The sequence below is a fragment of the Streptomyces aculeolatus genome (genome assembly GCF_020400605.1).
Lineage (GTDB): Bacteria > Actinomycetota > Actinomycetes > Streptomycetales > Streptomycetaceae > Streptomyces > Streptomyces aculeolatus.
The window spans coordinates 1-56,053 of record NZ_JAINRD010000036.1 but is presented as its reverse complement, the minus strand read 5'-3'; the positions used below and the strand labels follow the sequence as shown (position 1 = coordinate 56,053).

The 56,053-nt window shown below is 73.0% G+C and carries 52 protein-coding genes and 2 pseudogenes (1 of these 54 cut by a window edge); 16 read left to right on the top strand and 38 right to left on the bottom strand.

Translation table 11 applies throughout. The features are described 5' to 3' along the window. The 3 genes from ligD to LG396_RS36635 form a co-directional block, all read right to left on the bottom strand. Positions 1–371 carry the 5' end (the start) of a non-homologous end-joining DNA ligase gene (gene ligD / locus LG396_RS36645; protein ID WP_225798015.1) on the bottom strand. It extends 634 nt beyond the left edge of the window, so only the first 371 of its 1,005 coding nucleotides appear in the window; the start codon lies at positions 369–371; its stop codon lies off the left edge, out of view. A 27-nt stretch (positions 372–398) separates the two neighbouring features. Continuing rightward, positions 399–755: a group I truncated hemoglobin gene (locus LG396_RS36640; RefSeq protein WP_018844344.1), complete on the bottom strand. Its 357-nt coding sequence runs from the start codon at positions 753–755 to the stop codon at positions 399–401. A gap of 100 nt (positions 756–855) precedes the next feature. After that, positions 856–1,836 (bottom strand): DUF4429 domain-containing protein, encoded by a 981-nt coding sequence (locus LG396_RS36635; RefSeq protein ID WP_225798014.1) that lies wholly within the window; start codon positions 1,834–1,836, stop codon positions 856–858. A gap of 130 nt (positions 1,837–1,966) precedes the next feature. Here LG396_RS36635 and LG396_RS36630 point away from each other — a divergent pair, with 130 nt between their 5' ends. After that, complete coding sequence (locus tag LG396_RS36630) at positions 1,967–3,589, top strand: alkaline phosphatase D family protein (protein WP_018844342.1); 1,623 nt, start codon at positions 1,967–1,969, stop codon at positions 3,587–3,589. Here the strand turns inward: LG396_RS36630 and LG396_RS36625 are convergent. Genes LG396_RS36625 through LG396_RS36615 form a run of 3 tightly spaced genes read right to left on the bottom strand, consistent with a single transcriptional unit; the run spans position 3,510 to position 8,116 of the window. Then, the gene (locus LG396_RS36625) at positions 3,510–5,072 is read right to left on the bottom strand and encodes an MATE family efflux transporter (protein WP_225798013.1); all 1,563 of its coding nucleotides are present in this window, start codon (positions 5,070–5,072) and stop codon (positions 3,510–3,512) included. The two genes, LG396_RS36630 and LG396_RS36625, sit on opposite strands and share 80 nt — an antisense overlap. After that, positions 5,073–6,752 (bottom strand): LPS biosynthesis protein, encoded by a 1,680-nt coding sequence (locus tag LG396_RS36620; protein ID WP_037748373.1) that lies wholly within the window; start codon positions 6,750–6,752, stop codon positions 5,073–5,075. A gap of 47 nt (positions 6,753–6,799) precedes the next feature. Then, on the bottom strand, positions 6,800–8,116 hold the full coding sequence (locus tag LG396_RS36615) for a glycosyltransferase family 4 protein (protein ID WP_037748170.1): 1,317 nt from the start codon (positions 8,114–8,116) through the stop codon (positions 6,800–6,802). Between the two features lie 121 nt (positions 8,117–8,237). On the opposite strand from LG396_RS36615, the gene LG396_RS36610 reads away from it, so the two are divergent. Continuing rightward, positions 8,238–8,723, top strand: a complete 486-nt coding sequence (locus LG396_RS36610) for an FAD synthase family protein (protein ID WP_018840352.1) — start codon at positions 8,238–8,240, stop codon at positions 8,721–8,723. Here the strand turns inward: LG396_RS36610 and LG396_RS36605 are convergent. Continuing rightward, the gene (locus LG396_RS36605) at positions 8,683–9,411 is read right to left on the bottom strand and encodes a CDP-alcohol phosphatidyltransferase family protein (protein WP_372483633.1); all 729 of its coding nucleotides are present in this window, start codon (positions 9,409–9,411) and stop codon (positions 8,683–8,685) included. The two genes, LG396_RS36610 and LG396_RS36605, sit on opposite strands and share 41 nt — an antisense overlap. A gap of 200 nt (positions 9,412–9,611) precedes the next feature. Between LG396_RS36605 and LG396_RS36600 the strand changes: the two genes are divergently transcribed. Continuing rightward, positions 9,612–10,595 carry an SCO2278 family lipoprotein gene (locus LG396_RS36600; RefSeq protein ID WP_037748172.1) on the top strand — a complete coding sequence of 328 codons (984 nt, stop codon included), beginning with the start codon at positions 9,612–9,614 and terminating at the stop codon, positions 10,593–10,595. Positions 10,596–10,698: 103 nt separating this feature from the next. Here the strand turns inward: LG396_RS36600 and LG396_RS36595 are convergent, their stop codons facing one another. Next, positions 10,699–11,442 (bottom strand): bifunctional DNA primase/polymerase, encoded by a 744-nt coding sequence (locus LG396_RS36595; protein ID WP_225798011.1) that lies wholly within the window; start codon positions 11,440–11,442, stop codon positions 10,699–10,701. A 458-nt stretch (positions 11,443–11,900) separates the two neighbouring features. Here LG396_RS36595 and ddaH point away from each other — a divergent pair, with 458 nt between their 5' ends. Then, entirely contained in the window at positions 11,901–12,716 is an 816-nt protein-coding gene (gene ddaH, locus LG396_RS36590) for a dimethylargininase (protein ID WP_018840356.1), read from the top strand. 4 nt (positions 12,717–12,720) lie between these two features. Here the strand turns inward: ddaH and LG396_RS36585 are convergent, their stop codons facing one another. Both LG396_RS36585 and LG396_RS36580 read right to left on the bottom strand, forming a co-directional pair. Next, positions 12,721–13,836, bottom strand: a complete 1,116-nt coding sequence (locus LG396_RS36585) for a small ribosomal subunit Rsm22 family protein (RefSeq protein WP_372483634.1) — start codon at positions 13,834–13,836, stop codon at positions 12,721–12,723. A gap of 191 nt (positions 13,837–14,027) precedes the next feature. Further along, on the bottom strand, positions 14,028–15,689 hold the full coding sequence (locus LG396_RS36580) for a hypothetical protein (RefSeq protein ID WP_225798009.1): 1,662 nt from the start codon (positions 15,687–15,689) through the stop codon (positions 14,028–14,030). Between the two features lie 140 nt (positions 15,690–15,829). Between LG396_RS36580 and LG396_RS36575 the strand changes: the two genes are divergently transcribed. Then, on the top strand, positions 15,830–16,972 hold the full coding sequence (locus LG396_RS36575) for a glycosyltransferase (RefSeq protein WP_225798008.1): 1,143 nt from the start codon (positions 15,830–15,832) through the stop codon (positions 16,970–16,972). 7 nt (positions 16,973–16,979) lie between these two features. Here the strand turns inward: LG396_RS36575 and LG396_RS36570 are convergent, their stop codons facing one another. Continuing rightward, a complete protein-coding gene (locus LG396_RS36570) occupies positions 16,980–18,425 on the bottom strand; it encodes a sulfatase family protein (RefSeq protein ID WP_225798007.1) in 1,446 nt (481 codons plus the stop codon). Between the two features lie 371 nt (positions 18,426–18,796). Between LG396_RS36570 and LG396_RS36565 the strand changes: the two are divergent. Further along, positions 18,797–19,359, top strand: a pseudogene (locus LG396_RS36565) (transposase); the annotation flags it as partial. Here the strand turns inward: LG396_RS36565 and LG396_RS36560 are convergent. Next, on the bottom strand, positions 19,356–19,787 hold the full coding sequence (locus tag LG396_RS36560) for a DUF2690 domain-containing protein (protein WP_225798006.1): 432 nt from the start codon (positions 19,785–19,787) through the stop codon (positions 19,356–19,358). The pseudogene LG396_RS36565 and the gene LG396_RS36560 sit on opposite strands and share 4 nt — an antisense overlap. Before the next feature lie 232 nt (positions 19,788–20,019). Then, a complete protein-coding gene (locus LG396_RS36555; protein ID WP_158697675.1) occupies positions 20,020–20,181 on the bottom strand; it encodes a hypothetical protein in 162 nt (53 codons plus the stop codon). Between the two features lie 282 nt (positions 20,182–20,463). On the opposite strand from LG396_RS36555, the gene LG396_RS36550 reads away from it, so the two are divergent. Further along, positions 20,464–20,751, top strand: coding sequence for a DUF4287 domain-containing protein (locus LG396_RS36550; RefSeq protein WP_225798005.1), 288 nt, complete (start codon positions 20,464–20,466; stop codon positions 20,749–20,751). Positions 20,752–20,845: 94 nt separating this feature from the next. Here the strand turns inward: LG396_RS36550 and LG396_RS36545 are convergent. From LG396_RS36545 to gmd, 8 genes and pseudogenes are all read right to left on the bottom strand, one after another. Beyond that, a pseudogene (locus LG396_RS36545) lies at positions 20,846–21,222 on the bottom strand (IS5/IS1182 family transposase); the annotation flags it as partial. Between the two features lie 79 nt (positions 21,223–21,301). After that, a complete protein-coding gene (locus LG396_RS36540) occupies positions 21,302–21,895 on the bottom strand; it encodes a hypothetical protein (protein WP_225798004.1) in 594 nt (197 codons plus the stop codon). 130 nt (positions 21,896–22,025) lie between these two features. Beyond that, positions 22,026–22,274: a DUF397 domain-containing protein gene (locus LG396_RS36535; protein ID WP_225798003.1), complete on the bottom strand. Its 249-nt coding sequence runs from the start codon at positions 22,272–22,274 to the stop codon at positions 22,026–22,028. After that, on the bottom strand, positions 22,271–23,086 hold the full coding sequence (locus LG396_RS36530; protein WP_225798002.1) for a helix-turn-helix domain-containing protein: 816 nt from the start codon (positions 23,084–23,086) through the stop codon (positions 22,271–22,273). Before LG396_RS36530 ends, LG396_RS36535 begins: the two co-directional genes overlap by 4 nt. Positions 23,087–23,152: 66 nt before the next feature. Next, positions 23,153–23,995 carry a glycosyltransferase family 2 protein gene (locus LG396_RS36525; RefSeq protein WP_037748187.1) on the bottom strand — a complete coding sequence of 281 codons (843 nt, stop codon included), beginning with the start codon at positions 23,993–23,995 and terminating at the stop codon, positions 23,153–23,155. Positions 23,996–24,004: 9 nt separating this feature from the next. Beyond that, entirely contained in the window at positions 24,005–24,460 is a 456-nt protein-coding gene (locus LG396_RS36520; protein ID WP_225798001.1) for a hypothetical protein, read from the bottom strand. Then, a complete protein-coding gene (locus LG396_RS36515; RefSeq protein WP_225798000.1) occupies positions 24,460–26,583 on the bottom strand; it encodes a CBM96 family carbohydrate-binding protein in 2,124 nt (707 codons plus the stop codon). The genes LG396_RS36520 and LG396_RS36515 overlap by 1 nt, the downstream gene beginning before the upstream one ends. Before the next feature lie 65 nt (positions 26,584–26,648). Next, on the bottom strand, positions 26,649–27,662 hold the full coding sequence (gene gmd, locus LG396_RS36510; RefSeq protein WP_225797999.1) for a GDP-mannose 4,6-dehydratase: 1,014 nt from the start codon (positions 27,660–27,662) through the stop codon (positions 26,649–26,651). A 45-nt stretch (positions 27,663–27,707) separates the two neighbouring features. Between gmd and LG396_RS36505 the strand changes: the two genes are divergently transcribed. After that, positions 27,708–28,688 (top strand): GDP-L-fucose synthase family protein, encoded by a 981-nt coding sequence (locus tag LG396_RS36505; protein WP_225797998.1) that lies wholly within the window; start codon positions 27,708–27,710, stop codon positions 28,686–28,688. Between the two features lie 74 nt (positions 28,689–28,762). Here the strand turns inward: LG396_RS36505 and LG396_RS36500 are convergent, their stop codons facing one another. The 5 genes from LG396_RS36500 to LG396_RS36480 all read right to left on the bottom strand — a co-directional run bounded on the left by LG396_RS36500 (position 28,763) and on the right by LG396_RS36480 (position 35,383). After that, on the bottom strand, positions 28,763–30,229 hold the full coding sequence (locus tag LG396_RS36500; protein ID WP_225798021.1) for a sugar transferase: 1,467 nt from the start codon (positions 30,227–30,229) through the stop codon (positions 28,763–28,765). A gap of 263 nt (positions 30,230–30,492) precedes the next feature. Continuing rightward, on the bottom strand, positions 30,493–32,046 hold the full coding sequence (gene arfA, locus LG396_RS36495; RefSeq protein ID WP_225797997.1) for an arabinosylfuranosidase ArfA: 1,554 nt from the start codon (positions 32,044–32,046) through the stop codon (positions 30,493–30,495). Between the two features lie 51 nt (positions 32,047–32,097). Continuing rightward, positions 32,098–33,003, bottom strand: coding sequence for a carbohydrate ABC transporter permease (locus LG396_RS36490; protein ID WP_225797996.1), 906 nt, complete (start codon positions 33,001–33,003; stop codon positions 32,098–32,100). A 3-nt stretch (positions 33,004–33,006) separates the two neighbouring features. Continuing rightward, positions 33,007–33,939 carry a carbohydrate ABC transporter permease gene (locus LG396_RS36485; RefSeq protein WP_018840369.1) on the bottom strand — a complete coding sequence of 311 codons (933 nt, stop codon included), beginning with the start codon at positions 33,937–33,939 and terminating at the stop codon, positions 33,007–33,009. Positions 33,940–33,979: 40 nt separating this feature from the next. Next, complete coding sequence (locus LG396_RS36480) at positions 33,980–35,383, bottom strand: extracellular solute-binding protein (RefSeq protein ID WP_263980032.1); 1,404 nt, start codon at positions 35,381–35,383, stop codon at positions 33,980–33,982. A gap of 151 nt (positions 35,384–35,534) precedes the next feature. Here LG396_RS36480 and LG396_RS36470 point away from each other — a divergent pair, with 151 nt between their 5' ends. Beyond that, entirely contained in the window at positions 35,535–36,563 is a 1,029-nt protein-coding gene (locus LG396_RS36470; protein ID WP_225797995.1) for a LacI family DNA-binding transcriptional regulator, read from the top strand. A 92-nt stretch (positions 36,564–36,655) separates the two neighbouring features. Here LG396_RS36470 and LG396_RS36465 read toward each other — a convergent pair whose 3' ends face one another. From LG396_RS36465 to map, 3 genes are all read right to left on the bottom strand, one after another. Next, a complete protein-coding gene (locus LG396_RS36465) occupies positions 36,656–37,636 on the bottom strand; it encodes an aldo/keto reductase (protein ID WP_225797994.1) in 981 nt (326 codons plus the stop codon). A gap of 62 nt (positions 37,637–37,698) precedes the next feature. Then, positions 37,699–38,355, bottom strand: a complete 657-nt coding sequence (locus LG396_RS36460; protein WP_018844327.1) for a biliverdin-producing heme oxygenase — start codon at positions 38,353–38,355, stop codon at positions 37,699–37,701. A gap of 104 nt (positions 38,356–38,459) precedes the next feature. Beyond that, a complete protein-coding gene (gene map, locus LG396_RS36455; RefSeq protein WP_225797993.1) occupies positions 38,460–39,320 on the bottom strand; it encodes a type I methionyl aminopeptidase in 861 nt (286 codons plus the stop codon). A 78-nt stretch (positions 39,321–39,398) separates the two neighbouring features. Here map and LG396_RS36450 point away from each other — a divergent pair, with 78 nt between their 5' ends. Then, positions 39,399–39,641 carry a hypothetical protein gene (locus tag LG396_RS36450; RefSeq protein WP_225797992.1) on the top strand — a complete coding sequence of 81 codons (243 nt, stop codon included), beginning with the start codon at positions 39,399–39,401 and terminating at the stop codon, positions 39,639–39,641. A gap of 54 nt (positions 39,642–39,695) precedes the next feature. On the opposite strand, the gene LG396_RS36445 is transcribed toward LG396_RS36450, so the two are convergent. From LG396_RS36445 to LG396_RS36435, 3 genes are all read right to left on the bottom strand, one after another. Continuing rightward, positions 39,696–41,036 carry an MFS transporter gene (locus tag LG396_RS36445; RefSeq protein ID WP_225797991.1) on the bottom strand — a complete coding sequence of 447 codons (1,341 nt, stop codon included), beginning with the start codon at positions 41,034–41,036 and terminating at the stop codon, positions 39,696–39,698. 56 nt (positions 41,037–41,092) lie between these two features. Continuing rightward, positions 41,093–41,728 carry a hypothetical protein gene (locus LG396_RS36440; protein ID WP_037748223.1) on the bottom strand — a complete coding sequence of 212 codons (636 nt, stop codon included), beginning with the start codon at positions 41,726–41,728 and terminating at the stop codon, positions 41,093–41,095. Between the two features lie 77 nt (positions 41,729–41,805). After that, positions 41,806–42,963 (bottom strand): alkaline phosphatase PhoX, encoded by a 1,158-nt coding sequence (locus LG396_RS36435; RefSeq protein ID WP_225797990.1) that lies wholly within the window; start codon positions 42,961–42,963, stop codon positions 41,806–41,808. Between the two features lie 186 nt (positions 42,964–43,149). Here LG396_RS36435 and LG396_RS36430 point away from each other — a divergent pair, with 186 nt between their 5' ends. Beyond that, positions 43,150–44,901 (top strand): NAD+ synthase, encoded by a 1,752-nt coding sequence (locus LG396_RS36430; RefSeq protein ID WP_225797989.1) that lies wholly within the window; start codon positions 43,150–43,152, stop codon positions 44,899–44,901. A gap of 34 nt (positions 44,902–44,935) precedes the next feature. Here LG396_RS36430 and LG396_RS36425 read toward each other — a convergent pair whose 3' ends face one another. The 3 genes from LG396_RS36425 to LG396_RS36415 form a co-directional block, all read right to left on the bottom strand. Then, positions 44,936–45,973, bottom strand: coding sequence for an endonuclease/exonuclease/phosphatase family protein (locus LG396_RS36425; protein ID WP_037748232.1), 1,038 nt, complete (start codon positions 45,971–45,973; stop codon positions 44,936–44,938). A gap of 126 nt (positions 45,974–46,099) precedes the next feature. Further along, on the bottom strand, positions 46,100–46,837 hold the full coding sequence (locus LG396_RS36420) for a TetR/AcrR family transcriptional regulator (RefSeq protein WP_225797988.1): 738 nt from the start codon (positions 46,835–46,837) through the stop codon (positions 46,100–46,102). Between the two features lie 30 nt (positions 46,838–46,867). Next, on the bottom strand, positions 46,868–48,433 hold the full coding sequence (locus tag LG396_RS36415; RefSeq protein WP_100302581.1) for an MFS transporter: 1,566 nt from the start codon (positions 48,431–48,433) through the stop codon (positions 46,868–46,870). A gap of 228 nt (positions 48,434–48,661) precedes the next feature. On the opposite strand from LG396_RS36415, the gene panB reads away from it, so the two are divergent. Then, positions 48,662–49,543 carry a 3-methyl-2-oxobutanoate hydroxymethyltransferase gene (panB, locus tag LG396_RS36410; protein ID WP_037748240.1) on the top strand — a complete coding sequence of 294 codons (882 nt, stop codon included), beginning with the start codon at positions 48,662–48,664 and terminating at the stop codon, positions 49,541–49,543. A 196-nt stretch (positions 49,544–49,739) separates the two neighbouring features. Further along, complete coding sequence (locus LG396_RS36405; protein WP_225797987.1) at positions 49,740–50,066, top strand: hypothetical protein; 327 nt, start codon at positions 49,740–49,742, stop codon at positions 50,064–50,066. Between the two features lie 12 nt (positions 50,067–50,078). On the opposite strand, the gene LG396_RS36400 is transcribed toward LG396_RS36405, so the two are convergent. The 3 genes from LG396_RS36400 to LG396_RS36390 form a co-directional block, all read right to left on the bottom strand. Then, complete coding sequence (locus LG396_RS36400) at positions 50,079–50,312, bottom strand: hypothetical protein (RefSeq protein ID WP_225797986.1); 234 nt, start codon at positions 50,310–50,312, stop codon at positions 50,079–50,081. 115 nt (positions 50,313–50,427) lie between these two features. Further along, positions 50,428–51,132 (bottom strand): NADPH-dependent F420 reductase, encoded by a 705-nt coding sequence (gene npdG, locus LG396_RS36395; RefSeq protein ID WP_018844318.1) that lies wholly within the window; start codon positions 51,130–51,132, stop codon positions 50,428–50,430. A gap of 40 nt (positions 51,133–51,172) precedes the next feature. Next, positions 51,173–53,260, bottom strand: a complete 2,088-nt coding sequence (locus LG396_RS36390; protein ID WP_225797985.1) for a hypothetical protein — start codon at positions 53,258–53,260, stop codon at positions 51,173–51,175. A gap of 241 nt (positions 53,261–53,501) precedes the next feature. Between LG396_RS36390 and LG396_RS36385 the strand changes: the two genes are divergently transcribed. From LG396_RS36385 to LG396_RS36375, 3 genes are all read left to right on the top strand, one after another. After that, on the top strand, positions 53,502–53,915 hold the full coding sequence (locus tag LG396_RS36385; protein ID WP_100302577.1) for an HIT family protein: 414 nt from the start codon (positions 53,502–53,504) through the stop codon (positions 53,913–53,915). Positions 53,916–53,974: 59 nt separating this feature from the next. Continuing rightward, entirely contained in the window at positions 53,975–54,859 is an 885-nt protein-coding gene (locus LG396_RS36380; RefSeq protein ID WP_225797984.1) for a hypothetical protein, read from the top strand. A 342-nt stretch (positions 54,860–55,201) separates the two neighbouring features. Further along, positions 55,202–55,936: a phosphatase PAP2 family protein gene (locus tag LG396_RS36375; RefSeq protein ID WP_225797983.1), complete on the top strand. Its 735-nt coding sequence runs from the start codon at positions 55,202–55,204 to the stop codon at positions 55,934–55,936. Positions 55,937–56,053: the final 117 nt, after the last annotated feature.

Below are 56,053 nucleotides of genomic sequence, written 5' to 3'. Positions count from 1 at the left end.
TAGTCGACCGGCACCTCCGCGGCGAGCCGGGCGATGACGGCGCCGCGGGTGAGGTTCATGCGGCGCTGCAGCGCGCCGAAGGAGGGGCGGCCGTCGGGGGCGAGCGCGACGATCTCGCCGTCGAGCACGCAGGCGTGCCCGGCCGCGGCGAGGGTCTCGCCGAGCGGGGCCAGCTCGGGGTAGCGGGCGGTGACGTCGTTGTCGTTGCGTGTCAGCAGCGTCAGCGTGCCGTCGCCCGGGGCGTACGCGACGGCGCGGATGCCGTCCCACTTCAGCTCGTACGCCCACGAGGGGTCCGCGGCGGCCGTCGGCAGGCTGCCGGAGACCGCCAGCATGGGCGTGACGTGCGGCAGCCCGCCGAGGTCGGTCATGCGGGCAGGTTAGGTTCCCGGTGCGCGCTACGCCTCCTGGGCGATGTCCGCGCGCAGGGGCTCCAGGGTGCCGCCGATGGTCTTCACGGTCTCGTCCGGTACGCCGAGGCCGACGAGGGTGGCCGTCAGGTGGTCGACGACCCGCTCGAAGTGGGCCGGCGTGATGCCGAGCCCCTCGTGGGCCTTGCGCATGCCGCGTCCGTTGTACGCGCCGGGGCCGCCGAGGGCGGCGCCGATGAAGGCGCGCTGGTGGCGCTTGAGGCGCTGGACGTCGATGCCGTCGAAGAACGGCTTCAGCTCCGGGTCGTCGAGCACTCGGTCGTAGAAGTTGTCCACGGCGGTCGAGACCGCCGCCTCCCCGCCGATCGAGTCGTAAATAGTCATGGGGCCCGATTATTGGGGCCAGTGGGGCTGGAGTGAAGAGCGTAGAACGTTTAATTCCGGCCCAAGTTTTCGCCAACCAGGGGCCAGGAGCCCCGTGTTGTCAGCCGTTACCGCCCATGCGCTGCAGTATCGCCCGCTTTGCGGCTGCGAACTCCTCGTCCGTCAGTACCCCGGCGGCGTGCAACTCGCCCAGCTCGCGCAGCCGGCGCAGCACCGCGTCGTGGTCGTCCCCCGGAACCGCGGCCTCCGAGACGGCCGCCGCCTCCGGGTCCGCGTCCTTGCGGAGCGACGCCGGCACCGCGTCCGCCGGCTCCGCCCCGCCCGCCGGGAGCGCCGCGGGCCCCTGCCCGGGGTTGCCGGGAGGAGCGTCCGCCGGTGCGTTGGGGTGCGGCAGCCGCACGGTCACCGCCGCCGCCAGCAGCACCGCGGCCCCCGTCTCCTTCTTCGTGCCCCACAGCGCCAGCGTGTGCGGGTCCTTGTCCGGGTCGAGGAAGACCGTCGTCCCGTGCGGCCGGAACCGCAGGCCGCCCGACTCCAGGCCCGCGCCGCCCGCCCACTCCACGCCCGCCAGGCCGGCCAGCGGGAAAGTCCGGTTCCCCACGCGCTTCTTCACGTCGTCGACCAGCCAGTTCCACTCCAGCCGGATCTGCTCGCCGTCGAACGCGGCGCTGCCGTCCATGCCGCCCGCGGTCAGCGGCACGGCCGGGCCCGGCAGCAGGTAGCGGTCGACGGGCCCGTCCGGCACCTCGTCCAGCAGCAGAGCCCGGCGCACCTCCTCGGCGAAGTACTCCGCCACCCCGCTGCGGTCCCGCTCCGGGCGCAGCAGGTACGGGCTCGCCGCCTCCGGCAGCCGGCCGCCCGCGGCCCGCAGCACGGGGCAGGCGCCGTCGCGCAGCCGCAGCCGCAACAGCCCGCCCTTGCGCCCCGGTTCGTACGCGATCCCCGCCACCGCCGGCAGCGGCACGGCGACCTCGCCGAGCAACTGCCGCAGCTTGTGCACCCCCCGGTCGCGGCCGGGGACGATCCGTATGAGCTCGCCGTCGAACTCCCAGGTTCCGTCTTTCGCGATCACCTCGGCCATACCGCGAGTCTATGGCGCGATCACGTGAACGTCAGTTCGCCTGGAATCCGTACTAGACGTCAACGCTCCGTCACCTCGCCGACGCACAGGGTATGGACAGCGGTTGCCCCCGGCAATTCCAATACCGCCCATGACGCCTCCCAACCCGCAGGACGCCTTCCGCGCCGCCGCGGCACACGTGAGCCGCCGCCGCTTCCTCACCGTCACCGGTGCCGCCGCCGCACTCGCCTTCTCCGTGGGGCTGCCGCAGGCCCACGCGGACGAGCCGGCCGACCCGGGGACGGTCCGCCAGGAGCCCTTCACCCTCGGCGTCGCCTCCGGCGACCCGACCCCCGACGGCGTGGTGCTGTGGACCCGGCTCGCGCCCGCCGCGTTCGAACCCGACGGCGGCATGCCACCGGTGCCGTTCCTGGTCCACTGGGAGATCGCCCACGACGAGGGCTTCCGCCGCATCGCCCGGCGCGGGCGGGAGTTGGCCCACCCCGAGTTCCACCACACCGTGCACGCCGAAGCCGACGGGCTGGCGCCGGGCCGCCCGTACTACTACCGCTTCAGACTCGGCCGCTGGACCAGCCCCGTCGGCCGTACGAGCACCGCACCCCCGCAGCACGCGCGCAACCCGTCCATGCGCTTCGGCGTGATCGCCTGCCAGAACTACCCCGGCGGCTACTACACCGCCTTCAAGCACCTCGCGAACGAAGACCTCGACGCCGTCTTCCACCTCGGCGACTGGATCTACGAGGGCGCCGTCTCCTCCACCGGCGGCAGCCGCGCGTACCCCGCGGGGACCCTCCCCGACGTCTTCAACCACGAGACCGTCACGCTGGAGGACTACCGGCTGCGCTACGCCCTCTACCGCAGCGACGCCGACCTGCGCGCCGCCCAGGCCGCCCACCCCTGGATACTCACCTGGGACGACCACGAGGTCGAGAACAATTACGCGGGCGCCGTCTCCCAGGACAACCAGCCGCCCGAGGAGTTCCTCGTCCGCCGGGCCGCCGCCTACCGGGCGTACTGGGAGAACCAGCCGCTGCGCAGGCCGCAGCGCCCGCGCGGCGCCGACCTGCGGCTGTACCGGCGGCTGCACTACGGCACGCTGGCCCAGTTCGACGTCCTCGACGGCCGGCAGTACCGCACCGACCAGGCGTACGGCGGCAACTGGGCGCCGCCGGGGCCGGACGCGGACGACCCGGCGCGCACGATGCTCGGCGAGCGGCAGGAGCACTGGCTCGCGGACGGCTGGCGCGACTCGCGCGCCCGGTGGAACGTCGTGCCGCAGCAGGTGGTGCTGGCCGAGCGGCGCAGCGAGCCGATCGAGGCGTACAACGTCAGCATGGACGCCTGGGACGGCTACACCGCCGCCCGCACCCGGTTCCTGGACGCGGCCGAGGCGGCGGGGGTGGACAACCTCGTCGTCCTCACGGGCGACGTGCACGTGCACTACGCGATGGACGTCAAGCGCGACTACGCCGACCCGGCGGCGCCGGCCGTCGCCAGCGAGATCGTCGCCACCTCCATCAGCAGCGGCGGCAACGGCGCCGAGCGGCCGGCGAACTACGACCGGCTCACGCAGGCCAACCCGCACATGCGCTTCTACGACGGCCGCCGCGGCTACGTGACCGTCGCGCTGGACCGCGAGCAGTGCCGCGCGGACTTCCGCGTCGTGCCGCACATCACCACCGAAGGCGCCCCGATCGCGACCGCGGCTTCCTATGCGATCGAGGCCGGGCGGCCGGGACTGCACCGGGTGTGACGGCCCCGGCGGCGGGCGCGGTCCCGGTGGCGGGCGCGGCGCCGGCGGCACTGCCGGTCCCGGCGGCACTGCCGGGCCCCGCGCCGCCGGCCGGCCCCGCGGTACCGCCCGGCCCGGTACCGCCCCGACCGCCCGGGCCAGCGGTGCCCGGGCCGTCGGCGCCGATCGAGCGGCTGACGGCCGCGACCCTGAGCCACAGGGCCGCGGCCTTCAGCGCCGAACCCGCGCACAGGCCCCAGGCGGCGCCGAGCACGCCCCCGGCGGCGTAGCCGGTGAGCATGCAGCCGACGGAGAGCAGGGAGAAGACGACCTGGATCGGCAGCGTGCTCTCCGGGCGCAGCACGCGCAGCGTGAGCAGCGCGCTGGTGCCCAGGGCGATGCCCGCGTACTGGCTGCCCGTGGCGGGCAGCAGCGAGGACGTGGACGCCCAGGTGTCGCCGAGGAGTTCGCGGCCGGCGGAGTCGGGCAGCAGGACGAGCACGGTCGTCCAGGCGGCGGCGGTGCCGGAGAGCAGGGCGGCGAGGGCGGCCGCGGAGCGGAGCTTGCTGCGCAGGTTGGGGATGCGGTTCATCACCGGCGGGCCGAAGGAAGTCGCCGAGTTGTAGAGGACGTTCATCGGCCCGTACAGCGTGGTGGCGCCGCGCAGCGCGCCCACGGCGAGCTGGCTGGCGACGAGCCCGAGCCCTATCACCGACAACTGCGTCGCGCCGTTGCCCACCGCGAACTCCACCACGAACCGGCGGCCCAGGTGCCCCCGGCGCAGATACCGCCGCCAGTCGCCGCGGGCGCCGCGCAGCCGGTACGCGGCCAGCGCCAGGCAGAGCAGCAGCGCGGGCAGCGCGGAGGCCCCCCACACGGCGATGAGCCGTGCCGGGGACGAGCCGTCCGGCTGCAGCACCAGCGCGGGGATGGCGACGACGAGCCGCAGCAGGTCGGCGAGGAGCGCGTGGTGCGGCAGCCGGAGCGCGGCGAAGCAGTAGCGCAGCACGTCGTGCAGCAGCACGACGGGCAGCACCACGCCGAGCATGGCCAGCCCGTGCGCCAGCTCGCCGGGCACCAGCGCCAGCAGCAGCGCCGCCGCCCCGCCGACCGCGGTCGACGACAGCGCCGAGAACGTCACCGCCGACCGGCAGGCGGACGCGACGCCGGTGGCCGGCGGGGGCGGCGCGTCGGGGTCGGGCTCCGCCCAGGACGGAATGACCGGCCCCTCCGGCGTCGTGGCGTCGGCTCCGCCGGGCCCCGCGCCCGAACCGCCCGCGCCGGCCTTGCCGTTCTTGCCGCCGTCCCGCTCCAGCACCAGCGCCTGGCCGACGAAGCTGCTCTGCACGCCCAGCACGACGGTGAACGTCATGTAGACGATGGAGAAGACCGCGAAGCCCTCCGCCGACGACTCCCGCGCCGCGACCACCAGCACGGCGATGTTCGTCAGCGCCGCCACGCCCTGGTCGGCGACGGAGGAGGCGATCGCCCAGCGGGCGCGCATCTACCGCCGCGAGGAGCGCACGGCCCGGCTGTCGGCCGGGTAGTCCGCCCCCGTGGCCTCCGCCGGCGGCGCCGGCACCCCCGTGCCTCCGCCGGCCTCGCCGCCGCGCCCGTCGCCCCGGGCGCCGCCGCGGCCCGCGCCTCTGCCGGACCGGCCGCGTCCGCCCGCGTCGGGCTCGCCGCTGCCGTGCGAGTGCAGCACCGCACCGAGCACCGTGCCGCCCGCGCCCGATATCAGCTCGCGGATACGCGCCAGGTCCTCGCGGTGCACCTGCCGCGGGTCGCAGACGACGAGCACGCCGTCGACCCGGTCGGCCAGCGCGAGGGCGTCCGCGTACGACAGGACGGCCGGCGCCAGCACCACCACGACGGAACCGGGGGCGTCCGCCTCCGAGATCAACTGCGTGGCCGGCGCGGACGTCAGGGCCCGCGCCGCGTTGCGCACCCGGGTGCCGGGGATGAGGTCGAACGCACCGGACTCGCCCGCGTCGATCGGAATCTGCAGGCCCGTCGGCCAGCCGCCGTCACCGCGCGCCGGCGTACGGGCCCAGCCGGGCCGCACCCCGTCGGCGGCGCTGAGCCGCGCCGACAGGCTCGGCGTGCGCAGGTCCGCCTCGACGAGCAGCACCTCGTGCCCCATCTCCACGAACGACGCGGCCAGGTTGACCGAGACCGCGGCGGGGATGTCTATGCTGCCGCGCGGCGCGACCACCAACAGCCGCCGCCGGTCGGCGAAGCGCTGGTCGTACGCCAGCCGGAAGGCCATCGAGCGGTACTCCTCGGCGACCCTGCCGGTGGCCAGCAGCCCGCCGGGCCTGCGGGTGCGCGGCAGGGTGCCGAGCACCGGGGCGTGCAGCGCCCGGACGACGTCGCTCTCCGAGCGCGCCGTGGGGTCGAAGACCAGCCGCACCCAGGCGACGAGCAGCCCGAGGCCCACGCCGAACGCGGCGCCGAGGCCGAGCAGCATGAAGATCCCCGGCCCCGCGGGCTCGGCCGGCGGCGTGGCGTCCCGCACGACGTGCCCCGGGGTGGTGTCGAGGGCCTGGAGCTTGGCGCGGTCGGCGGTGATCTGGCCGATGCTCTGGCTGAGCGAGGAGCGGGCCGACAGCGCCGACTCCAGCGCGCTGCCCTCGCCGAGGGACTCGATCTCGTCGTCGAGCGAGTCCCGCTCGGCGATCAGGGGTTTGACCTGTTCGTCATAGGCCTCGACCATGTTGTCGATGGTCCGCTTGCTCTTGTCCTCGCGGTACGCGAGGTAGGCGGCGGCGAAGGCGTTGGAGCGCTCGGCTGCCGTCTCGGGGTCCTCCGCGCTGTAGTCGAAGCGGAGCACCAGCGTGTTCGGCGGGTTGGTGACCTGGAGGCCGTGCTGGAGCTTCTCGCCGTCCTCGGGGTGGTCGATCTCCTCCGCGACGACCCTGGCGACCGCGTTGCTCGCGGCGGTCTGCCGCTCCGTGCCGATGTTCTCCTTGATGGCCGTCGCGTCGCTGCCGGAGGCGAAGGGATCGAGGCTGACCTGGCGGAGCGTGACCTCGCTGGACGCGATGTACTCGTCGCCGGAGGCGAGGGCGATCCACCCGCCGCCGAGCAGCCCGAGGACGATGCCCAGGACGATCATCCCGCGGTAGCGCAGCAGTTGCCGGAACTGGTCGCGCAGCAGGTCGGGCTCGTCCTGCGGCTGCATGGCGTGGCTGTCGCCCGGAGCGTGCTGTGACATGGTCTCGGCCCCCCTCAACCGGTCTTGTCAGTATGCGTGACGGACCCCCCGGCCGGCTCTCCGGCCGCCTCCCGCCTGTGGATAACCGGCCGGTTGTGGACAACCGGCCCCCCGGAGGCGTCCAGGGCCTCGTCCAGCAGCGCCGTGATCCGGCCCAGACCCGCCTCGCTGCTCAGGTGCTCCCGCACGTACACCGGCCCCCTGGCGCCCAGCGCGTCGGCCGCACCGGGGTCCGCGGCCAGCGTACGCACCGCTTCCAGCAGCGCCGCGGGGTCCTCCGGCGGCACCACCACCCCTGCGCCCGCACGCCGCATCTCCTCCGCCGTGCCGCCGCCGTCGGCGACCGAGGCGACCACGGGCCGGCCGGCGGCGAAGTACGAGGTGAGCTTCGACGGGACGCTCATGTCCAGCACCGACGAGCGCTGGGTGACCGCCAGCACGTCCGCCGCGGCCAGCACGTCGGTGAACTCACAGGCGTCCGCGGGCGGCAGGAAGTCCAGGTTCGGCAGCCCGGCGCCCAGGGCGGCGAGCTGCGCGCGCTGGTTGCCGTCGCCCATCAGCACGACCCGCAGCGAGGGGTCGGTGCGGGCTGCCTCGACGAGCACCTCCAGGCCCTGCTTCAGGCCCATGTTGCCGGAGTGCAGCAGCACGGTCTGCCCGTCGCGCCACCCCAGCCGGGCGCGCATCTCCGCGCGCGGCCGTGTGGGCTCCGTCACGTGGGACCAGTTGGGGACGACGCGTATCCGCTTCTCGTCGACGCCCATCGCGGCCACCCGCGGGACGAACGTCTCGTGGATCACTCCGACCAGCGACGCCCGCCGCAGCACCCGGGACTCCACCGCGCGCGCCGCGGCGGCCGCGCGGCCCCCGCCGCGGATGCCGCTCTGCGCCGCGGCCGCGCCCATCAGGTCCTGTACGACGGGTATGTACGGCACCCCGTGGCGGCGGGCCAGGCGGGCGCCGAGCGCGCCTCCGGCCAGGCTCGGCAACTGCGCGACGACTGCGTCCGGGGCGGCCATGCGCGGCGGCGCGACGACGCCGTGGGCGAGGATCGACGCCTCGTACCACGCGCGCCGCACGGCGGTCTGCCGCGCGGGTACGGAGTGGCGGCGGCGGTGCAGGCGGACGCCGGCCCGCTCCTCCTCCTTGCGCCAGACGCCGCGGTAGTCCTCGGCGACGCGCCAGTTCGGGTAGTGCGGCATGCCGGCCAGCACGTGCACCTCGGCGCGACCGGTCCCGGCCCAGTGCTCCGCGATCTGCGTGGCATACGGCCCGATTCCTGCCTGTTCCGGCGCATAGTTGGTCGAAACCAGCAGTACCCGCGTCACCATGCCATCCCTCGTTTGCCTTCCCGAAGCCCGGCTTGCACCTTATCCGCACCTGCCCGTTATGGTTGACACTCCTGGCGCGCTGGGGGTTGCGCACATATCAGGGGGAATCTTGGGGGGTGCCGTGGCGCACACGGTCGGCTATGCACCGGGGGTCTACGACCTCTTTCACGTCGGACACCTGAACATCCTCAGGCACGCCCGCAGTCGCTGCGACTACCTCGTGGCGGGCGTGGTCTCCGACGAGATGGCGCAGTTGGCGAAGGGCCGCGCCCCGGTCGTGCCGCTGGTCGAGCGGCTGGAGATCGTCCGCAGCATCCGGCACGTGGACGCCGCGTTCGTCGAGACCGTGCCGGACAAACTGGAGACCTGGCAGCAGGTCCGGTTCGACGTGATCTTCAAGGGCGACGACTGGCGGGGCACGCCCAAGGGGGACAAGCTCGAGGCCGACTTCAGGACGGTGGGCGTGGAAGTGGTCTATTTCCCGTACACCGTGCACACGTCGAGCACGCAGCTGCGCCGCGCACTCGACGCCCTCTCCGGCCGGGCCCCGCGCGCCGACGCCCCCCTCAGCCCGCCGCAGACAGCTCCCGGAACCATTTCGCCGTAAAGGCGACCAGGAACAGCGCCGCCGCCGCGGCCAGCGCCGTATAGCCGGCGAGGAACGCGCGCTCGCTGCCCAGCAGCAGGAACACCACGCAGAAGACGCCGTAGTCCACGGGCAGCAGCGCCACCGCCCGCAGCCGCGAGGGCGGCGGGGCGGGCGCGGGGCCGGCGCCGGGTGCGGATCCCGGGGCGGGCTTCGGCTTGAGCTTGTCGGCCAGCAGCCCGCCGCAGAAGATCAGCACCGCGGCGAGCTGGAAGCCGAGCGGCAGCAGCAGCCAGGCGTCCGAGCCGAGGTCGAAGAAGCGGTAGAAGGAGACGAGGACGGCGGCATGCACGGCGGTGACCTTCGCGCAGTCGACGAAGTGGTCCAGCCACTCGCCGGCCGCGCTCGACTCCCGGCGCAGCCGCGCCAGCTGGCCGTCGGCCGAGTCGAGGGCGAAGCCGACGACGAGCAGCGCGTACACCGCGACGGCCAGTGCCCAGCCGGGGCGCACCAGCGCGACGCAGGCGATCCCGCTGCCGGTGAACGCCGCGCTGAGCAGCGTCACATGGTTCGGCCGCAGCCCCAGGACGTACGCGCCCGCCGCGAACACCCGCCCCAGCGGCCGGTTGACGTAGCGCGAGTAGAGCGAGACGCCCTTCGCCGTTTTCTGAGCTTTGCGCAACTCGCTCAGTGCTGCCCCGAATGTCATGCGCAGCATGATGATCGCTCGGACCCGTCCCGGGGAAGGGTTTTGGCCCTCCGGAGACGAATGAGAGCCGAATCACTGCCCGGCGCACCGCCCGTTCACCGCCCGCGGGGGCGGATCCGGTCCCGCTCCGGTGAGCCGCCGCGGAACCGGTAAGGTGACGCCGTTCCCAGCCCCTCGCGCAGGAGTCGGAGAAAAAGATCATGCCGATACGCCGCTTCCGGGTGACCGTCGCCGCGGTGCCGTTGCTGGCGGCGCTGCTGCTGACGCTCACGGGCTGCGTCACGGTCCACGGCGAGGAGGTGCTCCAGCCGGCCGTGCAGAAGGGCGAGGCGGACCGCGTCCTCGACCGGTTCGGGAAGCTGAACAACAAGGCCAACGAGGACTACGACCTCGACGTCAACTCCCGGATCGAGGCCGGCGGGCTCCGCGAGATCGACCAGGCGGGCCTGAAGGTGCGCAAGGAGGACTACCCGGAGGGCAACCCCGACTACGAGCCGCTGGAGTTCAGCGACACCAACTACCTGATCCCCCAGCAGCGCGGCTGGCCGCGGTGGTTCGTCGCCGACACCCTCACCAACCGCAACGAGCTGCGCTGGTTCCTGGTCTTCGTCAAGGAGGGGCCGGAGTCGAGCTGGCACGCCACCCACCTGTCGCTGCTGGACGACTCCGAGGCGGCCGCCATCGGGGAGTTCGCCGAGGACGAGGACGGGCACGTCCGCCGCGTGCCGCTGGGCGCGTCCGCGGGGCTGGCCGTCGCGCCCGCGGAGCTGGGGAAGACGTACGCCGCGTATCTGAAGGACGGCTCCGGCGACGACTTCGCGCCGGGGCAGCACACGTCCGAGCGGGTCGGCTCGCGCGAGCAGTACCGGCGCACGCCCGAGTACGTCACGCAGTACGTCGACGAGGCCACCCCCGAGTACCCGCCGGTCGCGCTGCGGCTGGCGGACGGCGGGGCGCTGGTGATGTTCAGCACCCGGCACTTCGTCAAGCAGACGGTGGCAGAGGGCCGCGAGGTCGAGGTGCCGTCGGCGGCGAAGCCCCTGATGACGGGCACGGCGAAGAAGTCGCTGACGATGGAGCGGGTCTCGCAGCAGGCGGTGGTGGTGCCGCCGCGCGACGACAAGGGCGACGGGATCGTCTTCTACAACCGCCTGGAAGGTGTGGTGGGCGCCGAGGGGAGCTGACCGGCGAAGCCGGGCGCGGGCCTACAGGCCCTCAAGCCCGGTGTGCGCCCTCGGTCCGGCGTGCGCCGTCGGCCCCGCGCGCGGGCCGGCCCGGCACCGGGCCTCAGCTCAGCGGCCAGGCCGCCTCGCGCTCCCGCTCCGCGCCCGCGTACGCCGCGCACGCATCCGTCAGCGCCTCCAGCAGCGTCAGCGGGTCCGGCAGCGGGTGCTCGGGTCCGCGCAGCCAGGTCACGCCCTCGTCACCCGGCAGCCGCGCCGGAGGCACCAGCACGTAGCTGCCGCGGCAGTGCCAGCGCAGCCCCGGGTGCTCGTCCATGGTCTCCGGGCGGCAGTCCAGCTCGCACGGCCACCACTCGTCCTCGTCCTCCGGCGTGCCGCGGGTGGAGGTGAAGAAGAGCATCCGCCCCGGCCCCGGCGCCTCCGGGCTGACCGCCACGGGCCCGACCGCGACACCCTCCGCCTCCAGCCGGGCCAGCGCCCGCGCGCCCGCCTCCATCGGCACGTCCAGTACGTCGTGGCTGCGGCCCGTGGCGGTGACGAAGTTGGCCTCCGGCTGTGCGGCGAGCCACCGCTCGATGCGCTGCGCGTCGGCGCTGGCCTGCGTCTGCCAGGCGAAGGAGACGGGATGGCGGCCGGGGGAGGGACAGCCGATGCGGTCGCAGGAGCAGCCGTAGCCCTCCGGGTACGCGGCGGGCGCCAGCGGCAGGCCCGCGTCGGCGGCGGCGAGCAGCAGTTCCCTGCGCTCCGCGGCGGCCGCCTGCAGGCGCTCCGCCGCGGCGGCACTGCCGCGCGTCCGGCCGCGGCGGGTGCCGGGAAGCCACTGCGGAAGCCTGCGTGCCCGTGCCATGCGTCCCCTCACCTCGGCCGTCGTCCCTGGGGACCCGATCCCCGTGCTGCCACCGGAAACGGGTGCTGTAGGCCGATACTGTGCCACGGTATGCCATCCGGTCCGCGAGCCGCCCTGCGGTACCGAGGCGTCCGGTTCCGCCCCGGCGGCCGGTCGCCTTCCGGCCCGTACGCCCGGACCTGCGCGGATACGCCCCCTCACGCGCTACGGGGACGCCGCCCGCCCGGCGCCGTATGCGATGAAACCGTGACCACCGCTCACCTGTGCGTATCGCGCTAAATACACCTTTGGCGGGCCGCATTCCCCGTACGCGCTCCCGCGCCCCGCGGCGCGACCCCGGCCACCCGTGCCGCACTACTGCGCGCGCGGGTGTTCACCAGGCACCATTCGGTTACGTGCGTCGGCGCGCGCGATCCGCGGGCCGGCGCTTGGACGTCAGCAGTGAGGAGCCCTCGTTGTTGCGCACAGCCTCGGCGCGCCGGTACCTGATGTGCCCACCGGCACACTTCGCCGTCACGTACTCCATCAACCCGTGGATGGATCCCGCCAAACCCGTCGACCTCCAGCTCGCGATCGCGCAGTGGGAGGACCTGGTCGCCCGGCAGCGCTCCCTCGGCCACACCGTGGAGCTGCTGGAGCCCGACCCCGCCCTGCCGGACATGGTCTTCGCCGCCAACGGCGCGCTCGTCGTCGACGGCCGCGTGCTGGGCGCGCGCTTCGCGTACCCGCAGCGCAGCGGCGAGGCCACCGCCCAGCGCCGCTGGTTCCGCAAGCACGGCTTCGCCGACTACCACCTGCCGGAGCACGTCAACGAGGGCGAGGGCGACTTCGCCGTCACCCGCTCCTGGATCCTCGCGGGCCGCGGCTTCCGCAGCAGCCCCGAGTCGCACGCCGAGGCGCAGGAGTACCTGGGCCGCCCGGTCGTCGGCCTCGACCTGGTCGACCCCCGCTTCTACCACCTCGACACCGCGCTGTGCGTCCTGGACGACTCCACCGACGCCGACGTCATGTACTACCCGGCCGCGTTCTCCCCGGGCAGCCGCGACGTCCTCGCCCGGCTCTTCCCCGACGCCGTCCTGGCGGGGGAGGAGGACGCGCTCGCCCTGGGCCTCAACGCCGTCAGCGACGGCCGCCACGTGCTGCTGCCGCAGGCGGCGGCCGGGCTGGTCGCGCCGCTGCGGGCGCGCGGCTTCGAACCGATCCCGATGGATCTGACGGAGCTGCTCAAGGGCGGCGGCAGCGTGAAGTGCTGCACGCTGGAGCTGCGCGACTGACCCGCTACGCCCCGGCGCCCCCGGCGTGGCCGTCGTCCTGCGGCGGCGGCCACGCATCGCCCCACCGCACGTCCCGGGCGGCGCGGTAGCGCGGGCCCTGCCGCTTGGACACGGTCGTACGGGCCAGCCCCTCGCCGGCCGTGCACAGCTCCAGCAGCACCAGGCCCTTGCGCAGCTGCGGATGCCGTACGACGCGGGCGGCGGCCGGCGCCGCGGCCCCCGTCCCGGCGGTCCCTCCGGGCCGTACCGCCGCGACGTACGAGAACTTCTCGTCCTCGTGCCCCAGCTCGCCGCCCTTGACCCGGCGGTGCAGCGCGGAGCGCTGCACGCGGGCGGCGAAGTGGCACCAGTCGGCGGTCCCCTCCATCGGGCACGCCGCGCTGTGCGGGCACGGCGCCAGCACCTCGAACCCGGCTTCCACGAGCTGCTGCCGGGCCGCGAGCACCCGCCGGTAGCCGTCCGGCGTCCCCGGCTCCACGACGACGACGGCGCCGCGTGCCCCGCGGGCCGCTTCCGCGACGACCTCGCGCCGGACGTCCTCGGACAGCTCCCCGAGCACGTACGAAACGGTGACGAGCCCGGCCGGCGCCCATGCGGAACCTGCCGTACCGTCTGCCGAGCCGACCCCTGGGCCGTGTGCCGAGCCGGCCGTGGGGCCGCCCGCCGAGGCGTCCGCCGGGCGGCCACCGGAGCCGCCCGGCTGCCGGTGCCGGGTGTCGTCCGCCGGCTGGTTCCGGACCCGCCCGGTGCCCGTCCGGGCGGCACCGAGCGCCTCGCGGCGCCACTGCGCGGCGCGTACCGCGGGCGCGGAGGCACCGGCGGCCAGCTCGCGGCCGAGCGCCAGCGCGGGCTCGGCGCGATCGAGGACGACGGTCGGGCGCGGCCCGCCTTCCGGCCAGACGGCTGCCGCCGCCCAGACGGCGGCGCCGGTCCCGCCGCCGACGTCGAGGTGGCTGTCCGGCGCCCAGCCGGGCGCGGCGTCGGCCAGCGCGCCCAGGGCGGCCCGCACGGCCTGGAACGTGGCGGGCATGCGGTACGCGGCGTACGCCGCCACGTCGTCCCGGTCGCGCAGCGCGGGGGCGGGGCCGTCGCCGCGGTAGCCGGCGATGAGCCGCTCCACGGCCGCTCCCGCCCGCCGCGTGCCGACCCCTGCCAACTGCCGTCCGAGCGCGCCCCGAAGATCATCCTCGACATCCACGCCCCGAGCCTACGGCCCGCCGCACCCCGCCGGAACGCGGCACCGGACCCCGCCGGTGGAACGGGTCACCCCGCCCCCCGGTCCGCCCTCCCGCCGCTCCCGCCGGAAGGCGGTCAGTGCAGCCGCTTGTGCTCCTCCGGCCGGAACGTCGTCACCAGCGCCAGACACAGCACCGCGATCCCGATCCGCCCCGTGGCCTGGAGCAGCGGCCCCCGCAGCAGGATGAACGAGTACCCCGCGATCAGCGGGACGACCGTCGCCATCACGTTCCCCGGATCCCGCGACATGTGCCCCGACTCGGCGAACCTCCGGTCCGTACGCGCCGCCGCGTACCCCACCAGCAGCAGCCCGCCCGCCATGCCCAGCGGCCCGAAGTCCAGCCACAGCTCCGTCCACAGCGGCGAGGACAGGTTGACGTTCGTCATCCCCATCCACGTGCCCACCTTGACGCCGGAGTCGAGCTGCTTGTCCTCCCACACCGAGCGGGGCACGAAGAAGAACGCCGACGACGCCAGCTGCTTGCCGTACGTGTGGCCCGTGCCGGAGTCGACGTAGGAGATGGTGTTCGCGAACATCACCGTCTGGTCGTAGTCCTTCATCACCAGCGGCTCCAGCACCGAGCCCGACTGCGTCTGCTTCCGCCCGCCCTCGTCGTAGCGGAACTTGTCCGCGAACGGGAAGAGCAGCACCGCCGCCGCCACGCCCCCGGCGAGGGCCGCCCGGTACACCACGGGGCTGCGGGGGAAGGCGGTGAAGAGCAGGGCGAAGGCGACCGTGAGGAACCAGTACCGCGGGTTGGAGATCGGGTTGTTGACGATCGCGTTGATGAGGACCAGCCCCGCCCACGGCAGCACCACGGACGGCTGCCGCCTGGCCCGCCGCGACATCACCAGCCAGCGCGTCAGCATCAGCAGCGCCAGCAGCGCGGGCACCGTGCCGAAGCCGCGCAGGAACGCCGAGCCGACCTGCGAGTCCGACGTGCCGCCGCCGGTCAGCTCGTCGCTGATCGCCTGGCGGCTGCCGAAGAACGGCGCCGGGCCGCCGAAGGACACGATGAGCAGGGCGCTGCCGGCGTACGCGAGGATCACCAGCAGGTACAGGCGGCGCTTGTTGACCGAGGCGACCGGCCGCGGCCGGCTCAGCCGCGCCTCCGAGGCGTGCCGCGACAGCAGCGCGCCGACGTCGAAGGCGACGAAGCCGGCGAGCACCAGGGCCACCGCCATGGTGAAGTCGCCGCGGGTGCCGACCACGGGGGTCGGGGTCTGCTCCAGCACGATCTGCGCGAGCGGGGCGACGCCCATCGCGACGTAGCAGAAGAGCCAGACCGTGCCCTGGATGAGCCGCCGCCGGGTGGTGAGGATCATCGCGGAGAGGCGGGCGCCCGCGTAGCACGTGGTGGCGAGCTGGAGCCAGAACACCGCGTCGCGGACGTCCGGCTGGGAGCGGCCGGCGACGGCCAGGGGCAGGACGAAGACGAGGGCGACGACGAGCGGGACGGCGAGCGCGCGGGAGAGCACGGCGCGCGGGGCGGGGCTCTTCGGGATGACGAAGGGGGCGAACGGCCGCCGGATCCGGGCACCGGCGGCGCGGCGGTCGGTGCCGCGGGGAACGTCACCCGGGACATCGCCGTCGCCGGAGCTCTCGGCCGACGCCCGCGCCCGGCGGGCGGCCTTGGCGGCGAGCGGCGCCATCCGGATCTGCACGGTCTCGTCGAGCGGCACCCGGCCCGCGCCGTCGCCCCCGCCGGACCGCGGCCCGTCCGTTTGGTCCGTCATCGCCTGAACTGCCCCCGCCCCGTATCGCCCTGAATAGCCGTCCCGCAACCGAAGACAGTCTAAATAGGCTCGGGGTTGTGCGGCGGGTAGGCTCCGGGAACATACGTACGGTGCCGGGGGGTGCCGAGGAGGGGACCGTCTTGCGAGTTCTGCATGTCGTCACGCTGCACACGCCCACGAACGACTTCGGCGGGCCCACGCGCGTCGCGCTCAACCTGTCCAAGGGGCTGCGGGCCCGGGGCGTCGACTCGCGCATCGCCACCCTCGGCGACGGCTTCGACGGACCACTGCCCCGCGACATCGACGGCGTGCCCACCTTCATGTACCAGGCCAAGCACGTGCTGCCGCGCTTCGAGGTGAGCGGAATCACCTCGCCCGCGCTGCTGGCGCGCGCCCGCCGCCTCGTCCGCTCCGCGGACGTCGTGCACGTCCACCTCATGCGGGACCTCATCACGCTGCCGTTCGCGCTCATCGCGCAGCAGGCCGGGGTGCCCGTGGTGCTGCAGACCCACGGCATGATCGACCCCACCGAGAAGCCGGTCGCCCGCGCCGTCGACGTGCTCGGGCTGCGCCGCGCGCTGCGCAAGGCGGACGCGACGCTGTACCTCACGGAGTTCGAGCACGGCGAGATCCAGGCGGTCATCCCGGACACGCCGCTGAACCGCCCGCGCCGCCTCGTCAACGGCGTACTGCCGCAGGAGCGCAGGCCGGCGCGGACCTCGGGGCCGCCGACGATCGTGTACGTCGCGCGGGTGCAGGAGCGCAAGCGGCCGGAGGACTTCATCCGGGCGATCCCCGTGGTGCTGGCGAAGTACCCGGACGCCCGCTTCGTCCTCGCCGGACCCGACACCGGCGCGCTGGCCGAGCCGATGATGCGGCTGGCCGCCGAACTCGGGGTCGCCGACTCGGTGTCGTACGTCGGCTCCCTCACCCCCGACGAGGTCCTGGCCCAGCACCGCACCGCCGACGTCTACGTTCTCCCATCGGTTGTCGAGCCGTTCCCGGTCTCGGTCCTGGAGGCTCTGTCGGTCGGCGTCCCGGTCGTGATCACCCGCACCTGCGGCCTCGGCCCCGACGTCGCGGAGGCCGGCGCGGGCCGCGTCCTCGACAGCCGCGCCGACCAGGACAACGGCCCCCTGGTCGGCCAGGCCGTACTGGAGTTGCTGGACCCGGCGGCCAACGAGGAGGCGTCGCAGGCGGCTTGGGGCCTGATCAACGACCGCTTCGCGATCGACGGCGTGGTGGACACCCTCCTGAACGTCTACGACGAGGTCCGGCGCTGAGGCGGCGTCACCCGTAGTACTCGACGTTGTCCCAGAAACCGGTCCGTGGGTCGACGGCGCGCGGGTCGCCGTTGTGGCGCATCCAGTTCCGCAACTGCTTCCGGAGCCGGGCCTTCACCGCGGCACGTCCGGGATGGTCCGCGAGGTTCTCCAGGCTGTGCGGGTCGGATGCAAGGTCGTAGAGTTCCTCCTCCGGCCGCTTGCCGGTGGCCAGTTGGAAGGCCCTGGCGAATTCCGGTTCGTGCCGGTTCTCCAGGAGCTGTGTCTTGGTGGGCCCCGCGTCGATGTCGCCGAAGATCCCCTGCAGGCCCAGGTCGAAGTCCGGGTCGCCGGCGGGCCAGCGCTCCGGGAAGAAGTTGCGTATATACAGCCACCTGTCCGTCCGCAGTGCACGGACGGGGTACGCGAGGTTCCCCTCCCGGGCGCGGGCGTGCCGCTCGCGCTCGATGACGACGAACTCGCGCGGGGCGGCCGTGCCCGAGAGGGCCGGCACCAGCGACTGCCCGGTCATCGCCGGCGGTGCGGGTATCCCGGCGGCGTGGAGGAAGGTGGGAGCGAGATCGCTCAGCACCGTCAGGCGGTCGATCACGGTCCCGGGCCTTGCCCGGCCCGGCCAGCGGATCGCGAGCGGCACGCGGGTGCCGGCGTCGTAGGTGTTGGCCTTGGCCCGCGGCCAGGGCCAGCCGTGGTCTCCGGTCATCACCACGATCGTGTTCCCGGCGAGCCCTCGCTCGTCCAGGAGCCGCAGGGCGTCGCCGACTTCGCGGTCGAAGCGCCGCACCTCGGCGAGGTAGTTGACGATGTCGGCGCGGACCTCCGGCGTGTCCGGGAGATACGGCGGGACGTCCACGGCGGCCGGGTCGATGCCGGACTGCTCGCCGAGCTCGGGGTCGTACGGCCGGTGTGGATCGGAGGAACCGAGCCAGAAGCAGAACGGTGTCCGCTCCGGCTGCTGTCGGAGGAACTCGTCGAATGACGGGAAGCCCGGCCCCGCCGGGTCGTGCGGCCACTCCGGGGACACACCCGGGCCGTAGCCCTTGCGCATCCGGCCGATGCGGTATCCCGCCTGCCCGAGGAGGTCGGGGTACACGTCGAACGTGGCCGGGAGCTCGGACCACAGGTTCGCTCCCGCCCCGAGGCGGTGCGGTGCCTGGCCGGTGAGGATCGCGTTCCGTGACGGCGTACACGAGGGGGCCGCGCAGAAGGCGCGCGTGAACAGCGCGCCTTCCGCGGCGAGCCGGTCGAACGTCGGCGTCCCCGCGGCCCGGGAACCGTAGGCGCCGGCGTCCGGGTAGCCCCAGTCGTCCGCGATCGCGAACAGGATGTTGACCGGTCGGTCCGGCTCGCCGCCTGCCGCCCGGGCCGGTGTGCCCAGCGCCAGCGCACCGGCGACCCCGCTGATCAGCATCGTGCGCCTGCGCACGTCATGGCCGTTCGGGCGTCCTGGACTCATCGATGGCCTCCGCTCCGGTCGTCCTCCGCCGTCGACCACGACGTGAGCGCACCGTTCCCTCGCCGGAGCGGCTGGTCGTCCGGTGCGGGCCGCACACCGTCCTGGGCCGCAGGAGCGGCGAGTCCGACGTCTCTCACGTGAACCTCGCCAGCCCCAGCGTGCCCTCAACCGGTCTGAGGAAACATGCCCACCCGGCCGAATCCGGGAGTGAGAACACCGGCGCCGGGCGAATCACGGACCTCTTCCGGAGCATCGCGCCGCCTTCCTCCCCGTTCGTCCGGCGGTGGAGATCTCGGCGAACTCGGCAATGACCCCGCTGCTGAGGGAAGCGAACGACACCAGGCGGGAAACCCCATACGACCCGGTGCCCGATGTCGTACTCGGTGGGCATGACCATCACCGAGCAGATCCCTCAGACGGTGCTGAAGATCCCCGCATCGGCGTGGACACCGGCCGTCGAACCCGGCGGCCAGCTCCGTGACAGTGCCTGGGCCGCCGAACTCGCCGGAGATGTGCTGGGACGGCCGGCCCCAGGGCATGCGGCTGACCTGCTTCGCCACCAACACCGCCCACGCCCCGATCGCTGAGCTGGAGCTGCGCCACCGCCAGCGGGCCCGCGCTGAGGACCGCATCCGCGCCGCCCGCGCCACCGGCCTTACCAACCTGTCTCTCCACGACACCAGGCAGAACCAGGTCTGGCTGGAGATCGTCCAGCTCCCCCTCGACCTGCTGGCCTGGATGCCGATGCCGGCCCTGACCGGCCCCGCCCGGCTGTGGGAACCCAAGCGCCTGAGGTTGCGGTTGTTCTCCGCCGCCCCCCCCACTCGTCTCCGCGGGCCGACGCCGCATCCTCCGCCTCGCGAAGCACCCACCCCGGACGACCGAAACGGCCCGCCAGAGAATCCGACGGACCGTCACGAAAGATCGAGGCTAATACTTGTCCGTGCAAGCGTCGGGCCCGCAGGCCCAGGCGGTCAGGCCCGCGTCGTTCACCATGGCCGTGTACGCGGACGTGGCGGGGTAGGTGGGGCTATTCCCGTACGTCGCCCCGGAGCTGTTGTGGATGTACACGTAGGTGTACTCGTTGACGTTGCTGATGCGCCCCCACGCCGCCCGGCAGGTCGGGCTGTACCGCAGTTCCAGCTTCCTGGTGAGGCCGGGGCCGGAGTACACGGTGTAAGGAGAGAAGGCGTCGGCAGCGCACCCGGTCCTCTCCGGGTCCAGCCCCGTGCAGGAATTCGCGTAGCAGGTGGCCGCGGACCGCTCGGCCTGACCGTCGTCCTGCGCGGAGGCAGACGGGGCCACCGCCAAAGCGGCCAGCGTCACGCCGGAAAGCGCCAGAGCACCGAATAATCTGCTCATCAGACTCCCTTCACTCGGATGGTGCGTCGGTAGCCGAGGTATACCGCCACCGGTCCGGGACGGGTCCCGGAACCACCGGACGCCTTCGTCCGGCTCTGATCCTGTGCGGCGCGCACGACTGCGACCCCCTGCGCCGCGGACACGCAGGCCGCAGCCAAGCGCCGGGCCGCCGGCCGCTGCCCGCCTCCACGACGGCCAGGAAGTCCGCACGCTGAACGCTCAATGTGTTTACTCACGAGCGTGCTGATTCCTGACGATTGAGCTGGGCCATCAGCTCGCGGTTCGCGGCGCGGGCGGCGGCCAGGTCGTCGTCGCACTCCTTCGCGGCCTGGGCCAGGGCGGTGAGCACGCGTTGGCGCCGTCGTCCGGTGTCGGCTCTGCGGCCCTCGATCATCGCCTGGACGGTTGGGTCGGGTGCAGTAATGCGGGTCGCTCCGGTCGGAGGTCGGGCAGGGGAACGAATGATCATGCGAGGGTCGTCCACGTACCCGGCGAATCCACAAGCGGCGAGCGTCTACGCCACGTCGTTCGGGGCCGGATCCACGAGAAGCAGATCCGGATCACCGCAAGGCGAGCGATGAGTTCTGGATGCGGGAGCGGTCTACAGATTCAGACCGCCGGCAGACCCTCCCTGGCGGTGGCCAAGCTGGAAGTACACCGACGGGAAAGGGAGAGCATGTCCTTTCAGGCATACCTGGACACCATCGAGGACAAGACCGGGCTGACGCCGCGTGCGTTCATCGCCCTCGCACAAGAGCGCGGCTTCGACGAGCCGGCCACGAAGGCGGGAACGATCCTGCAGTGGCTCAAGGAAGACTACGGCCTGGGCCGCGGACACGGGATGGCGCTCGTGCACGTCATCAAGAAGGGCGCGAAGATCGACGCCAAGCACGTCGGAACCAACGGCTCACACCGCGACGAGTCAGACACCCTGTGGCTCGACGGCAAGCACACTCGCCCCTGACCCCGGCACGGAACACTGCCACCAACTGGTGAGGGAAACGCCCAGAGCGCCGCGGGGCACCTCCCCAGTACAGGGCCAGAGGTTAAAGAACAAGCTAAAGCAATGAGCTGAGTTGTCGGTGGGGTGATGAGGCAGCAGGCGAGTTTGAGGATCGCTTCGTGGATGTCTGCCCTGCGTTCCCAGCGGATGCGCAGGCGTCGGAAGCCGTGAAGCCGGGCTAGACGTCGTGGTCGTATCCGCGGTCGGCGAACGGCGAATCGGGTTTGCGACGGGGACGGCCGACCCGCCCGCGTACCTGCGGGATCATGTCGAGTGGCGGCAGGAGCTGGGTGACGTCGTTGCGGTGGCCGCCGGTCGCCCTGACGTGGGAGGAGTCGACCACGCAGCGCGACCAGTCCGGACGGCCTCGTTCCAGTCCCGCAGCCGACGCCAGCAGGTCATACCCGAGACGAAGCCCAGTTCCTGCGGCAGGCCCAGCCGCGCCCGCTGGGGCGTCGCAGCAGGCTTGGCAGCTCACGAGTCCTTGCCAAGCTCCGCACGTGCCCGGGTTTCATCCGACGCGGTGGGCCGTCCAGTACGCGCTCGTCTCGGTCTTCGTGTCGCCTTTGGAGGCAGGACTCTGGTACGCCGTCATGGCCTGCCACTGGTCGACATTCGCCTCACCGGGCCAGGGCGACTCGACCGACAGCGGATTTTTGCTGATCGGATCCTTCTTGTCCTGGTGTTCGTAGTAGACCCTGAGCGGTATGCCCTTGAAGTCCCGCTGCTTCCGCGCCGACCACTGGAGCTTGAGCGTGTCCGAGATCATGGCCCCGGAGATCGGTCCCGACAGGATCGTGAGCTGCTGCTCGGTCTCATAGCCCACGCGCATGAGCCGGCCGAACTCGCCGATGCTGCCGAGCGCGATTCCCACCGGGCCGAGACCGCCGAGCACTTCCTGCCCCTTTTCCCTCACGTACTCAATGATCGTGTTCATGCGACCGACGTCCACGATTAACTCGTAGGCGACGGCGGCCTGTCCGCTGACCTCCCCGTCCTCACCCACGGTGAAGGTGAAGTCCCCGTGCGCGGTGTATCCCGCGCCGAACAGGTCGTTGAACCGCATGTTCTTCGAGAACGTCCGCCCTGCCCACTGCTCTGCCACGACTTTCCCCCAGCTGTCCACTCAGGCTCTGACACTCGGTTCATGCCTGCATAGCAGCGGGCACCCCGCGTGTCAGCGGTGAGATCCGTGACGATTTCGTGCCCGAACAGTGAGCGTGGGTCCGGCGGGCTCAGGCGTGGGGGGTGGTGGTGTGGGTGAGGAAGGCGGACCAGGCTTCGGGGGTGAAGCAGAGGTGGGGGCCGTGGGGGTCCTTGGAGTCGCGGACGTGGACGGCGCCGGGGACGGGGGCGACCTCGACGCATTCGCCGCCTTCGCTGTTGCTGTAGCTGGACTTGCGCCAGGCGACGGCTACTTCGATGCACTCGCCGCCTTCGTCGTTGCTGTAGCTGGACTTGAACCAGTCGAGCCTGTTCATCATCGCTCCTCCAGCAGCTGCGTAATGAGCCGTACGGAGTCTCCGGGGCACAGGGCCTCGCCCGCGATCATGTCACGGCGGCGCATCGCGATATTGACCCTCTCCACATCAGCGTAGAGCACCCCGCCTGCCTGGCTTTCAGCGTAGACGAGGTGCTCGTGCTCAGGCGTTTCGAGGATGACCAGCGGGCCCCGGAGGCCGGGGTGGAGGCCGCGATCAGATGGCATCACGTGCACGGTGGCGTTGCGCTGCTCGGCGACATCCAGCAGTCGGCGCAACTGCCGTTCGTGCGCCTCCTCACTGCTGAAGCGGCGGCGCAGTACTGCCTCCTCGACGACGAAGCTGAACGAGCGGCTCCCGATCGCCAGCAGTGCTTGCCGCTCCAGACGTGCCTTCACCCGCTCTTCGAACGTCTCCGCATCAAGCGGAGGCACGAACGCAGACAGAACCGCGCGGACGTACTCCTCCGTCTGCAACAGGCCTGGAACGTAGTGGGGCTGGTAGAAGCTCAGAGCGACAGCCTCGGCCTCGTACGCCATGTACTCCTGCGAGTACGACGCGAACTTCTCCGGCTGCAAGTACCCCAGTGCCGCCACCAACATCCCCTGCGCATCGCACATCTCATCCGCCACCTGCAACAACCGCGGCGTCGGACGGCGACGACCCTGCTCCATCATCTTCACCGTGTCGTAGGCGTACCCCGCCTCCGTCGCCAGCTCCTCCCGGCTCACACCGGCCCGCGTCCGCCACCGCTTCGTCTGGTTGCCGCAGTACCGCCACTGCACCGGCGGCTGGGAGTTCTCAAGCGTCGTCACCGCGTTCACCTCACCCCTCGCCTCTCTACGCACAGTAGCGAGCCGGGGTCACTCCGTGAGGGGAAACTACGCGCTTTCCTCCCGGGTCTTGAGCCCGATCTGCCAGCGGTAGAAGCTCATCGCCAGCGCGTAGTCCAGACCCGCGCGGCCGTCGAGGAAGCCGCGTTTGTACACGTAGGCGTACGCGAACGACACCAGCGGCTTCAGCGGGGCCTTGTGAAAGAGCTGGCCCTGGCGGGTCTTCGCCTGGCGGATCTCCTCGCGGACCTCCGGGTGGAGTTCCAGCCACGCCTCCCAGTCCGAGTAGCGGTTGTGCCGCTCGAACCACGTGCGTACCGGGTCCAGGTCCTCGTGCTCGATCGTCGCGTTCAGCCGCACCACCGGGCCGTCCGCGAGCGGCTGGTAGTGGCCCTCCTGCTCGCCCATGCCCGGCGCGTCAAGGTCGCCCAACTCCGGGAAGCGGACGCGGGTGCGGTCCATCAGTGCGCGTTTGACGATGGTGTAGCCGTGCCGGAGGCGCTTGCCCGCGAACCAGTAGCCCAGCGGGATGTCGAACGCCGCCGGGGCCACCTTGCGCGTGCCGTCGGCCGCCACCGGGTCGAAGATGCGGTGCAGTTCGGTGATCAGCTCCGGACTCGGGGTCTCGTCGCCGTCGATGAACAGCATCCAGTCCAGCTCGGGGTGGATGTGGTCCAGGCACCACTGCTTCTTCTTCGGGTACTTGCCGTCCCAGGTGTACGGGACGACCTCGGCGCCCTGGTCCGCCGCGAGGGCGCGGGTGTCGTCCGTGCTGTCCGAGTCGACCACCACCACGGCCTCGAAGTGGTCGATGACGGACCGCACCGTCGTCGCGATGTTCTCGGCCTCGTTCTTGGTCGGTATCGCGACGACGATGGGCAGTCTCTTCAAGACGGACTCCTACAGCAGGTCTTCGTACTGGGGGCACAGGGTGCGGATCGCGTCCTCGGCGTTGGCGATGTCACCGGAGCGGATGGCCTCCCGGGCCAGCTTCTCGTCGGTCGCCGCCGCGCTCTCGATCTTGGCGCAGGCCTCCTCGCCCGCCTCCAGGATCGCCGCCGGGTCCACACCCTCGGGCACCCGGTCCTTCAGGTACGTCTTCTCCTTCTCGGAGAACTCGCCCTCGGCGGGCTCCAGGTCCTCCTCCGGCACCTTCTCGGTGTCGTCGGCCTTCTCCTCGTCCACCGGGCCCGGGTCCTTGGGGGCGCGGTCGCCGTCCTGCTGGGACGCCGACGGCTTGGCGGCCGCGTCGTCACCGTCGTCGTCGCCCCCGCTGCAGCCCGCCAGGGCCAGGGCGAGGACGGCGGCCGCCGCCGCCAGCGCCGTGCGCGGCCCTCGTGCCGTACGGGCGCGCATCAGCCCGCTCCGAACGTCAGCGTCAGCTTCGGGGCGTACGAGGTCTCGCGCGCCCGCACCCACCAGGCGTCGGTGCCGTCGCTGGTCAGCGCCACGTCCAGGGTGTCGCCCAGCGAACCGGCGAGCTGGGCGGCGGACAGCGACGCGGTGTAGTCGGTGTCCAGTTCCGTCGCGCCGGTGAACGTGCCCAGCACCGTGGACGACAGCTCCGGCCGGCCCGCGTACGTCACCTCCGACTCCGACCAGGCGCCGGTGACCGGCTGCACGCTGATCGTGTCCGGGGTGCCGGCGCTGGCGTCGTTGGTGGTGCGCAGCGTCAGCTTCGCGGACTTCAGCGTCATGCCGCTCGGCGCCTGGGGCAGCGAGAACCGCAGGTAGCTGAGGTACGGGGAGGTCTTCCTGACCAGGAGCTGGTTGTGCGAGCCGTAGTTGGTGCTCGTCGCGGAGCCGTTGACGTAGGCGTCGGCGGTCGCGGTGCGCTCGACCGTGGTCTCCGCCGGCGTGCCCGGCGTGGTCACCGTCACCGCCGCGGACTTGGCGGTGGTGTTGCCGACGGCGTCGCTCGCCGTGATCTGGTAGCTGTACGACGTGCCGGGCTTGACCGTGCTGTCGGTGAAGGTGCCCTGCGGCAGCGTCCAGAAGTTGGAGTCCAGGGTCGGCTTGGTCGCCAGTGCCTCGCCGTTGCGGTAGATCGTGTACGTCAGCTTGCTGTCGTCGCGGTCCCAGCCGGCCTTCCAGCGCAGCCGCACGCCGCCGTCGACGTTCGCCGCCGTCACGCCGGTGGCGCCGGCGACGGGCTTGCGGGAGTCAGGGGTGTTGGCGAAGCGGACCAGGCCCTGCTGGAGCTTGTTGCCGTTGGACTGGATCCGGGTGAACTCGCCGCCGATCCACATGTAGTCCTTGCCGCCGCTGGACGAGGTGACCATCACGCGCGGACCGATCTGCTCGGTGCCGGACGGGCCGTCGTCGGTGTCGGGGAACCAGGACAGCAGCGGCTTGGGGTTGTCCACGGACTCGGCCAGCATGTGCTGGCGCTCGTTCAGCTCGGGGAACTGGCCCATGCTGCTGCAGTTGTGCGCGTGCGAGACGCTGTACAGCACGTCCTTGTAGACGGTGACGTCCTGGGTGGCGCCCAGGCAGGTGTCGCGCCAGCGCTGGGTGAAGCTGCTGTTGAGGTTCATCGCGAGGCGGCCGTCGAAGACGCCGCCGCCGTGGCCCTCGTGCGCGGTGTAGATGCCGGACTCGTCGATGTAGATGCCCTTGACGAGGGAGTTCCAGTGCAGTTCGTACGGGTTGTTCGTGTTGTTGCTGACGCCCTTGAAGGCCCGTACGGTCGCGCCCGTGTCGGCGCGGACGACGCCCAGGCCGTGCACGCTGCTGTCGCCGTTGAGCCCGTTGAAGTCGCCGCCGACGACCACGTGCTGGCCGTTCGGGGTCTCCTCGATGACGCGGCCGGCCCGGTCCGGGCCCGCGTTGGCCTTCCAGGAGTTCAGCGCGCCGGTGGTCGCGTTGAGGGCGGCGAACTTCACCCGGCTCTCGCCGCGGACGGTCTTGAAGTCGCCGGCCATGTACAGCCGGCCGCTCGCCGCGGCGTCCAGCCCGTAGACGCGGGCGGAGACGGCGCCGGCGTTGAAGCCGGTCTTCACGGAGCACGAGGCGATGTCGATGGCCGCGACGCGGCTGCGCGAGACGCCGTTGACGGAGCCGAACTCGCCGCCCGCGTAGAGCGTCTTGCCGTCGGGGGAGACGGTCAGCGCGCGGACGGTGGCGGTGCCGGAGCCGATGGTGAAGTTCAGCTTGCAGCTCGTCGGCTCGCCGGTCGCCGCGTTGAACGCCGCGAAGTTCGCCACCTTCGTCTCGCTGGTGCCGGCCGCCGCGCCGGGCGGGCGGATGGCGGAGAACGTACCGCCCGCGAAGACCACGCCGTTCGACTCGGCCATGGACCACACCACGCCGTTGGTCTGCCAGGTCGCCAGGTCGTCGGCGGTCATCGCGACCGGCGGCGTCACCGCCTCGGCCTCGGGCGAGGAGTACGTGACGCCGACCGTCACGAGCGTCCCGGTCACCACCGCCACGGCGACGCCGAGTGCGCCCCACTTCCGCGTTCTTCTGTGCTTGTGCATGTGCCCCCCTGGGCCGTCGTCCCCTGCGGCCGCGCGTCGCGAGTCCGGGGAGAGAATATCCGTGTTTACCTGTCGATCCTGACGGTGGCACCGGCGAGTTCGGCGTCGAGCGCCCCGATATCCGCCTCCACCATGATCCGGGCCAACTCGGGCCACTTGACCTGCGGCTTCCAGCCGAGCAGATCGCCTGCCTTCGTGGCGTCACCGATGAGCGCGTCGACCTCGCTGGGGCGCTCATACTTCGGGTCGAAGCGGACGTACTCCGTCCAGTCGAGGTCCGCGGTGCTGAACGCGGCCTCCAGGAACTGGCGGACGCTGCCGGCCTCGCCGGTGGCGACCACGTAGTCGTCCGGCACGTCGCGCTGGAGCATCAGCCACATCGCCTCGACGTACTCCGGGGCGTAGCCCCAGTCGCGTACCGCGTCGAGGTTGCCCATGTAGAGGCGGTCCTGGAGACCCGCCTTGATCCGCGCCACGGCGCGGGTGATCTTCCGGGTGACGAAGGTCTCACCGCGGCGCGGCGACTCGTGGTTGAACAGGATGCCGTTGACCGCGAAGAGGCCGTACGCCTCCCGGTAGTTCACCGTCGACCAGTAGCCGAAGACCTTGGCGCAGCCGTACGGGCTGCGCGGGTGGAACGGGGTCCGCTCGTTCTGCGGCGGCGGGGCGGAGCCGAACATCTCCGAGGACGACGCCTGGTAGAGCCGGGTGTCGATGCCCGCGGCGCGCACTGCCTCCAGCAGCCGCATGGAGCCGAGGCCGGTGACGTCGGCGGTGTACAGCGGGGCGTCGAAGGAGACCCGGACGTGCGACTGGGCGCCGAGGTTGTAGACCTCGTCGGGCGCCAGGTCGCGCAGCAGGTTCACCAGCGCCACGCCGTCGGTGAGGTCCGCGTGGTGCAGCACCAGCTTGCGGCCGGGCTCCTGCGGCTCCTCGTAGATGTGGTCGATCCGCTCGGTGTTGAACGACGACGAGCGCCGGACGAGGCCGTGCACCGTGTAGCCCTTGCCGAGCAGCAGCTCGGCGAGGTACGAGCCGTCCTGGCCCGTGACCCCGGTGATGAGGGCCGTCTTGCCCATGGTTCCATCCTCTGATCATTCCGCCGGATGGCAGAATCCCTACTTATGACGCCATCGAACGAACTGTCCCCGCCCGCGCCCGGGGCTCTGCTGCCGCCCGGTGCGCGGGTCTTCGTCGCGGGGCACCGCGGGCTGGTCGGCTCCGCCGTCGCGCGGCGGCTTACCGCCGACGGGTACGAGGTGCTGACCCGCACCCGTGCGGAGCTGGATCTGCGCGACGCCGAGGGGACGGCGGCCTGGCTGGCGGCCGTGCGGCCCGACGCGGTGGTGCTGGCGGCGGCCAAGGTCGGCGGGATCATGGCGAACAGCCGCTTCCCGGTGCAGTTCCTGGAGGACAACCTGCGCATCCAGCTGAGCGTCATCGCCGGCAGCCACGCGGCGGACGTCCCCCGGCTGCTGTTCCTCGGCTCCTCGTGCATCTACCCCAAGCTCGCCGAGCAGCCGATCCGCGAGGACTCGCTGCTGACCGGCCCGCTGGAGCCGACGAACCAGGCGTACGCGCTGGCGAAGATCGCCGGCATCGAGCAGGTGCAGGCGTACCGCAGGCAGTACGGCGCGGCGTACATCTCGGCGATGCCGACGAACCTCTACGGCCCCGGCGACAACTTCGACCTGGAGACCAGCCACGTCCTGCCCGCCCTCGTCCGCCGCTTCCACGAGGCGCGCCAGTCGGGCGCGGAGGAGGTCGTGCTCTGGGGCACGGGAACGCCCCGCAGGGAGTTCCTGCACGTGGACGACCTGGCGGCGGCGTGCCTCGCGCTGCTGCGGGGCTACGACGCGGACGGTCCCGTGAACGTCGGCTGCGGCGAGGACCTGACGATCAGGGAACTGGCCGAGACCGTACGGGACGTGGTCGGCTACCGGGGCCGTATCGCCTTCGACACCGACCGCCCGGACGGGACGCCCCGCAAGCTGCTGGACGTCTCGCGCATCACGGAGCTGGGCTGGCGCCCGGAGATCCCCCTGCGGGAGGGCATCGCGGCGGTGTATGAGGACTGGCGCAGTACGGCGACGGCGGGTGCCTGACACAGACCGCACCGCGGCGCCGGCCGGCTCCGAGGAGCCGGACCGGCGCGCGGTCCGAGCGGTCGTTCCGTACCTCAATACGCCCCCCGGCCGTCGACGACCGCGCGCAGGGTGCGGGCCATCACGTCCATGTCGTGGGCGAAGGACCAGTTCTCGACGTAGTGCAGGTCCAGCGCGATCGTCTCGTCCCAGGTCAGGTCCGAGCGGCCGCTGACCTGCCACAGGCCCGTCATCCCGGGCTTGACCGCCAGCCGGCGCAGCTCGGTGTCGCTGTAGCGGGCGACCTCCTCCGGCAGCGGGGGGCGCGGGCCCACGAGGGACATCTCGCCGCGCAGCACGTTGAAGAGCTGCGGCAGTTCGTCCAGTGAGCTGCGGCGCAGCGCCTCGCCGACGCGGGTGACCCGCGGGTCGCGGCGGATCTTGAAGATCGGGCTGCCGTCGTGCTCGTTGACCACGGACAGCGCGGACTTCTGCTGCTCCGCGTCCTCGACCATGCTGCGGAACTTCCACATGGTGAACGGCGCCCCGCCGCGGCCGAGGCGGGTCTGCTTGTGGAACACCGGTCCCGGCGAGGTGAACTTCACCGCCGCCGCGATCAGCGCGAACACCGGCGCCAGCAGCGCGATGCCGACGGCCGCGGCGACGCGGTCGCTCGCCGCCTTCAGCGTCGACTGCGCGCCGCGCCGCAGCGGCGGCGCGATGTGCAGCAGCGTCAGGCCCGCCACCACCGACAGCCGCAGCCGCCGCTCGGCGACCTCGGCTATGCCCGGCAGGACGGCCAGCGGCAGCCCCGCGTCGTGCATCGCCCACGCCAACTGCCGCAGCCGGGACGCCGGCAGCAGCGGTCCGGGGGCGGCGAGAACCAGCTCGGCGCCGTGCTCCCGGGCGGCGGACAGCACCGCCTGGGCGTCCCAGCCCGCCCGGTCCGAGGGGACCGGTCCCAGCCGGGCGGCCTCCGGGGCGCCGCAGGACAGCGGGGCCTCGCCGACCGGGACGACGCCGACGACGACGTACTCGTGGTCCGTACGGGCGGCGAGTTGGCCGACGACGTGGTCGGCGGTTGCCGGTTCCGCGACCACCAGCACGCGCCGGACGGCCTGGCCCTCCCGGCGGGCCGCGACGAGGTGGTGGTGGAGCAGCTTGGCGGTGACGACGGTCAGCACCAGCCCGGGCAGCAGCGCGAGCAGCGCCGGCTGCGGCTCCGCGGCGCTGTCGGCGGTGAACGCCCGGACGACGGCGAGCACGCCGAAGAGCAGGAGCCAGTCCTGGAGCAGCGGCACCACGGCGCCCGACTCGCCGAGCTGCCGCGCGGAGTAGCGGCGCCGCGCGGCCCGCACGGCGAGCCAGCCGCCGGCGGCCAGCGCGGCGCAGAGCGCCGGATACGGCTGCCGGGTGGTGACGAAGACGAGCACGACGGGGATGGCGATCCCCGCCGCGTCGGTGACGAGGGCCGCCGGCAGGTACCACGCCGGCTTCGCCGCGGCGGAGCGGACGCGGGTCCCGCGTCTCGGCTCCGCCGTCATGATCTCGGTATCGGCCACTCCGATACGCCGCATGTTCCCCCCTGGCACATCGCGACTGATGAGGCGCACGCGATCCTCCCCTGGTCGACGCGCACCTTTCGCTCCCGGAACTTTAGGCCAGATTTGCGAAGAACGCCCATGGTTCATGCAAAAAGGGCCTTAGGTGTAGCGAGCTTCACACCAGGTCGACGACCAGGGTGCGGGTCACGACGTACGACTCCCGAGAGGGGCCGAGGGATGTACGGAGTTTTACGCCAGTTTCGATTGCCTGCCCGCCGTGGTCACGCACCCCGCTTCCGCAGCCGGAGCACGTTCCAGGATACGCACGGCAGTTCGGCCTCCAGCTCGCCGTCTGCGCTGATCCGGGTGGTGGCCACGGACCGCGGCAGTACCCGCCCCGGATCGGCCTCCGTGTTCGCCGCGTCGTGATCGTCGTCGGCGAGGACCAGGTGTTCGAGGACCGTGTACCCGTGCGCCCCGCCGGCCGCCGCGCCGTCCGCGCCGAACCCGCGCAGCGCGACCGACAGCCGCAGCGGCTCGTCCTGGGCCCGGTTGACGGCCAGGATCGTCAGATCGCCGCTCTCCTCGTCGTACGTCACCACGTGGTCGAGCGCGGGGACGTCGCCGTGGCGCGGCGTCTCGACGCGCGCGCCCGTCCGGTCGGCCCCGGTGCGCAGCACCTTGCCGCGCGCGAACCGCGCGGCCTGCGCGAAGGGGTGGAAGACGGTCTGCCGCCAGGCGGGCCCGCCGGGCTCGCTGCGGATCGGCGCGATCACGTTGACCAGTTGCGCCAGGCACGCCACGGCGACCCGGTCGGCGTGCCGGAGCAGGGTGATGAGCAGGGAGCCCACGACGGCCGCGTCGGTGACGGAGTACGTGTCCTCGATGAGCCGCGGCGTCTCGGCGGTGGCCAGGTTCCGTTCGCCGGGGAAGCGGGCCGCGTACCAGACGTTCCACTCGTCGAAGGAGAGCTTGATCCGCTTGTCCGCCCGCCGTACGGCCCGCACGTGGTCCGCGGTGGAGACCACGTCGGAGATGTACTGGTCCATGTGCGCGCCGGAGGCGAGGAAGCTCGCGCGGTCGCCGTCCAGTTCCTCGTAGTAGGCGTGCAGCGACAGGTAGTCGACCTCGTCGTAGGTCTCCTCCAGCACCTCGCGCTCCCAGGTGCCGAACGTCGGCATCTGCGCGTTGGAGCTGCCGCAGGCGACCAGCTCGATCGACGGGTCGACCTGGTGCATGGCCTTGCCGGCCTCGGCCGCCAGCCGGCCGTACTCGCGCGCCGACTTGTGCCCCGTCTGCCACGGGCCGTCCATCTCGTTGCCCAGGCACCACAGCCGCACGCCGTGCGGCTCGCGGACGCCGTGGCTGATCCGCAGGTCGGACCAGGCGGTGCCGCCGGGGTGGTTGCAGTACTCGACGAGCGCGCGGGCGGCGTCGATGCCGCGGGTGCCGAGGTTGACGGCCATCATCGGCTCCAGACCCAGCCCCCGGGCCCAGGTCAGGAACTCGTTGGTGCCGACCTCGTTGGTCTCCACCGACCGCCAGGCGAGGTCGAGCCGGCGCGGCCGCTCGGCGACCGGGCCGACGCCGTCCTCCCAGTGGTAGCCGGAGACGAAGTTGCCGCCGGGGTAGCGGACGAGGCCGGTGCCCAGCTCCCGGACCAGGGCGGCGACGTCGCCGCGGAAGCCGGCGGCGTCGGCGGTGGGGTGGCCGGGCTCGTAGATCCCGGTGTAGACGCAGCGGCCCATGTGCTCGACGAACGTTCCGTACAGGCGCGGGTCCACCTCGCCGATGACGAACTCGGGGTCGACGGTGAACCTGGCGGTGTGCGGCATGCGGTGCCTTTCTCCGGGAGCGTTGGCGGTGGTTCTCGGGGGCGTGCGGGCCTACTTCAGGCCCGTACCGGCGATGCCCTCGACGATGCGGCGCTGGAAGAGCGCGAAGACGGCGAGCAGCGGGATGGCGCCCAGCACGGCGGAGGCCATGAGCTGCGCGTACGGGATGCCGAAGGCGTCCTGTACGGAGTTGAGCCCGACCGGCAGCGTCATCATCTCCGGGTCGGTGACCACCAGCAGCGGCCACAGGAAGTTGTTCCACACCTGCACGAAGACGAAGATCGTCACGGCGGAGACGGCGGGCCGGGCCACGGGCATCACGATCTGCCAGTACGTGCGCAGCCAGCCGGCGCCGTCGGCGCGCGCGGCCTCGATCAGCTCCCTGGGGATGCCGTCGAAGAACTGCTTGAAGACGAAGACGGCGACGACGTTCGGGACCTGCGGCAGCACCACGCCCCAGTACGTGTTGAGCAGGCCCACCTCCTGCAGCGCGAGGAACTGCGGGATCATCAGCACCTGCATGGGGATCATGATCCCGGCGAGCAGCAGCAGGAACACCCCGCGGCGGAAGCGGAAGCGCACCTGGGACAGGCCGAAGGCGGCGAGCGAGGCGGTGACGACGGTGAGCACCGTGGTCAGCAGCGAGACGATGAAGCTGTTGGCGTACCAGTAGGGCAGCTTGCCCTTGTCGAAGAGGTCCTCGTACGCCGCGAAGGTGGGGTTCGAGGTGAACCAGGACGCCGGGTCGACGGCTATCTCGTCGGCGGGCCGGATGGATATCGCGGTCGCGAACAGCAGCGGCACCAGCCAGAGCAGCGCGAAGGCGACGAGGACGCCGAGCGCGACGCGGTTGAAGAGCTTCTCGGCGTCGTACCCGCGCCGGGGCGCGGGGGCGGCGTCCGCGGGGGCGGGCGCGGCGGCGGCGGTGGCGGCGGGGCCTTCTTTGGTGTGGGCCATGGCTCAGCTCTCCTTCTCTGCCCGGCGGACGAGGAAGAACCAGACCAGGGAGATCAGCAGGATGACGAGGAAGAGGAAGAGGGAGACGACCGAGGCGTAGCCGGTGCGGCCGTCGGTGAAGCCGGTGTCGACGATGTACTGGAGCGTCGGCCGGGTGGAGCCGTCGGGGCCGCCCGCGGTCATCATGTAGATCTGGTCGAAGACCTTCAGGGACGCGACGATCTGCAGCACGGTGACGAGCGTCGTCGTGCGGCCCAGCATCGGGATGACCACGTGCCGGATCCGCTGCCAGGGGCCGGCGCCGTCCATGGCGGCGGCCTCGTGGACGTCCCGGGGGATCTCCTGGAGGCCCGCGAGGTAGAGCACGAAGTTGAAGCCGATGGTCCACCAGACGGTGACGCCGGCCAGCGACCACATCGCCCAGTTCGGGTCGCCGAGCCAGGACGGCGGCGAGCTGACGCCGAGCGCCTTCAGCCAGTCCTGGGCCAGGCCCGTCTGGTCGGCGAGGACGCCCCACATGAAGATCAGCGAGACCGATGCGGAGGGGATGACGTACGGCGCGAAGAAGGCGAAGCGGATGAACCACCGGCCGCGTACGAACCGGTCGGCGAGGATCGCCAGCACCAGCGCCAGCAGCACCAGCGGGATGGTGGTGAGCACGGTGAACCACAGGGTGTGCTTCAGGGTGCGCCAGAACTCGGCGTCGTTCAGCACGTCCGCGTAGTTGGAGAAGCCGACCCAGCTGCCGAAGCCCTCGCGCAGCAGGCTGCCGTTGAAGAAGCCCGCCACGAAGGTGTAGATGAGCGGGCCGACCAGGAAAACGATGTAGAAGAGCGCGAACGGCGCGATCAGGGCCGGGCCCGCGAGCCGGCCGCGGACGTGGCCGGCCCCTGACCGGTCGGGGGTGAGGGCGCCGGTGCCGGCTGTACTCGCCACGGGGGTGCCTTTCGTTCGAGGGGATGGGGGGCGGCGGTGTTCAGATCGGGGATTCGACGTCCGCGAGCTTGGTGAGCACCGAGCGGACCCGGTTCGCGGCGGCGCGGGGGGTCGCCCGGCCGGCGAGCGCGGCGCTGACCGCGTCGCCCACCCGGTTCTGCAGGTTGCTGCCCGCGCCGCCGTACCAGGCGACGGGGTCGTACACGGCGCCCTCGGCGGCGGCGGTGTAGTGCGACTGGGGCGTCAGTTCCTGGTACGCGGCCGAGCGCTGGGTCGGCAGCCACGCGGGGATGTGCCCGCCCTCGGCCCACAGCTTGCTGGAGTCCAGCAGCGAGGCGGTGAACTCCAGCGACAGCTCCAGGCGGGCGTCGTCCTCCTTGGGCGGCCGGGGCAGCACCAGCGCGTGGCTGTCGGCGAAGCAGGCGTACGGGGCGTCGTCGAAGACCCGCGGCAGCGGCCGCATGTCGAACTTCACCCCCGAGTCCAGCACGGCGACGATCTGCCAGACGCCGTCCATCAGGAACCCGGCCTCGCCGTTGGTGAGCAGGGTGATGGCGGCCTGCCCGTTCGCGCCGGTGGGGATCAGCTTCTCCTTGCCGAGGCGCTGGATGTACGCGAGCGCCTCCTCGGCCGCGTCGAGGTCGACCCGCACGCTGGACCCGCCGTCGGCGACCAGCGGCCGGCCGCCGAGCTGGCTGTAGAAGGACAGGAACATGCGGAACTGGGTGGCCGTGTCCTTGATCGAGGCGACCGAGCCGCCCCAGACGCCGGTGACCTCCTTCGCCGCGCGCAGCGCGTCGGCGAACTTGTCCGGGCCGTCGACGTCGGCCAGTTCGCCGCCTTCGAGGAGGCCGGCCTTCTCGGCGATGTCGGTGCGGAAGTACAGCGCGAAGGGGTGGGTGTCGATCGGCACGCCGTAGAGCCGGTCGTCGACGTGTGACTTGCGCCAGGGTTTGGCGTCGAACTTCTCCGGCGTCATGCCCTGCGCGGCGAGCGCGTCGGCGGGCAGTTCGCTGAGCAGCCCGGCCTGGGCGAGCACCGGCAGCTTCGACAGGTGCGCGATGGCGACGTGCGGGGGGCGCTTGCCGATGGTGGCGAGGCTGAGCTTGGTGTAGTACGGGTTGCCCCACACGAAGGTGGTGGCCCGCAGCGTGCTGTCCGGGTGGGCCTTCTCGTACAGCTCCTGCATGGCGACCATGCGCTCGCCGTCGCCGCCGGTGAAGGGGTTCCAGAAGTTGAGCCGGTCGGCGGGGGGTTCGCCGCCGGTGAAGCCCTGGGCGATGGTCGAGCCGCAGCCGGTGAGTGCGGCGGTGGCGGCGGCGCCGGCGGCGAGGCCCGCGCCGCCGCGCAGCAGGGCGCGACGGGAGGGGGCGGGTCGGTCGTCCGGTGTGCCGCGGGTGGGGCCGGGGGCCGCACGGCCGGGGGAGTCGAGGCGTCGGAGCATGGCGGATGTCCCTTTCCGCGGCGAGCTTGTACAACGTTGTAATACGTTCTTGGTGCATCGTTGTATATCGCCGTGCGCACCACGTCAACAGCCTGCGCAGCAAGGCGTAGGGTGTGCGCACCAGCAACCGCGGAGGAATCGGGAGGAAGCCGTGTCCGGGGCCCGCCTCAAGGACGTCGCCGAGCGCGCCGGTGTCTCGATCAAGACCGTCTCGAACGTCGTCCGCGGCGCCGCGCGCGTCGCCGAGCCGACCCGCGAGCGCGTCCTGCGCGCCATCGACGAACTCGGCTACCGCCCGCACGCCTCGGCCCGCCACCTGCGCACCGGCCGCAGCGGCGTCATCGCGCTGGCCGTCCCCGAACTCGTCGCGCCCTACTTCGCGGAGCTGGCCACCTGCGTCATCGCCGCCGCCAAGGACAGCGGGCAGACCGTGCTGGTCGAGGTCACCGGCGGCGACCCGGCCGAGGAGCTGCGCATCGCCTGCGGCCTCAGCGACCCGCTCATCGACGGCGTGCTCCTCAGCCCGCTCGGCCTGGACCAGGCGGCGCTGGCCGCCCGCGGACGCCGCGTCCCGCTCGTGCTGCTGGGCGAGCGGGACTACGAAGTCCCCGCCGACCACGTCCTCATCGACAACGTCGCCGCCGCCCGCGACGCCACCCGGCACCTGATCGGCCTCGGCTGCCGCCGCATCGGCGTCATCGGCTGGCAGCACGGCGAGCGCACGACGGCCACCGCCCTGCAGCGCATGCAGGGCCACCGCGAGGCGCTGGCCGGGGCCGGCATCGCGTACGACCCGGCGCTGGCGCCCGCCGTGGGCTCGTACACCCGGGCGGGCGGCGCGGCGGCGATGCGGGAACTGCTGGCGCTGCCGCAGCCGCCGGACGCGGTGTTCTGCTTCACGGACATGATGGCGTCGGGCGCGATGCGCGTCGCGCACGACGCTGGCCTGGCGATCCCGGACGGCCTGGCGGTGGTCGGCTTCGACGACGTCCAGGAGGCGCGGTACATGGTGCCGTCGCTGACCAGCGTGGCGCCGGACAAGCAGGAGCTGGCCAGGCTGGCGGTGAAGGCGCTGCTGGCGCGGATAGAGGGCCCGGCGGAGGCGCCGCCGACGACGCTGCTTGCGGGGTACGGCCTGGCGCTGCGCGAGTCGAGCGCGCTGCCGCCGACCGGGCCGTGACGGGACCCGCGGGCCCGAGGGCCGGGGCTCGGCGGTGACCGGGGCCCGGCGGACCGGGACCGGGACTCGGGGCCCTGCGGCCCTGAGATGTGCTACGCCAGCAGCCCGTCGATCTCCGCCAGTTGCTCCGCGGTCAGCGGACCCGCGGCCAGCGCGCCCGCGTTCTGCGCCGCCTGCGCCTCGGTGCGGAAGCCGGGGATCGGCACCGTGTGCGGGCTGCGGGCCCAGATCCACGCCAGCGCGCCCTGCGCGACGGTGCGCCCGCCGGAGGTGAGGATGTCGCGGATCGCCTCGATCCGCGGCAGCCAGCCCGGCGCCACCCGCCCGTCCGCGCCGAAGTACGCCAGCCACGCCGGCGGCGTCGCCCGGATGTCGCCGGCGCCGACCCGCGAGCCCGCGTCGTACGCGCCGGAGAGCAGCCCCATCGCCAGCGGGCTGCGGTCGATGCTGGCGAGGCCGCGCTCCGCGCACAGCGCCAGCATCTCCGGAGCGTCCTCCAGCACGTTGAGCCGGTGCTGCACCGCGGCGCAGTGCGGGCCCTCGGCGAAGAGCGCCGCGCGGCCGGGGTCGTCGGTGCTCCACCCGTACGCGCGGATCAGCCCCTCCCGTACGAAGTCCTCGCACGCCTCGCGCAGTTCCGCCGCCTCCTCGGCGCCGGCGTCCCCGATGTGCAGCTGGAACAGGTCGACGCGGTCGGTGCCCAGCCGGCGGAGCGAGTCGGTCAGCGCCCGGCGGGCGTAGCCGGGGGACAGGTCGCGGGACAGCAGCGTCCGGCGGCCGGCGTCGAAGGCGTTGCCCCACTTCGTGGCGATGACGACGTCGTCCCGCCGGCCGGCGAGCGCGCGGCCGAGCACGGTCTCGCTGTGGCCGGTGCCGTAGACGTCGGCGGTGTCGAAGAAGGTGACGCCGCCGTCGAGCGCCCGGTGCACGGCCCGTACCGACTCCGCGTCGTCGACCCTGCCCCAGCCCAGCGGGTTGCCGTCGGCGTCCCACCACTCGCCGCCGATCGCCCAGCAGCCGAAGCCGAGGGCGCTGACCTCGATGCCCGTACGTCCCAGAGTGCGCTTGTCCATGTCCCGACCATGCACCCTCAAGTGCACTCGAACGCAAGGGGGCCGCCCGGCCGCGGGGCAGGTCAGGCGGTCAGCGGGCCGGCCGGCTCCAGGGCGCGGAACAGGCCGGTGTTGAGCGTGAACGCGCGCCGGCACTCCTCGACCACGCGCTGCTTCTCCAGGTCGTCGACGGGCAGCTCGTCCAGCAGCCGGCGGTAACCGCGCTTGTACGCGGCCGGGTTGGGCACGCCCTCGAAGACGTAGAAGCGCACGCCGTCGCCCTTGCGCTCGAAGCCCCATATCTTCTCGGCGGTGCCGCGGATGATCTGGCCGCCGGAGAGGTCGCCGAGGTAGCGGGTGTAGTGGTGGGCGACGTAGCCCGCGGGCCAGTCCCGGGCGCACTCCTCGATCCGGGCCGCATACGCCTCGGTCGCCGCCAGCGGCGCGGCGCCGGAGCGCCAGCCGGGGCCGCCGTGCAGGAAGTCGAGGTCGCGCTCCAGCTCGGGGACGCGGGCCAGCTCGGGCTGGACGAAGGGACCGGCGACCGGGTCCGCGGCCAGCGCGTCCCAGTGCCGCTCCAGCGCGCGGTAGACGAACCAGAGCTGCTCGGTGTAGCGCCGGTAGGCCCCGACGCCCAGCGCGCCGCCCAGCAGGTCGCTCATGAAGGCCGACTGCTCGGCCTCGGTGTGCTGGTCGTGCGATTCGGTACGCAGCAGGGTGGAGAACGGCGTCGCGTCCAAGGCGGCCTCCGGGGCACGGCGGGGCGGTGGGCGTGACGATTCTCTTTGGTTAGGCTTGCCTAAGTCAATAGGTTCCCGACGCCGTGTCGGCATCGACCGGGCGGCTACGGCAGGGTCAGGATGTCCGCCCCCGACTCCGTCACCACCAGCGTGTGCTCGAACTGTGCCGTGCGCCTGCGGTCCTTGGTCACCACGGTCCAGCCGTCGTCCCACATGTCGTGCTCGTACGTCCCGAGGGTCAGCATCGGCTCGATCGTGAACGTCATCCCGGGCCGCATCACGGTGGTCGCCCGCGGGTCGTCGAAGTGGGGGATGATCAGGCCGGAGTGGAAGGCGGTGTTGACGCCGTGCCCGGTGAAGTCGCGGACGACGCCGTAGCCGAAGCGCTTGGCGTACGACTGGATGACCCGGCCGATGACGTTGACCTGCCGGCCCGGGCGGACCGCCTTGATCGCCCGGTTCAGCGCCTCGCGGGTGCGCTCGACGAGCAGCCGGGAGGCATCGTCGACGTCGCCGACGAGGTACGTGGCGTTGTTGTCGCCGTGCACGCCGCCGATGAACGCCGTGACGTCGAGGTTCACGATGTCGCCGTCGTGCAGCACGGTGGAGTCCGGGATCCCATGGCAGATGACCTCGTTGACCGAGGTGCACAGCGACTTGGGGAAGCCCCGGTAGCCGAGGGTGGAGGGGTACGCGCCGTGGTCGCACAGGTACTCGTGCGCCACCCGGTCCAGCTCGTCCGTCGTCACCCCGGGCGCGATGTGCTCCGCGGCGGCGGCCATCGCCCGGGCGGCGATCCGCCCGGCGGTCCGCATCCGCTCGACGGTCTCCGCGTCCTGGACCTCCGGGCCCGTGTACGGTGCGGGCCCCTTCTTCCCGACGTACTCGGGGCGGGGGATGGCGGCGGGAACGGCGCGGGGCGGAGAGAGCGTTCCGGGTACGAGCAGCGACGACTGGCCAGACATGATCCGAGTCTATCGGCGGGGGATCGGGCACGATGGTCGGCGGCAGACCGCGCAGGCACGGCGCAGGTGAGGAGCGAGATGGCGCTGTTCAAGAGGTCCAAGCAGAAGTCGGCGGGCAAACCGGGCGAGTGGTACTACTGCCTGGAGCACAAGCGGGTCGAGGAGGGGCCGCAGTGCAAGGCCCTCAACCGCCTCGGGCCGTACGCGACGCCGGAGGAGGCGGGGCGGGCGATCGAGACGGCGGAGGCGCGGAACGAGGAGTGGGACGAGGACGCCCGGTGGAACGACGACGGGAACCGCGGGGGCGGAGCGGGGAGCTGAGGCGGTAGCGGACGGGGGCGGTCGGCGGCCGGCCGCCCCCTTCGTCCCGCGGCGTCACGTCGCCGGGTCCGGGGCCGGGGCGCCGTCCGGGGCGCCGGGCTCCGTCTTTCCGGCCGCCGCCGCGGCGCGGCGCTCCCGTTCCCGTACCGCGTGCTCGTTCGTGCGCGCGTCGTACGTCATCAGCTTCGGCAGGCACGCCGCGAGCAGCACCACCGCCCCCGCGCACATCAGCCCGCCCGACCAGATCGACGCCCGCACGCCCGTCAGCGCCGCCACCCCGCCGGAGCGGAACTGCCCGGCCACCGGACCGACCGAGTACGACAGCAGCTCGATGCCCGCCAGCCTGCCGCGCAGCTCGTCGGGGATGGTCTGGTTCCACATCGCCGCCCGGAACACCCCGCTGACCATGTCGAACGCGCCCGCCACCGTCAGCAGCAACAGCACCGCCCAGGCGTTCGGCATCACCCCCGCCGCCGTGATCGCCAGCCCCCAGCCGGCCGCCGACAGCATCACCGCGCGGCCGTGCCGGTGCACCCGCCTGGTCCACCCGCTGGTCAGGCTCACCAGCAGCGAACCCGCGGGCAGCGCCGCGTACATCAGCCCCAGCGCCCACGGCGCGTCCAGGTCGTCGGCGAGGAACGGGAACAGCGCCAGCGGGAAGGCGAAGAACATCGCCGCCAGGTCGATGGCGTACGTGCCCAGCAGCTCCTTGCGGCCCCAGGCGTAGCGGGCGCCCTCCGCGATGGCGCGCAGGCTCGGCGCCACCGCCTCGCGGGCGGCGGGCGAGGGGGCGAGCATGAGCGCCAGCCCGACGGAGACGGCGAACGTCCCGGCGTCCAGCGCGTACGCCCAGGGCAGCCCGGCGTACGCGACGATGAACCCGGCGAGCGCGGGCCCCGCGATGCCGCCGAGCTGCCAGCGCAGGGAGTTGAGCGCGGCGGCGGCGGGCAGCTGCTCGTGCGGCACGATGCGCGGGACGATCGAGTCCAGGGCCGGGCGCTGGATGCCGGTCAGCGCGCTGGTGAGCGCGGCGACCAGGTACAGGGGCCAGAGCATCGGCTCCGGCAGCAGGCTGTTGACGAGCAGGACGGCGGAGGCGAGCCCGAGGCCCGCCTCGCTGTAGATGATCAGCTTGCGCTTGTCCATGGCGTCGGCGAGGGCGCCGCCGTAGAGGCCGAAGACGATGAGCGGGACCAGCTCCACGGTGCCGATGGCGCCGACCGCGAGGGCCGAGCCGGTCAGCTCCTTCACCTGCACGGGCAGGGCGACGAAGGTGAGGAAGCTGCCGAACGCGGTGATGAGCCCGGCCACCCACATGAGGCGGAAGTCGCGCGAGGCGTGCCAGGGCGAGAGGTCGGGGAGGAGGTCGCGGTAGGCGGGGGATCGGTCGGCCACGAGGGGCCATGGTCGGGTGCCGGGGGGCGGCCCGCAAGGGAATTACGCAGCCGGCGTCACCAGCGGGGCGGGGGAGGGGAGGAGAGCACCTCGGCGAGGCGGGCGAGGCGGTCGCGGAAGCCGGAGCGGGCGGAGCCGGCGGAGGTGGCGGACGCGGCGGAGCGGGCCGAGGGGGCGCGGTTCTCGCCGGTGGCGGCGCTGACGAGGTGCTGGACGGTCTCCAGGTCGATGTCGCCGCTGTCGCCGGGGACGGTGAGCAGCTCGTGGGCGAGCCCCGGCAGCTCGGTGGAGCCGCCGTCGAGCGCGAGCACCGCGGCCCCGGCGCGGCGGGCGTCGCCGACGCGCTCCAGCAGCGCGCCGCCGGGCTCGTCCGGGGCGACGACGAGCACGGTCTCGCCGCGCCCGGCGGCCTCCAGCCGGCCGAGCCCGACGCCGAGGTGGGCGGGGCCGGCCTTCGGCACCCGGTGGCGTACGAGGGTGGGGGACAGGGCGGGCAGGCCGGACCAGACGGCCTCGTCGTCGAGGTGGGCGGCGAGGTGCCACGGCTCGTACGCCTCGGTGCCCACCAGCAGCAGCCCGCCCCCCTGCGCCTCGACGGCCCCCCGCAGCGCCCCGGCGAACCGCCGCGCCGCCCCGGGCCACTCGGTCCCGGCCAGCACTTCCCGCAACAGCGCCACGCGCACGGCATCCATGGGGCGGGATGCTGCCCGAGGGGCCGGGCGCCCCGCAGGAAAAGGGGCGGGGCGTCACCGTTTCGGGGGGCGGAGGGTTACGCGCGGAACGGGCCGTGGACCTCGTACGTGACGCCGTCCGTGCCGGCCACGAAGCCGCTTTCGCCCCGCTGCGACGAGAAGTACAGCCGCGAGCCGTCCGGGGAGAACGCCGGACCCGTGATCTCCGACTCCGGGTGGCCGTCGATGCGGACCACCGGGGCCACCGTGCCCGTGGGAGTGATGATGTTGATCTCCATGTTGCCGCCGTCCTCGGCGACGTACAGGTCGCCGCCCGCGCGGCCCGTGATGTTGTCGACCGTGCCCAGCGGCTCGTCGGCGTCGTAGACCACCGCCAGGGAGTTGGCGCCCGCGTCGTAGGCCCAGACGCGGTTGTCGCCCTTCGTCGTGAAGTAGCAGACGCCCGCCTGCGGCGAGTAGTAGCAGCCCTCGCCGCCGTCGAAGTGCAGCGCCTCGTCGACCTGCGCCCGCGTCTGCTCCCACGGCCACGGCGCGTCCGGGTCCGGGACCTCGCGCCACTCCACCGCCCCGCCGCCCGCGTCGCACAGCACGTCGAGGCGGCCCGACGACAGCGCGCCCCAGGAGCCCCAGGACGTCGGCGTGAAGCGGTAGAAGCAGCCGTCGTCCTCGTCCTCCGTGAGGTAGACGACCCGGCGGTCCGTGTCGCACGCCGCCGCCTCGTGCTTGAAGCGGCCCATCGCGCCGTACGAGGACGCCGAGCGGTTGCCGTACGGGTCCGTCTCGTAGACCTTGCCGCGGTACGTCTCCTCGCACGACAGCCACGTGTTCCAGGGCGTCGCCCCGCCCGCGCAGTTGAGGTTCGTGCCGTCCAGGATGCGGCGGGCCGCCGTCACCGAGCCGTCCGGTCCGAAGCGGATCGCGGAGGCGCCGCCGATCAGCGGCAGTTCGGAGTTGGAGACGTAGATCCAGCCGTCGCCGTCGGCGTAGCACGCGCCGCCGTCCGGGGCGCCGTGCCACGTGATGCCGCCGACCGAGCGGGTGGAGCGGGCGACGACGCGGCCCGTGAAGCCCTGCGGCAGCGCGAGCCCGTTGGCGTCGGGGGCCAGCAGCGGGCCGTACGGGCTGTCCGCCGCGGCTGCCGCCGCCGGCGTCGCGGCGGCGTGCCAGAGTCCGCCGGTGACGGCGACGGCGCCGGTGCCTGCGGTCACTGCGCGGAGAAACGAGCGGCGCTCCATGGGGGGTCCTCCCGGTCCAGGGGTGTGTCGGTGGCTGCGTACGGGCGAAGGGGTGCCCGCGTCACGATGCCGATCCGGCGGTTGCCGGTGAACTGGGTCGGGTCACAAATCTGGGCGAACATTCTGTGACGCAGGCCGCCCGGCCCCGGGCACGGTATTGCGTCAGACAGACGATAAAATGGGCCCGTGCCTCAACTTCGCCTCGCGCTGAATCAGATCGACGCCACCGTCGGCGACCTCGACGGCAACGCCGACGCCGTCGTCCGCTGGACCCGGCACGCGGCCGACCGCGGCGCGCACTTCGTGGCGTTCCCCGAGATGGTGCTCACCGGCTACCCCGTCGAGGACCTGGCCCTGCGCTCCTCCTTCGTCGAGGCGTCCTGCGCCGCGCTGCGCGCGCTCGCCGGGCGGCTGGCCGCCGAGGGCCTGGGCGAGACCCCGGTGCTCGTCGGGTACCTCGACCGCAGCGACGCGCGGCACCGCTACGGGCAGCCCGCGGGCTCCCCCAAGGACGCGGCGGCCGTGCTGCACCGCGGCGAGGTCGTCCTCTCCTTCGCCAAGCACCACCTGCCCAACTACGGCGTCTTCGACGAGTTCCGCTACTTCGTCCCCGGCGACACGATGCCCGTCGTCCGGGTCGCCGGCGTCGACGTCGCGCTCGCGATCTGCGAGGACCTGTGGCAGGACGGCGGCCGGGTGCCGTCCGCGCGGATCGCCGGCGCCGGACTGCTCGTCACCGTCAACGCCTCGCCGTACGAGCTGAACAAGGACGACACCCGCCTGGAGCTGGTCCGCAAGCGCGCCGAGGAGGCGGGCTGCACGACGGCGTACGTCGCGATGACCGGCGGCCAGGACGAGTTGGTCTACGACGGCGACTCGATCGTCGTCGACGCGCGCGGCGAGGTCGTCGCGCGCGCCGCGCAGTTCACCGAGGAGTGCCTGCTCGTCGACCTCGACCTGCCCGCCGCGGCCGCCGAGCCGCCGGCCGGCATCGCGGACGACGGGCTGCGCATCGAGCACGTGACGCTGTCCGCCGAGCCCGTGGCGCCGTACGCCCGCCGGTACGCGGGGGTGGTCGCCGACCGCCTCAGCGACGAGGAGGAGATGTACACGGCGCTGGTCACCGGGCTGCGCGCGTACGTGACGAAGAACGGCTTCCGCTCGGTGCTCGTCGGCCTCTCCGGCGGCATCGACTCGTCCCTCGTCGCCGCCGTCGCCTGCGACGCGCTCGGCGGCGAGCACGTCCACGGCATCTCCATGCCGTCGCGCTACTCCTCCCGGCACTCCCGCGACGACGCCGCGGAACTCGCCCGCCGCACCGGGCTGCACCTGCGCAGCGTCCCCATCGGCCCGATGTTCGACGCCTACATGGAGTCCCTGGGGCTGACCGGCCTGGCCGAGGAGAACCTCCAGTCCCGGCTGCGCGGCACGCTGCTGATGGCCGTCTCCAACCAGGAGGGCCCGCTCGTCCTGGCCCCGGGCAACAAGAGCGAGCTGGCCGTGGGCTACTCGACGCTCTACGGCGACTCGGTCGGCGCGTACGGCCCGATCAAGGACGTCTACAAGTCGGTCGTCTTCCGGCTCGCGAAGTGGCGCAACGCGGCCGCCGCCGAGCGGAACGAGATCCCGCCGATCCCGGAGAACTCCATCTCCAAGCCGCCCAGCGCCGAACTCCGCCCCGGCCAGCTCGACACCGACTCGCTGCCGGACTACGACGTGCTCGACGCGATCCTGGAGCTGTACGTCGACCGCGACCGCGGCAGCGCGGAGATCGTCGGGCGCGGGTACGACCCGGAGCTGGTGGAGCGGGTGCTGCGGATGGTCGACACCGCGGAGTACAAGCGCCGGCAGTACCCGCCGGGCACGAAGATCTCCCCGAAGGGCTTCGGGAAGGACCGCCGGCTGCCGATCACCAACCGCTGGCGGGAACGGGCGTAGCGGCCGGGGCCGCGCGCCGGGCGGGCGACGGGCGTCACAGGTTCACCGAGGCCCGGACCGGGAGGTGGTCGCTGCCCGTCTCGCCCAGCACGTCGGAGCTGACCGGCTCCACGCCGCGCAGCAGGATCTGGTCGATCCGCGCCATCGGGAAGTCCGCCGGCCAGCTGAACCCGAAGCCGCTGCCCGCCGCGCCCTGCGCGGAGCGCACCTGCGAGGTGATGTTCGCCAGCGCCCGGTCGTTCATCGTGCCGTTGAGGTCGCCGAGGAGCAGCACGCGCTCGACGGGCTCGTTCTTGATGGCCTCGCCGAGGGCGTCGGCGCTCGCGTCGCGCTGGTTGGCCGTGAAGCCGGCGTCGAGCTTCACCCGCACGGACGGCAGGTGGGCGGTGTAGAGCGCGAGCGGGCCGCTGTCGGTGGCGACGGTGGTGCGCAGGGCGCGGGTCCAGCCCATGTGGATGTCCACGGGCCGGGTGTCCGACAGCGGGAACCTGCTCCACACCCCGACTGTGCCCGCCACCTCGTGGTACGGGTACGCCTTCGCGAGCCCGTCCTCGTACGCCGCCCTGTTGTCCTGGGTGACCTCCTGGAGGGCGAGCACGTCGGCGCCCGACTCCACCAGCTTGCGCGCGGTGCCGGCGGCGTCGGTGTTCTCCTCGGCGACGTTGTGGCTGACGACGGTGAGGTCGCCGCCGCCCGCGGACTTGTCGGTGAGCAGCCCGCCGAAGAGGTTGAACCAGACGAACACCGGCAGTACCAGCGCGCACACCGCGGTCAGCGACCGCCGCCACAGCGCGCACACCAGCAGCACCGGCACGGCGAGGCCGAACCACGGCAGGAACGTCTCGACCAGGCTGCCCAGGTTGCCGATCCGGTTGGGGATCGCCGCGTGGCCCATCATCACGATGCCGTCGAGCAGCGCGAGCGCGGCGACCACCAGGCCGCGGCGCCAGGTGCCGGGGCCCAGGCCCTCGCGGAGCCGGCGGCGCCAGTACACCGCGCGCGACTCCGCGGGGGCGGCCGCGTGCGTCGCTCCGGTGCCGCCGCCGGTCTCCGCCATGTCCACCTGCGTCATGCGCTGTTCCTCACGTCACTGCACTTGCCGGACTGCCCCCGCTGTCCCCTACCTGACGAACGGGACCGTGCCGCGAGTTGCGGGCGGGGCCCGCCGGAAAGGTCACCGTAGCGAAAGCGGGACATTTCATCGGTCAGGTGAACGCACGCCGTCCAGCACGGCGTCGACGACCTGCGCGGCCGTACCGGCGGGCAGCGGCTGCCCCGGGTGCAGCACGGCGCGGGCCAGCACGGGCCCGGTGAACAGGTCGGCCAGCAGCTCGGGGTCGAGGCCGGCGCGCAGCTCCCCGCTCGCGACGCCGCGGCGCAGCACCTCCCGTACGGCGGCCGTGCGGGGCGCGAGGACCGCCTCGCGGCAGCGGCGGGCGAGCGCGGGGTGGGTGCCGGCCTCGGTGAGCGCGAGGTGCAGCAGGGCGGCGGAGCGCCGGTCGAGGGCGCGGGTGCGCAGGAAGTCCACGAGCGCGACGAGGTCGTCGCGTACGGGCCCGCCGCGCGGGTCCGGCGGCGGGCCCTCCAGGGCGGCGAGCACGTCGGCCAGCAGCTCGTCCTTGCCGGGCCAGCGGCGGTAGATCGCGGCCTTGCCGACGCCCGCGGTACGGGCGATCCGCTCGACGGACAGCTCGGCGAGCGAACCGCCCTCGCCGGCGAGGCTCAGCACCGCCTCGGTGATGGCGCGCTCGACGGCCTCGCTGCGGGGCCGGCCGCGCCGCGGCCGGGGCGGTCCCGGCGGTCCGGGTGGTCCCGGCGGCCTGCCGGTGCCGCCGGGGGCGGCCCCGTCGTCCCGTACGCCGGCACGCGCGCCCTCCCCGTACGGCTCGCCGTGCCGCCGCCCGTGCCCGTCCGCGTGCCGCTCCCTGAGAGCCACCGTGCCGTCCGCCCTGCCCTTCGCCCGCGGCTAGTTCCGCGTGGAGGGCACATTCTCCCTGTCCGGCGCCGGCCCGCTCGCGCCGCGGTCCTTCGCGGGCATGAACGCCGCGGCCACCACCGCGCCGAGCACCGCGGCGACCGCCGCCGCCAGCGACGTCACGTGCATCGCGTCGATGAACGCGTTGTTCGCCTCGCCGATCAGCTTCTTCCCGGCGGGCCCGGCGCGCTCCGCGAAGGTGCGGGTGGCCTCGATGGACTCGCCGGCCGCGCTCGGCGCCCCCGCGGGCAGGTTCACCTGGCCGCGGTAGACCGACGACAGCAGCGAGCCGAGCACGGCGACCCCGAGGGCGCCGCCGACCTGCCGGAAGGTGTTGTTGACCGAGGAGCCGGCGCCGGCCTTCTCGGGCGGCAGCGACTGCATGATCGAGGTGGTGGCCGGCGGCATGACGTGCGCCATCGCGGTGCCCATGAGGAAGAACAGCGCCTCCAGCACCCACAGCGGCGACGACTCGTCCAGCAGCAGGAAGCCGGCGAAGGCGGCGGCGATGGCGAGCATGGCCACCGTGCACACCGCCCGGGCGCCGAACCGGTCGACCACCAGCCGGGACCGCGGCGCGAAGATCAGCTGTGCGACGGCCAGCGGCAGCAGGAGCAGGCCGGAGTCCAGCGGCGAGAGGCCGCGGACGCTCTGGATGTAGAAGACCATGAAGAACGTCACGCCCATGAGCGCGAAGAACACCAGGCCGATGACGGCGACCGAGGCCGAGAAGCGCGGGTTCCGGAACCACCGCATGTCGAGCGCCGGGTGCCGGCTGCGACGCTCGTACCGGACGAAGAGTGCGATGACGAGCGCGCCGCCGGCGATCGTGCCCCAGACCTCCGGGGCGCCGAAGTCGGCGCGCTGGCCGCCCCGGACCACGCCGTAGACGATCAGCACCAGGCCGGCGATGGACAGCAGCACGCCCGTGGGGTCGATCCGGCCGGGGGCCGGGTCCTTGGAGTCGGGGACGACCAGCGCCATCCCGATCAGCGCGACGCTGATGATCGGCACGTTGACCAGGAAGACCGAGCCCCACCAGAAGTGCTCCAGCAGCAGCCCGCCGGTGATGGGCCCGATGGCGATGGCCAGGCCCACGGCCCCGGCCCAGATGCCGATGGCCCGGGGCTGCTCGTCGCGCTCGAAGACGTTCACGATGATGGCCAGCGTGGCGGGCAGGACGAACGCGCCGCCCATGCCCATCAGGGTGCGGAAGGCGATCAGCTCGGCCGGGCTGCCGGAGAACGCGGCGAGCACCGAGCCGATGCCGAAGACGACCATGCCGCCGAGCAGGACCCGCTTGCGCCCCAGCCGGTCGCCCAGGACGCCCGCGGTGAACAGCAGGCCCGCGAAGGCCAGTGTGTACGCGTCGATCGCCCACTCCAGCTCGCTCTGGCTGGCGCCGAGGCCGGTGGGGGCGGGGGTGGCGATGGTCTTCATCGCGACGTTGAGGATGGAGTTGTCGAGGACGACGACGAGCAGGCTGAAGACGAGCACCCCGAGGATGAGCCAGCGGCGGCGGTGGACCTCCGGGGCAATCCGGTGCGCGGTGTCCATGAAAACCACGCTAGCGCGCATTCCGAGACGGCGCCGTTCCGTATCACAAAGGTCCCCCCAAGGCGCGGTCAAGTGTCGAACAGCAGGTCACAGGCTCGACACGCGGGTGCGTGCGACGTTCCGCACACGTGCCGGGGCCGGGGTGTCGTTCGCCGGTGCGGCGTGCCAGCATGGAAGTGGTCCGGGGACGCCGTCAGGGCGCCTCGAGATGACGAAGGAGCGTTTGCGATGACGCACGTTTCGCATGCCCGCAAGACGCCCGGCGGGGCCGACTCCGCCCCGGCGCTGTACGGCGGGGACGGTGGCGGCAAGGGCCGCCGGGTGACGATCCGGGACCTGGCCGCGGCCAAGGGGCGCGGCGAGAAGTGGCCCATGCTGACCGCGTACGACTCGACCACCGCCGGCATCTTCGACGAGGCCGGCATCCCCGTGCTGCTGGTCGGCGACTCCATGGGCAACGTCCACCTCGGCTACGACACCACCGTGCCGGTGACGCTGGACGAGATGACGATGCTCTCCGCCGCGGTGGTCCGCGGCACCCGGCGCGCCCTGGTCGTCGGCGACCTGCCCTTCGGCTCGTACCAGGAAGGCCCGGTCCAGGCGCTCCGCTCGGCGACGCGGCTGGTCAAGGACGCGGGCGTGGGCGCGGTGAAGCTGGAGGGCGGCGAGCGGTCGCTGCGCCAGACCGAGCTGCTGGTGGAGTCCGGCATCCCCGTGATGTCGCACCTCGGCCTCACCCCGCAGTCCGTCAACGCCATGGGATACCGGGTCCAGGGCCGCTCCGACGAGGACGCCCACCGGCTGGTGCGCGACGCGAAGGCGGCGCAGGAGGCGGGCGCGTTCGCGGTGGTGCTGGAGCTGGTGCCGGCGGAGCTGGCCGCCGAGGTGACGCGCTCGCTGGAGATTCCGACGATCGGCATCGGCGCGGGCCCCGACACCGACGCGCAGGTGCTCGTCTGGACCGACATGGTGGGCCTGACGGGCGGCAAGCTGCCGCGCTTCGTCAAGCAGTACGCGCAGCTGCGGCAGAGCCTCGGCGACGCGGCCAAGGCGTTCGCCGAGGACGTCGGTGCGGCGGCGTTCCCGGCCGAGGAGCACACCTTCCACTGAGTCCGCGGGGGCGGCGGGCACTCCGGCGCAGGGATGCTGCGCCGATGCGGTGATCTTATTAACTGCATGCGGGTGTCCGCCGCCGTGCCGACACGGCACCGGCGGTGGCCGCGCGGACGCTGGCGGAAAGACCTGGTCCGGCCGGCGCCCCCGCAGCCGCCGGCGCCGCCGGCCCCGTGGAGAGGAAACCCCGCCCATGCCCCCCGGACGACACCCCGGCCGCCGTCTGCTGCTCTCCGGCCTCGCCGCGCCGCTGCTCTGGGCGGCCGTCGCCGCCCCCGCCGAGGCCCTGGCGCTGCCCGCCGCGACGCAGGCCGCCGTTTCCGTCCCCGTACAGGAGGACGCGCCGCACACCACGGGTGACGGCAAGAACCCCGGCCGCGCGCCCGCGATGGGCTCGCCGGGCGCCCCCGCGGTCCGCGGCGACGACGTCTGGCCCGCGATCACCGCGAGCGGCGTCTTCGCCGTCTCGCTCGGCGCGGCCGTGTACTTCTTCGGCTGGGGCCGCCGCCGCACGGCCTGAGCAGGGCAGACCCTAGCCCGTCGGGCCCTGCTCCTGTTCGCGGGCCAGCCGCGCGCGGCGGACGTAGTACCACGTCATGTTCGACGACAGCCCGGCCAGCAGCACCCAGACCGCCCCGATCCAGTAGCCCTTCGCGAACGACACCACGGCCGCGGCCACCGACAGCGCGCACACGACGGCGGTGAAGACCGCGAGCCGGTTGGGCTCGGTGAGGAAGGACGCGGGCTGGCGGGGCTCGGACGGCATCGGGACGGGCTCCTCGGGGGGTACGGCGTGCGGGTCCATTGTGCCCCCACGCCGTACCGTCCCGGCACCGCCCCCGGACCTCCGGGCGGGGTCCCCGGCCGGGCCCCGGCCGCCGTCAGACGTCCGTCAGCCGCACTCCGGCGTGCGCGCGGTAGCGGCGGTTGACCGAGATGAGGTTCGCCACCAGCGACTCGACCTGGTGCGCGTTGCGCAGCCGGCCCGCGTACACGCCGCGCATCCCCGGGATCAGCCCGGCCAGCGCCTGCACGACGTCCGTGTCCTCCCGGGACTCGCCCAGCACCATCACGTCCGTCTCGATCCGCTCCACCTCCGGGTCCTGCAGCAGCACCGCCGACAGGTGGTGGAACGCCGCCGTGACCCGCGACTCGGGCAGCAGCGCCGCCGCCTGCTCGGCCGCGCTGCCCTCGGCGGGGCGGATCGCGTACGCGCCCTTCTTGTCGAACCCCAGCGGGTTCACGCAGTCCACGACGAGCTTGCCCGCCAGCTCCGCGCGCAGCGCCGTCACCGTCGCCTCGTGCCCCTCCCACGGCACCGCGACGACCACCACGTCGCTGCGCCGCGCGCACTCCGCGTTGTCCGCGCCTTCGACGCCGTTGCCGAGACCGGCCGCCGCCTCCTCGGCCCGCTCCTGCTTCCGGGAGCCGACGACGACCCGCTGCCCGGCCCGCGCCAGCCGGTACGCCAGTCCGCGGCCCTGGTCGCCGGTGCCGCCCAGCACGCCGACGACCAGCCCCGAGACGTCGGGCAGCGCCCACGGGTCCTTGCGGGCGGGCGGCGTGTTCTGCTCACTCGAAGTCATGCGCCGATCGTACGGTGAGCACCCGCTCACCGGCAGCGCCTCACCCGGCCGGAGCGGCCGTGCAGGGCGCGTCGCCGCAGACGTCCACGATCCTGCCGGTGTTCAGGAACTCCGCCATCTGCCGTTGCGCGGCGGGATCGTCGCGCGGGTCGCTGTGCGGGTCCCGGCCCTCGGCGGGCGGCGTGTTCGTCAGCGGCTGGTACGGGCTGCCGCTGTCCCAGACCAGCATCCCGGAGCCGGCGTACGGGTAGCGCAGCTTCCGTATCCCCCAGTACGGCTCCTCGTCGGGGCTGCGCCCGTCGGCCACCGCGGGGGTGTGGATCCGGGCGCCGACCGTACGGGCCTGTACCTCGGCGGCGGTGGGGGAGACCTGGTGGTCGCCGTACGCGACGTGCATCAGCACCTGGTGGCGCGGGGTGCGCGGCAGCGGTTCTGACGTCATGTGCCCGGCGTAGCCGTTCGCCTCGCCGCGGTCCCAGAGCATCTGCATGAGCGCGAAGCCGAGTTGCTGGCGGAGCTTGTCGGGGTACGCCTGGTCCAGGACCTGCTGGAAGGGCGCGAAGTCGACGCTGCGGTTGAGCAGCGTGCTGTAGTTCATCGCCGGCACGCCGAGCACCGAGCGCGTGCTGTCCTGCGCCACGGCGGTGTACATGCCGCCCATGATGCCGCCCTGGCTGTGGCCGACGTAGCCGAGCCGGGCGCGGACGTCGAGCGCGCTCGCTCCGTCGGCGCCGCGGAAGGCGGCGTCGGCGGCGAGCCCGTCCGCGTGCCGCATGAGGCGGCCGAGCCACAGGGTGTTGAGCACGCCCTGCTGGAGCCGGTCGGCGACCGCGGGGAAGCCGCTGAGGTCTTGCAGCGTGCTTGCGATGAAGGGGATGTCCTCGTCGGACATGCCCTGCCACTTCGTGGCGCACATGACGAAGTTCCCGCGGGCTGCCAGCTCGCGCTGCGTGCGGGAGCCGACCTGCGTCTCGTTGCCGAGGAGCCCGTGGCCGTACAGGACGGGCCGGGCCGCCTCGCCGGGCCCGTCCGGGCCGCCGAGGGCGGCGCGCGGTATCTCGCACTGGAACGGCACCACCTGGTTGTTGCCGGGCAGCCGGGCGGGCAGCGCGTCCTTGCCGCCGCCGGCGCGGTGGAAGCCGGAGCCGGGCGGGCCGCCGGGGGCGTCGAGGTAGCTGGGGACGTTGTAGACGCCGCGGACCGTGCGGGCGACGGGGTCGTCGGCGGGGTGGTCCTTCACCTCGTACACCAGGTGCTCCGGTACGCCCTTGCCGAGGCCGGCGAAGGCGTCGTCGCGCAGGTGCAGCATCCGCTCGCTCAGGCTGCGTTCGCTGGCGACGGTGAAGTCCCAGGCGAGGTAGAGCCCGCGGGACTGGACGCCGGCGCGGTCGAGGTCGCGCCGGACCTGGCGGTGGTCGCGCTGGCGCTCGTGGAGGGGGTCGCTCCCGCGCAGCGCCGGGCCGTCCACGCGGCGGAAGGCGGCGGGGGCGGGGATCGCGCGGCCGTCGCCGTCCTTGAGGCGGCGCAGCGCGACGACGTAGCGGTGGCCCTCTTCGAGGTTGCGGGCGGGGCGGACGATCAGGGCCCGGCGGGCGGGGTCGGTGGCGTTGGCGTCCAGCTCGGCCCAGTACGGGTGGCGCTTGCCGGTGTCGGCGTCGAGGAGCACGACCGGCGCGTCGCGGTCGAGGGAGGCGCCGATGTCGGTGAGCGGCGCGGCGCCGGTCTCGCCGAGGTCGAGGCCGGGCACGTGGGCGAGGATCATCGAGCCGGGCGAGAAGCCGTCGCTGCGGTTCCACTCGGCGGGGTCGACTCGGGTGCCGGCGGCGTTGGCGGGCATGGCGGACGGCTCGAACGCGACCCGGCGGCCGGTGTCCGTGCGGCGGTCCCGCTCGGTGTACCAGTCGTTGGGGAACGGCAGCAGGCAGTCGCCGGCGGGGCCGATGGGGTCGCAGCCGCCGCGCTCGCCGCCGCTGGGCTGCTGGTCCCGTACGGGCTGTCCGGCCGCCTCCGCCGCCTCCGCCGCCTCCGCCGCCTCCGCCGGATCGGCGGGACCGGCGAGCGCGGTGGGGGCCAGGAGTCCGAGCGCGAGCGCCGCGACGGTGGTCAGGACCGTGAGCCGAGCGCGCACCGGGGCCTCCAACGGGGTGGTTACCGAACAGTTAACCGAGGTACTTAGTCAGGGCCGGAGGCGCTGTCAATGGCCGGGGCTTCAGCGATTGTCCACGCTGTTCTCATCCGATCCTCAGGCCGGCGGGGGAGATTGGGAGCCATGAACGCGCTCGTGCCCGTCTGCCCGAACTGCGGCCGCGTGCGGTGCATCTGCCCGCCGCGCGCCCTGCGATGCCGCCCGCCCGGTGTTGACTGGAGGGGTGAACTGCACCTTCTGTGCCATTGCCGACGGTGAGATCCCGAGCCACCGGGTCTACGCGGACGAGGTGGCCGTCGCCTTCCTCGACGCCCGCCCGGTCTTCGCCGGCCACGTCCTGGTGATCCCCCGCCACCACGTGGAGACCTTCACCGACCTGCCGGAGCCCGAGACCGGCCCGTTCTTCGTACGGGTCCGGCGGCTGACCGGCGCCGTGGAGCGGGGCATGGGCGCCGCCGGGTCGTTCGTCGCGATGAACAACCGGGTGAGCCAGTCCGTGCCCCACCTGCACGTGCACGTCGTACCGCGCAACCGCAAGGACGGCCTGCGCGGCTTCTTCTGGCCCCGGACCAGGTACCGGGACGAGGAGGACGCCGCCGCGACGGCCCGGCTGATCCGCGCGGCGCTCGACGACTGAACCGCCGGGCGCGGCGGGCCCGGAGGGAACCCGATCCGGAGCGGCCCCGTCCGAGAGTCATGAACGGAACGAGCCCGAACGGAACGAGCCCACTGCGCATCTCCGCGGCCGCGGCCGCGGCCCTCGCCACCGCGGTGCTGGTCGCCGGCTGCGGCTCGGAGGACGCCTCCGGGTCCGCCGGCGACGGAAGCCGCGGGGACGTCGACCCTGCCGCCCAGCTCTACCGCGTCCAGGCCACGGTCCTGGAGAACGGCGAGCACGGCCCCCAGCTCTGCCGCACGCTCGCCGAGTCGATGCCGCCGCAGTGCGGCGGCCCGGACATCGTCGGCTGGGAATGGGACGACGTACGCGCGCACCGCGCCAGGGGCACCACGTACACCGATCAGCTGGAACTCGTCGGCACCTGGGACGGCGAGCGCTTCACCCCCGCCGAGAAGCCGAAGCCCGCCGGCGACGGCGCCGGGCCGGGCGGACCCGAGCCTGCCGCGGACTTCGGCACCCCCTGCGCGGAGCTGAAGGACGGCGGCGGGGCCGACGGCGGGAAGGACGCCGCCCGGGACGAGGCCGGCCGGCAGCGGCTGCTGGACGAGGCCGCGAAGATGCCCGGCTACGCCGGCTCCTGGCTCGACGGCGGCATCGTCAACATCAGGTTCGCCGAAGCCGGTGACGGCGGCGGCCCCGGCACCGCCGAGCGCGAGCTGCGCGACGTGTGGGACGGCCCGCTGTGCGTCGTCGGCGCCGAGCACACCGAGGAGGAGCTGGCGCGCGTCCAGAAGCGGCTCGACAAGGAGGTCGAGGGCGTGCTCACCTCCGGCGTCGACCCGGTGCGCAACGCCGTCGAACTCGAAGTCGTCGCCGCCACCCCCGAGCTGCGGCGCGAGCTGGACCGCACGTACGGCGAGGACACCGTCCGGCTGACCGGCTGGCTGCAGCCCGTCGCCTGACCCGCACCACCCCCACGAGCCGGGTCCCGCGCCGCTCCTCCCCATCCGGCGCGGGGCCTGCCGCACTCCGGCGGCCGCGCCGACCCGCCGCGGCCTACCGCGCGGGGAGGAGATACCGGGACCGATGCGGCACCGGGGGATGATCTGACGAGCCCCGTTCGTCTGGCAAACTGTCTCCCCATGGGCGCGTCGTATTCCCGGGACCTTGCTCCCCGGCCAGCGGAGATTGCGAGGACTCTGCAGGACCGGCGGACACCCGTTTCCTCGACCGACTCGGACGCCGAGGAGAGACACAGATCCCCGGCGCCGTCCGGGCAGCGGCTGCGCGCCCTCCTGGACCGGATGCGCTCGCCGCGCCCGCCGCGGCTCTGGTTCGAGATCATGCTCGTCGCGCTCGTCTACTGGACGTACTCGATCATCCGCAACGCCGTGCCCGAGCAGGAGGCGCAGGCGCTGAAGAACGCGGACCGGATCTGGAGCTTCCAGGAGAGCCTCGGGCTCGCCTTCGAGCGCTCGCTCAACCACGCGGTCGACGGCGTCACCTGGCTCGTCGTGTCGATGAACTACTACTACGGCACGCTCCATTACGTCGTCACCATCGGCGTGCTCGTCTGGCTCTACCGCGGCCAGCCCGGCCGCTACGCCGCCGTGCGGCTCGCCCTCGCCATCACCACCTGCTTCGCCCTCGTCGGGTACTACCTCTTCCCGCTGGCGCCGCCGCGGCTGATGGAGGGCATGGACTTCATCGACACCGTGCGGGTGCACGAGACCATGGGCTCGATGTCCGAGGGCAACCTCGCCAACGTCTCCAACCAGTACGCGGCCATGCCCTCGATGCACGTGGGCTGGTCCGTGTGGGCGGGCATCACCATCGCCGTGCTGGCGAGGCCGCTGTGGGTGAAGCTGCTCGGCGTGCTCTACCCGACGCTGACACTGCTGGTCATCATGGCGACGGCGAACCACTTCTGGATGGACGCGGTGGGCGGGATCATCTGCCTCACCTTCGGCTTCGCGGTCTCCTACGCCTGGTACGGCACGATCGCGTACCGCCTCCCGCAGAGAGTGGTGTCCACCTAGGGCCTGTCGTTTGGGTCTTGCCGGATCAGGGAGCGGCGGCTGGTGCTGTGCGTCGCAAGGCGGAGGAGGGAGGCGACGCGGAGCGTCGTTGACCGACGGCAACGCGGCGAGGTGCGG

Excerpts from the sequence above, each read along its gene's own strand:
- LG396_RS36425 (WP_037748232.1), bottom strand. The coding sequence starts at position 45,973 with ATGACGCAGGTGGACATGGCGGAGACCGGCGGCGGCACCGGAGCGACG.
- LG396_RS36635 (WP_225798014.1), bottom strand. The coding sequence starts at position 1,836 with ATGGCCGAGGTGATCGCGAAAGACGGAACCTGGGAGTTCGACGGCGAG.
- LG396_RS36570 (WP_225798007.1), bottom strand. The coding sequence starts at position 18,425 with ATGAGTCCAGGACGCCCGAACGGCCATGACGTGCGCAGGCGCACGATG.
- gmd (WP_225797999.1), bottom strand. The coding sequence starts at position 27,662 with ATGGGCAAGACGGCCCTCATCACCGGGGTCACGGGCCAGGACGGCTCG.
- LG396_RS36535 (WP_225798003.1), bottom strand. The coding sequence starts at position 22,274 with ATGATGAACAGGCTCGACTGGTTCAAGTCCAGCTACAGCAACGACGAA.
- LG396_RS36640 (WP_018844344.1), bottom strand. The coding sequence starts at position 755 with ATGACTATTTACGACTCGATCGGCGGGGAGGCGGCGGTCTCGACCGCC.
- LG396_RS36490 (WP_225797996.1), bottom strand. The coding sequence starts at position 33,003 with ATGGCCCACACCAAAGAAGGCCCCGCCGCCACCGCCGCCGCCGCGCCC.
- arfA (WP_225797997.1), bottom strand. The coding sequence starts at position 32,046 with ATGCCGCACACCGCCAGGTTCACCGTCGACCCCGAGTTCGTCATCGGC.
- LG396_RS36620 (WP_037748373.1), bottom strand. The coding sequence starts at position 6,752 with ATGCAGCCGCAGGACGAGCCCGACCTGCTGCGCGACCAGTTCCGGCAA.
- LG396_RS36435 (WP_225797990.1), bottom strand. The coding sequence starts at position 42,963 with ATGGAGCGCCGCTCGTTTCTCCGCGCAGTGACCGCAGGCACCGGCGCC.
- panB (WP_037748240.1), top strand. The coding sequence starts at position 48,662 with ATGACGCACGTTTCGCATGCCCGCAAGACGCCCGGCGGGGCCGACTCC.
- LG396_RS36555 (WP_158697675.1), bottom strand. The coding sequence starts at position 20,181 with ATGATCGAGGGCCGCAGAGCCGACACCGGACGACGGCGCCAACGCGTG.
- LG396_RS36400 (WP_225797986.1), bottom strand. The coding sequence starts at position 50,312 with ATGCCGTCCGAGCCCCGCCAGCCCGCGTCCTTCCTCACCGAGCCCAAC.
- LG396_RS36405 (WP_225797987.1), top strand. The coding sequence starts at position 49,740 with ATGCCCCCCGGACGACACCCCGGCCGCCGTCTGCTGCTCTCCGGCCTC.
- LG396_RS36625 (WP_225798013.1), bottom strand. The coding sequence starts at position 5,072 with ATGCGCGCCCGCTGGGCGATCGCCTCCTCCGTCGCCGACCAGGGCGTG.
- LG396_RS36480 (WP_263980032.1), bottom strand. The coding sequence starts at position 35,383 with ATGCTCCGACGCCTCGACTCCCCCGGCCGTGCGGCCCCCGGCCCCACC.
- LG396_RS36440 (WP_037748223.1), bottom strand. The coding sequence starts at position 41,728 with ATGGATGCCGTGCGCGTGGCGCTGTTGCGGGAAGTGCTGGCCGGGACC.
- map (WP_225797993.1), bottom strand. The coding sequence starts at position 39,320 with ATGTCTGGCCAGTCGTCGCTGCTCGTACCCGGAACGCTCTCTCCGCCC.
- LG396_RS36560 (WP_225798006.1), bottom strand. The coding sequence starts at position 19,787 with ATGAGCAGATTATTCGGTGCTCTGGCGCTTTCCGGCGTGACGCTGGCC.
- LG396_RS36580 (WP_225798009.1), bottom strand. The coding sequence starts at position 15,689 with ATGACGGACCAAACGGACGGGCCGCGGTCCGGCGGGGGCGACGGCGCG.
- LG396_RS36450 (WP_225797992.1), top strand. The coding sequence starts at position 39,399 with ATGGCGCTGTTCAAGAGGTCCAAGCAGAAGTCGGCGGGCAAACCGGGC.
- npdG (WP_018844318.1), bottom strand. The coding sequence starts at position 51,132 with ATGACTTCGAGTGAGCAGAACACGCCGCCCGCCCGCAAGGACCCGTGG.
- LG396_RS36505 (WP_225797998.1), top strand. The coding sequence starts at position 27,708 with ATGACGCCATCGAACGAACTGTCCCCGCCCGCGCCCGGGGCTCTGCTG.
- LG396_RS36520 (WP_225798001.1), bottom strand. The coding sequence starts at position 24,460 with ATGCGCGCCCGTACGGCACGAGGGCCGCGCACGGCGCTGGCGGCGGCG.
- LG396_RS36605 (WP_372483633.1), bottom strand. The coding sequence starts at position 9,411 with ATGACATTCGGGGCAGCACTGAGCGAGTTGCGCAAAGCTCAGAAAACG.
- LG396_RS36615 (WP_037748170.1), bottom strand. The coding sequence starts at position 8,116 with ATGGTGACGCGGGTACTGCTGGTTTCGACCAACTATGCGCCGGAACAG.
- LG396_RS36375 (WP_225797983.1), top strand. The coding sequence starts at position 55,202 with ATGCGCTCGCCGCGCCCGCCGCGGCTCTGGTTCGAGATCATGCTCGTC.
- LG396_RS36465 (WP_225797994.1), bottom strand. The coding sequence starts at position 37,636 with ATGGACAAGCGCACTCTGGGACGTACGGGCATCGAGGTCAGCGCCCTC.
- LG396_RS36415 (WP_100302581.1), bottom strand. The coding sequence starts at position 48,433 with ATGGACACCGCGCACCGGATTGCCCCGGAGGTCCACCGCCGCCGCTGG.
- LG396_RS36595 (WP_225798011.1), bottom strand. The coding sequence starts at position 11,442 with ATGGCACGGGCACGCAGGCTTCCGCAGTGGCTTCCCGGCACCCGCCGC.
- LG396_RS36380 (WP_225797984.1), top strand. The coding sequence starts at position 53,975 with ATGAACGGAACGAGCCCGAACGGAACGAGCCCACTGCGCATCTCCGCG.
- LG396_RS36630 (WP_018844342.1), top strand. The coding sequence starts at position 1,967 with ATGACGCCTCCCAACCCGCAGGACGCCTTCCGCGCCGCCGCGGCACAC.
- LG396_RS36550 (WP_225798005.1), top strand. The coding sequence starts at position 20,464 with ATGTCCTTTCAGGCATACCTGGACACCATCGAGGACAAGACCGGGCTG.
- LG396_RS36515 (WP_225798000.1), bottom strand. The coding sequence starts at position 26,583 with ATGCACAAGCACAGAAGAACGCGGAAGTGGGGCGCACTCGGCGTCGCC.
- LG396_RS36600 (WP_037748172.1), top strand. The coding sequence starts at position 9,612 with ATGCCGATACGCCGCTTCCGGGTGACCGTCGCCGCGGTGCCGTTGCTG.